This is a genomic window from Gammaproteobacteria bacterium, assembly GCA_032250735.1.
GTDB lineage: Bacteria > Pseudomonadota > Gammaproteobacteria > SZUA-152 > SZUA-152 > SZUA-152.
In genome coordinates, this window is sequence record JAVVEP010000001.1 from 57,672 (window position 1) to 113,773 (window position 56,102).

57 protein-coding genes and 1 riboswitch (2 of these 58 cut by a window edge) are annotated in these 56,102 nt (G+C 59.7%); of the genes, 33 read left to right on the forward strand and 24 right to left on the reverse strand.

Annotation, left to right across the window (positions count from 1 at the left end):
- Nucleotides 1-2: a 2-nt sliver of a CDP-glycerol glycerophosphotransferase family protein gene (locus RRB22_00255; GenBank protein ID MDT8382824.1), read on the reverse strand. Its footprint begins 1,090 nt before the window's first position; just 2 of its 1,092 coding nucleotides fall inside the window; the start codon is cut by the window's left edge — 2 of its three bases fall inside, at nt 1-2; its stop codon lies off the left edge, out of view.
- A 168-nt stretch (nt 3-170) separates the two neighbouring features.
- Here RRB22_00255 and hldE point away from each other — a divergent pair, with 168 nt between their 5' ends.
- Nucleotides 171-1,607 (forward strand): bifunctional D-glycero-beta-D-manno-heptose-7-phosphate kinase/D-glycero-beta-D-manno-heptose 1-phosphate adenylyltransferase HldE, encoded by a 1,437-nt coding sequence (gene hldE / locus RRB22_00260; protein MDT8382825.1) that lies wholly within the window; start codon nt 171-173, stop codon nt 1,605-1,607.
- A 1-nt stretch (nt 1,608) separates the two neighbouring features.
- On the forward strand, nt 1,609-2,202 hold the full coding sequence (locus RRB22_00265; protein ID MDT8382826.1) for a D-sedoheptulose 7-phosphate isomerase: 594 nt from the start codon (nt 1,609-1,611) through the stop codon (nt 2,200-2,202).
- Nucleotides 2,203-2,214: 12 nt separating this feature from the next.
- On the opposite strand, the gene RRB22_00270 is transcribed toward RRB22_00265, so the two are convergent.
- Nucleotides 2,215-3,327 (reverse strand): glycosyltransferase family 9 protein, encoded by a 1,113-nt coding sequence (locus RRB22_00270; GenBank protein MDT8382827.1) that lies wholly within the window; start codon nt 3,325-3,327, stop codon nt 2,215-2,217.
- A 54-nt stretch (nt 3,328-3,381) separates the two neighbouring features.
- Between RRB22_00270 and RRB22_00275 the strand changes: the two genes are divergently transcribed.
- Together RRB22_00275 and RRB22_00280 are read left to right on the forward strand one after the other, a co-directional pair.
- On the forward strand, nt 3,382-4,095 hold the full coding sequence (locus RRB22_00275; protein ID MDT8382828.1) for a 3-deoxy-D-manno-octulosonic acid kinase: 714 nt from the start codon (nt 3,382-3,384) through the stop codon (nt 4,093-4,095).
- A 207-nt stretch (nt 4,096-4,302) separates the two neighbouring features.
- A complete protein-coding gene (locus RRB22_00280; protein MDT8382829.1) occupies nt 4,303-5,244 on the forward strand; it encodes a radical SAM protein in 942 nt (313 codons plus the stop codon).
- Between the two features lie 62 nt (nt 5,245-5,306).
- Here RRB22_00280 and RRB22_00285 read toward each other — a convergent pair whose 3' ends face one another.
- The 6 genes from RRB22_00285 to RRB22_00310 form a co-directional block, all read right to left on the reverse strand.
- Entirely contained in the window at nt 5,307-5,957 is a 651-nt protein-coding gene (locus tag RRB22_00285; protein MDT8382830.1) for a thioredoxin domain-containing protein, read from the reverse strand.
- Entirely contained in the window at nt 5,954-6,460 is a 507-nt protein-coding gene (locus RRB22_00290; GenBank protein MDT8382831.1) for a disulfide bond formation protein B, read from the reverse strand. The genes RRB22_00285 and RRB22_00290 overlap by 4 nt, the downstream gene beginning before the upstream one ends.
- The gene (locus tag RRB22_00295) at nt 6,457-7,716 is read right to left on the reverse strand and encodes a 3-deoxy-D-manno-octulosonic acid transferase (GenBank protein ID MDT8382832.1); all 1,260 of its coding nucleotides are present in this window, start codon (nt 7,714-7,716) and stop codon (nt 6,457-6,459) included. The genes RRB22_00290 and RRB22_00295 overlap by 4 nt, the downstream gene beginning before the upstream one ends.
- Nucleotides 7,713-8,714 carry an LpxL/LpxP family Kdo(2)-lipid IV(A) lauroyl/palmitoleoyl acyltransferase gene (gene lpxL, locus RRB22_00300; GenBank protein ID MDT8382833.1) on the reverse strand — a complete coding sequence of 334 codons (1,002 nt, stop codon included), beginning with the start codon at nt 8,712-8,714 and terminating at the stop codon, nt 7,713-7,715. The genes RRB22_00295 and lpxL overlap by 4 nt, the downstream gene beginning before the upstream one ends.
- Nucleotides 8,715-8,823: 109 nt before the next feature.
- Nucleotides 8,824-10,137 (reverse strand): TolC family outer membrane protein, encoded by a 1,314-nt coding sequence (locus RRB22_00305; GenBank protein ID MDT8382834.1) that lies wholly within the window; start codon nt 10,135-10,137, stop codon nt 8,824-8,826.
- A gap of 174 nt (nt 10,138-10,311) precedes the next feature.
- Nucleotides 10,312-10,983, reverse strand: a complete 672-nt coding sequence (locus RRB22_00310) for a protein-L-isoaspartate O-methyltransferase (GenBank protein ID MDT8382835.1) — start codon at nt 10,981-10,983, stop codon at nt 10,312-10,314.
- A gap of 331 nt (nt 10,984-11,314) precedes the next feature.
- A riboswitch (TPP riboswitch) is annotated at nt 11,315-11,432 on the forward strand.
- Between the two features lie 67 nt (nt 11,433-11,499).
- Between RRB22_00310 and thiC the strand changes: the two genes are divergently transcribed.
- From thiC to RRB22_00325, 3 genes are all read left to right on the forward strand, one after another.
- Nucleotides 11,500-13,395 (forward strand): phosphomethylpyrimidine synthase ThiC, encoded by a 1,896-nt coding sequence (thiC, locus tag RRB22_00315; protein MDT8382836.1) that lies wholly within the window; start codon nt 11,500-11,502, stop codon nt 13,393-13,395.
- 239 nt (nt 13,396-13,634) lie between these two features.
- Nucleotides 13,635-14,141 (forward strand): DUF302 domain-containing protein, encoded by a 507-nt coding sequence (locus tag RRB22_00320; GenBank protein MDT8382837.1) that lies wholly within the window; start codon nt 13,635-13,637, stop codon nt 14,139-14,141.
- A 64-nt stretch (nt 14,142-14,205) separates the two neighbouring features.
- The gene (locus RRB22_00325) at nt 14,206-15,222 is read left to right on the forward strand and encodes a ChaN family lipoprotein (GenBank protein MDT8382838.1); all 1,017 of its coding nucleotides are present in this window, start codon (nt 14,206-14,208) and stop codon (nt 15,220-15,222) included.
- Between the two features lie 113 nt (nt 15,223-15,335).
- Here RRB22_00325 and RRB22_00330 read toward each other — a convergent pair whose 3' ends face one another.
- From RRB22_00330 to RRB22_00340, 3 genes are all read right to left on the reverse strand, one after another.
- Entirely contained in the window at nt 15,336-15,797 is a 462-nt protein-coding gene (locus tag RRB22_00330; GenBank protein MDT8382839.1) for a cyclic nucleotide-binding domain-containing protein, read from the reverse strand.
- A gap of 30 nt (nt 15,798-15,827) precedes the next feature.
- Nucleotides 15,828-16,109, reverse strand: coding sequence for a pyrimidine/purine nucleoside phosphorylase (locus RRB22_00335; GenBank protein ID MDT8382840.1), 282 nt, complete (start codon nt 16,107-16,109; stop codon nt 15,828-15,830).
- A 133-nt stretch (nt 16,110-16,242) separates the two neighbouring features.
- The gene (locus RRB22_00340; GenBank protein ID MDT8382841.1) at nt 16,243-16,800 is read right to left on the reverse strand and encodes an NlpC/P60 family protein; all 558 of its coding nucleotides are present in this window, start codon (nt 16,798-16,800) and stop codon (nt 16,243-16,245) included.
- Nucleotides 16,801-17,020: 220 nt separating this feature from the next.
- Here RRB22_00340 and RRB22_00345 point away from each other — a divergent pair, with 220 nt between their 5' ends.
- Together RRB22_00345 and RRB22_00350 are read left to right on the forward strand one after the other, a co-directional pair.
- Nucleotides 17,021-17,713 (forward strand): MgtC/SapB family protein, encoded by a 693-nt coding sequence (locus tag RRB22_00345; GenBank protein ID MDT8382842.1) that lies wholly within the window; start codon nt 17,021-17,023, stop codon nt 17,711-17,713.
- Between the two features lie 35 nt (nt 17,714-17,748).
- Entirely contained in the window at nt 17,749-18,846 is a 1,098-nt protein-coding gene (locus RRB22_00350; protein MDT8382843.1) for a mechanosensitive ion channel family protein, read from the forward strand.
- Nucleotides 18,847-18,873: 27 nt separating this feature from the next.
- Here RRB22_00350 and RRB22_00355 read toward each other — a convergent pair whose 3' ends face one another.
- The 5 genes from RRB22_00355 to RRB22_00375 form a co-directional block, all read right to left on the reverse strand.
- Nucleotides 18,874-20,169, reverse strand: coding sequence for a TlpA disulfide reductase family protein (locus RRB22_00355; protein ID MDT8382844.1), 1,296 nt, complete (start codon nt 20,167-20,169; stop codon nt 18,874-18,876).
- Between the two features lie 101 nt (nt 20,170-20,270).
- Nucleotides 20,271-20,474: a cold-shock protein gene (locus RRB22_00360; GenBank protein ID MDT8382845.1), complete on the reverse strand. Its 204-nt coding sequence runs from the start codon at nt 20,472-20,474 to the stop codon at nt 20,271-20,273.
- A 119-nt stretch (nt 20,475-20,593) separates the two neighbouring features.
- A complete protein-coding gene (locus RRB22_00365) occupies nt 20,594-22,093 on the reverse strand; it encodes an HDOD domain-containing protein (GenBank protein MDT8382846.1) in 1,500 nt (499 codons plus the stop codon).
- 274 nt (nt 22,094-22,367) lie between these two features.
- Nucleotides 22,368-22,571, reverse strand: coding sequence for a cold-shock protein (locus tag RRB22_00370; GenBank protein ID MDT8382847.1), 204 nt, complete (start codon nt 22,569-22,571; stop codon nt 22,368-22,370).
- 268 nt (nt 22,572-22,839) lie between these two features.
- Complete coding sequence (locus RRB22_00375; protein ID MDT8382848.1) at nt 22,840-23,097, reverse strand: glutaredoxin domain-containing protein; 258 nt, start codon at nt 23,095-23,097, stop codon at nt 22,840-22,842.
- 317 nt (nt 23,098-23,414) lie between these two features.
- Here RRB22_00375 and RRB22_00380 point away from each other — a divergent pair, with 317 nt between their 5' ends.
- From RRB22_00380 to RRB22_00390, 3 genes are all read left to right on the forward strand, one after another.
- Nucleotides 23,415-23,999, forward strand: coding sequence for a GAF domain-containing protein (locus RRB22_00380; protein ID MDT8382849.1), 585 nt, complete (start codon nt 23,415-23,417; stop codon nt 23,997-23,999).
- A gap of 218 nt (nt 24,000-24,217) precedes the next feature.
- Nucleotides 24,218-24,781: a hypothetical protein gene (locus tag RRB22_00385; GenBank protein MDT8382850.1), complete on the forward strand. Its 564-nt coding sequence runs from the start codon at nt 24,218-24,220 to the stop codon at nt 24,779-24,781.
- Nucleotides 24,778-25,326, forward strand: a complete 549-nt coding sequence (locus tag RRB22_00390) for a TlpA disulfide reductase family protein (protein MDT8382851.1) — start codon at nt 24,778-24,780, stop codon at nt 25,324-25,326. The genes RRB22_00385 and RRB22_00390 overlap by 4 nt, the downstream gene beginning before the upstream one ends.
- A 48-nt stretch (nt 25,327-25,374) precedes the next feature.
- Here RRB22_00390 and topA read toward each other — a convergent pair whose 3' ends face one another.
- Nucleotides 25,375-28,119 carry a type I DNA topoisomerase gene (gene topA / locus RRB22_00395; GenBank protein ID MDT8382852.1) on the reverse strand — a complete coding sequence of 915 codons (2,745 nt, stop codon included), beginning with the start codon at nt 28,117-28,119 and terminating at the stop codon, nt 25,375-25,377.
- Nucleotides 28,120-28,361: 242 nt separating this feature from the next.
- Entirely contained in the window at nt 28,362-28,571 is a 210-nt protein-coding gene (locus tag RRB22_00400) for a dodecin family protein (protein ID MDT8382853.1), read from the reverse strand.
- 154 nt (nt 28,572-28,725) lie between these two features.
- Here RRB22_00400 and RRB22_00405 point away from each other — a divergent pair, with 154 nt between their 5' ends.
- On the forward strand, nt 28,726-29,112 hold the full coding sequence (locus RRB22_00405; protein ID MDT8382854.1) for an FHA domain-containing protein: 387 nt from the start codon (nt 28,726-28,728) through the stop codon (nt 29,110-29,112).
- 191 nt (nt 29,113-29,303) lie between these two features.
- Here the strand turns inward: RRB22_00405 and RRB22_00410 are convergent, their stop codons facing one another.
- Entirely contained in the window at nt 29,304-29,621 is a 318-nt protein-coding gene (locus RRB22_00410; GenBank protein ID MDT8382855.1) for a hypothetical protein, read from the reverse strand.
- A 156-nt stretch (nt 29,622-29,777) separates the two neighbouring features.
- Between RRB22_00410 and RRB22_00415 the strand changes: the two genes are divergently transcribed.
- Nucleotides 29,778-30,536 carry a MopE-related protein gene (locus RRB22_00415; protein MDT8382856.1) on the forward strand — a complete coding sequence of 253 codons (759 nt, stop codon included), beginning with the start codon at nt 29,778-29,780 and terminating at the stop codon, nt 30,534-30,536.
- A 117-nt stretch (nt 30,537-30,653) separates the two neighbouring features.
- Here the strand turns inward: RRB22_00415 and soxB are convergent, their stop codons facing one another.
- Together soxB and RRB22_00425 are read right to left on the reverse strand one after the other, a co-directional pair.
- Nucleotides 30,654-32,390, reverse strand: coding sequence for a thiosulfohydrolase SoxB (gene soxB, locus RRB22_00420; GenBank protein ID MDT8382857.1), 1,737 nt, complete (start codon nt 32,388-32,390; stop codon nt 30,654-30,656).
- A 279-nt stretch (nt 32,391-32,669) separates the two neighbouring features.
- Complete coding sequence (locus RRB22_00425) at nt 32,670-33,053, reverse strand: hypothetical protein (GenBank protein ID MDT8382858.1); 384 nt, start codon at nt 33,051-33,053, stop codon at nt 32,670-32,672.
- A gap of 251 nt (nt 33,054-33,304) precedes the next feature.
- On the opposite strand from RRB22_00425, the gene RRB22_00430 reads away from it, so the two are divergent.
- The gene (locus tag RRB22_00430; GenBank protein ID MDT8382859.1) at nt 33,305-33,538 is read left to right on the forward strand and encodes a hypothetical protein; all 234 of its coding nucleotides are present in this window, start codon (nt 33,305-33,307) and stop codon (nt 33,536-33,538) included.
- Nucleotides 33,539-33,564: 26 nt separating this feature from the next.
- On the opposite strand, the gene RRB22_00435 is transcribed toward RRB22_00430, so the two are convergent.
- Nucleotides 33,565-34,479 (reverse strand): LysR family transcriptional regulator, encoded by a 915-nt coding sequence (locus RRB22_00435; GenBank protein ID MDT8382860.1) that lies wholly within the window; start codon nt 34,477-34,479, stop codon nt 33,565-33,567.
- 253 nt (nt 34,480-34,732) lie between these two features.
- Here RRB22_00435 and RRB22_00440 point away from each other — a divergent pair, with 253 nt between their 5' ends.
- The 9 genes from RRB22_00440 (at nt 34,733) to RRB22_00480 (ending at nt 45,974) form a co-directional block, all read left to right on the forward strand.
- A complete protein-coding gene (locus tag RRB22_00440) occupies nt 34,733-36,154 on the forward strand; it encodes a form I ribulose bisphosphate carboxylase large subunit (protein ID MDT8382861.1) in 1,422 nt (473 codons plus the stop codon).
- 155 nt (nt 36,155-36,309) lie between these two features.
- Nucleotides 36,310-36,666 carry a ribulose bisphosphate carboxylase small subunit gene (locus RRB22_00445; protein ID MDT8382862.1) on the forward strand — a complete coding sequence of 119 codons (357 nt, stop codon included), beginning with the start codon at nt 36,310-36,312 and terminating at the stop codon, nt 36,664-36,666.
- Nucleotides 36,667-36,814: 148 nt separating this feature from the next.
- A complete protein-coding gene (locus tag RRB22_00450; GenBank protein MDT8382863.1) occupies nt 36,815-37,126 on the forward strand; it encodes a hypothetical protein in 312 nt (103 codons plus the stop codon).
- 10 nt (nt 37,127-37,136) lie between these two features.
- Entirely contained in the window at nt 37,137-37,946 is an 810-nt protein-coding gene (locus tag RRB22_00455; GenBank protein ID MDT8382864.1) for a CbbQ/NirQ/NorQ/GpvN family protein, read from the forward strand.
- A gap of 98 nt (nt 37,947-38,044) precedes the next feature.
- Nucleotides 38,045-40,384 (forward strand): VWA domain-containing protein, encoded by a 2,340-nt coding sequence (locus RRB22_00460; GenBank protein MDT8382865.1) that lies wholly within the window; start codon nt 38,045-38,047, stop codon nt 40,382-40,384.
- A gap of 165 nt (nt 40,385-40,549) precedes the next feature.
- On the forward strand, nt 40,550-40,966 hold the full coding sequence (locus tag RRB22_00465) for a hypothetical protein (protein MDT8382866.1): 417 nt from the start codon (nt 40,550-40,552) through the stop codon (nt 40,964-40,966).
- A gap of 293 nt (nt 40,967-41,259) precedes the next feature.
- The gene (locus RRB22_00470; GenBank protein ID MDT8382867.1) at nt 41,260-42,639 is read left to right on the forward strand and encodes a ribulose-bisphosphate carboxylase; all 1,380 of its coding nucleotides are present in this window, start codon (nt 41,260-41,262) and stop codon (nt 42,637-42,639) included.
- 159 nt (nt 42,640-42,798) lie between these two features.
- Nucleotides 42,799-43,602, forward strand: a complete 804-nt coding sequence (locus RRB22_00475) for a CbbQ/NirQ/NorQ/GpvN family protein (GenBank protein ID MDT8382868.1) — start codon at nt 42,799-42,801, stop codon at nt 43,600-43,602.
- A gap of 65 nt (nt 43,603-43,667) precedes the next feature.
- The gene (locus tag RRB22_00480; protein ID MDT8382869.1) at nt 43,668-45,974 is read left to right on the forward strand and encodes a VWA domain-containing protein; all 2,307 of its coding nucleotides are present in this window, start codon (nt 43,668-43,670) and stop codon (nt 45,972-45,974) included.
- 2 nt (nt 45,975-45,976) lie between these two features.
- On the opposite strand, the gene RRB22_00485 is transcribed toward RRB22_00480, so the two are convergent.
- Nucleotides 45,977-46,393, reverse strand: coding sequence for an STAS/SEC14 domain-containing protein (locus RRB22_00485; GenBank protein ID MDT8382870.1), 417 nt, complete (start codon nt 46,391-46,393; stop codon nt 45,977-45,979).
- 98 nt (nt 46,394-46,491) lie between these two features.
- Between RRB22_00485 and RRB22_00490 the strand changes: the two genes are divergently transcribed.
- From RRB22_00490 to ilvD, 9 genes are all read left to right on the forward strand, one after another.
- Entirely contained in the window at nt 46,492-47,130 is a 639-nt protein-coding gene (locus tag RRB22_00490; protein MDT8382871.1) for a histidine phosphatase family protein, read from the forward strand.
- A gap of 190 nt (nt 47,131-47,320) precedes the next feature.
- A complete protein-coding gene (locus RRB22_00495) occupies nt 47,321-47,965 on the forward strand; it encodes a DUF2231 domain-containing protein (protein ID MDT8382872.1) in 645 nt (214 codons plus the stop codon).
- A gap of 71 nt (nt 47,966-48,036) precedes the next feature.
- A complete protein-coding gene (locus RRB22_00500) occupies nt 48,037-48,489 on the forward strand; it encodes a cytochrome c (protein MDT8382873.1) in 453 nt (150 codons plus the stop codon).
- Nucleotides 48,490-48,604: 115 nt separating this feature from the next.
- Nucleotides 48,605-48,997 carry a DUF302 domain-containing protein gene (locus RRB22_00505; protein ID MDT8382874.1) on the forward strand — a complete coding sequence of 131 codons (393 nt, stop codon included), beginning with the start codon at nt 48,605-48,607 and terminating at the stop codon, nt 48,995-48,997.
- A gap of 71 nt (nt 48,998-49,068) precedes the next feature.
- Nucleotides 49,069-49,284, forward strand: coding sequence for a heavy metal-associated domain-containing protein (locus tag RRB22_00510; GenBank protein ID MDT8382875.1), 216 nt, complete (start codon nt 49,069-49,071; stop codon nt 49,282-49,284).
- 48 nt (nt 49,285-49,332) lie between these two features.
- Nucleotides 49,333-51,609 (forward strand): heavy metal translocating P-type ATPase, encoded by a 2,277-nt coding sequence (locus RRB22_00515; protein MDT8382876.1) that lies wholly within the window; start codon nt 49,333-49,335, stop codon nt 51,607-51,609.
- A gap of 175 nt (nt 51,610-51,784) precedes the next feature.
- Nucleotides 51,785-51,982, forward strand: a complete 198-nt coding sequence (locus RRB22_00520; GenBank protein ID MDT8382877.1) for a hypothetical protein — start codon at nt 51,785-51,787, stop codon at nt 51,980-51,982.
- A 143-nt stretch (nt 51,983-52,125) separates the two neighbouring features.
- On the forward strand, nt 52,126-53,685 hold the full coding sequence (locus RRB22_00525; protein MDT8382878.1) for a PAS domain S-box protein: 1,560 nt from the start codon (nt 52,126-52,128) through the stop codon (nt 53,683-53,685).
- Between the two features lie 315 nt (nt 53,686-54,000).
- Nucleotides 54,001-55,854 carry a dihydroxy-acid dehydratase gene (ilvD, locus tag RRB22_00530; GenBank protein ID MDT8382879.1) on the forward strand — a complete coding sequence of 618 codons (1,854 nt, stop codon included), beginning with the start codon at nt 54,001-54,003 and terminating at the stop codon, nt 55,852-55,854.
- A gap of 108 nt (nt 55,855-55,962) precedes the next feature.
- Here the strand turns inward: ilvD and RRB22_00535 are convergent, their stop codons facing one another.
- Nucleotides 55,963-56,102, reverse strand: partial view of a TIGR04211 family SH3 domain-containing protein gene (locus RRB22_00535; protein ID MDT8382880.1) — the 3' end only. It continues 529 nt past the right edge of the window; 140 of the gene's 669 nt are visible here — the last part of the coding sequence; its start codon lies beyond the right edge, outside the window; its stop codon occupies nt 55,963-55,965.

Consider the following 56,102-nt stretch of genomic DNA (forward strand, 5'->3'; position numbering starts at 1 on the left):
ATGATCCTGGGTGCCCTTTTGTGGGGAGGTTTGCTGCGAGGCTGGCGATCGCGGTGTAGGAACGGTATGCAGGCATTGTATACCGCCGCCTTTGCCAGCCGCCACCTCGCAATTCGGGTGCCCAGCGCGTAGAATTTGGCGGAATTTTTCGGCAAACGGTGCCCCCTATTTTGCAAACGCTCAAACCCATTCTGAACAGACTCCCCCAGGCCCGGCTACTGGTAGTGGGCGACGTCATGCTCGACCGCTACTGGAGCGGCGCCACCTCGCGCATTTCACCCGAGGCGCCGGTGGCGGTGGTGAAGGTGGAGACGCGCGATGAGCGGGTCGGCGGGGCGGCAAATGTGGCGTTGAACATCGCCGCGCTGGGGGCGCAGGTGTCGCTGGGCGGCATCGTCGGCCGCGACGAGGCCGCCGAGACGCTGGAGCGGCTGCTGGTCGCCAGCGCGATCCGCAGCCAGCTGCTACGGCGAGACGACTGCACCACCATCACCAAGCTGCGGGTGTTGAGTCGTCACCAGCAGCTCATTCGCCTCGATTTTGAAGACCACTCCCAGAGCGGCGGCGCCACCGAGCTGGCCGAGCAGACCATCGCCGGGCTGGAAGGGATCGACGTGCTGGTGCTGTCCGATTACAACAAGGGCTCCCTGAACGCGGTGCACGAGATCATTGAGGCGGCGCGCGCGGCCAGGCTGCCGGTGCTGGTGGATCCCAAGGGTGAGGATTTCGCCCGCTATCGCGGCGCCACCCTGCTGACCCCCAACCTCGGCGAGTTCGAGGCCGTGGTCGGCCGCTGCGCCGACGACGATGAGCTGGTGGCCAAGGGCGAGGCGCTGCGTGCCAAACTGGAATTAGAGGCTATCTTGATCACCCGCAGCGAGCGGGGCATGACCCTGCTGGTGCGCGATCAGGCCCCGCTGCATCTGCCGGCCCGGGCGCGCGAGGTGTTTGACGTCACCGGCGCGGGCGACACGGTGATCGGCGTGTTTGCCTCGGTGCTGGCCGCCGGTGAGAGTCTGGCCACCGCGGCGACCCTGGCCAATGCCGCAGCGGGCGTGGTGGTGGGCAAGCTGGGTGCGGCGACGGTCTCCGCGCATGAGCTGCAGGCGGCGCTGAACGAGCAGCACAGCGTGCAACGCGGGGTGACCAGCGAGGCAGATCTGCTGGACTTCGTGGCCGAGGCGCGCAGTCGTGGCGAAACCCTGGTGATGACCAACGGCTGCTTCGATCTGCTGCACCCGGGCCACATCACCTATCTGGAAGAAGCGGCCGCCCTGGGCGATCATCTGATCGTCGCCGTCAACGACGACGATTCCGTCTCGCGCCTGAAGGGCGCTAGCCGGCCGATTAACCGGCTCGAAGACCGCATGCACATGCTGGCCGCGCTGTCCTGTGTCGACTGGGTGGTGCCGTTTTCCGAAGACACGCCGCAGCGCCTGTTGTGTCATGTCGCGCCCGATGTGCTGGTGAAGGGCGGCGACTATCGCCCGCAAGAGATTGCCGGCTACGACTGTGTGGTGGAAAACGGCGGCGAGGTACGGGTGCTGAGCTTTAAGCCCGGTTATTCCAGTAGCGACATCATCGACCGTATTCGGCGGGGAGAATAGCGTGAGCAACACCATCATCGAAACCGAAAGCATCGCCAGACTGTTGCAGGATTCCATTGCGGTCAAGCAGGCCGTGCTGTCCGATGCGGCGCTGCTCAAGGCCATCGCCGAGGTGGCGCAGCGCTGCATCGAGACCCTGCGCGCGGGCAACAAGATACTGTTGGCCGGTAACGGCGGCAGCGCGTCTGATGCTCAGCATATCGCCGCCGAGCTGGTCGGTCGCTTTGAGGTGGATCGTCGGGGGCTGCCCGCCATCGCCCTCACCACCAATGCCTCGCAACTCACCGCCATCTCCAATGACTACGGTTACGAGTCGGTGTTCAGTCGGCAGGTGGAGGCCTTCGGCGCCAGCGGCGATCTGTTTATCGGCCTCTCCACCTCAGGTAATTCCGCCAACGTGGTGGCCGCCGCCGAAGTGGCCAGGGCGCAGGGCCTGAGCATCGTGGGCATGAGCGGGGCCTCCGGCGGCAGGCTCGAGGCCCTGTGTGACCTGTGCCTGAAAATCCCGTCGACCAACACCGCGCGCATTCAGGAATCCCATATCACCATCGGCCACATCCTCTGTGCGCAGATCGAGGCGGCGCTATTTTCCTGAAGAGGTGGCGGCTTAACCGGAGACAGACCCGAGGTCTGTGCCCTCGTGCGCACGAAAAATGGCGTCCAGTTTATCGGTGACGTCCTGCACCGCGATACGCGACATCGCCTCAGCGCTGCGCACCCGCTGTCCCCACGGCGCCTCCTGCACGCTTTTCCCCCGCTCTGCCAGCAAGGCCTCGGGGTAGCGGTTCACCACCCATTGCTGACTGAGATACGGTCCGCTGCGTTCGGGATTGGAGGTGACGTAGAGTCCGATCACCGGCGTACCCACCGTGGTGGCCATATGTGCCGGCCCGGAGTCGGGGGTGATGATGGCCGCGGCGCGCTGGATAATCGCCAATAACTGTTTCAGGTTAGTCCGGCCGATGAGATTGAGCAGCGGGTGCCGGGTCTGCTGGCTGATCGCCTCGCCGTAGTCTTTTTCCAGTTGGCTGGGGCCGCCGGTGAGCACCACCTGCAGGCCGTATTTTTCCACCGCATAGTCGGCCACCTGGGCATAACCCTCGGCGCTCCAGTTACGCCAGTTGCGGGCGCGGTTGCTGGAACAGGGGCTGATCACCAGCAGCGGCCGATCGGCGGGCAGCTGTTGGCGAACGAAGTCCTCTGCCTCGGCGGGAATGGGGATCTCCCAGCGGGGTGTGAGATCGGTCACCCCGATCGCCTCGGCGAAGCCGAACAGCCCGTCCATCACATGTTGTCGCGGCCGGGCCGGGATGCGCGCATTGGTGAACAGCCACTGATAGTCCTTGGCCCGCGCCCGGTCGAAACCGAGGCGGATGTCGGTGGGAATCAGCAGGCTGGCGAGGCTGGCGCGCAGGGAGATCTGCATCTGCAGCAGGGCATCGAAGTGCCGGCCGCGCAGCTGTCTGCGCAGCTCGGCATAGGCCCGCCAGCCGCGGCTTTTGTCAAAGATGATAAACTCGATGCCGGGGATGTCCCCTATCAGGCTGGCCTCGAGTCGGCCGATAATCCAGCTGATGCGGGTCTGCGGCCACTGGCGCTGGATGCTGCGCACCACCGGCACGGTGTGACAGATGTCGCCCACGGCCGACAGGCGCAGGATGCACAGGCTGTCGGGTGCGCGGCTAAAGGGCAGTGAGCAGGGCAGTGAGCGGGCTGGCATGGCGGTTGATCGCAGTCTTCTTTTGATTATCAAACGAGGTTTTAAACCGAACCCATGAATCCTACCGAAAAGCACGACGGCGCGCAGCACGTTCTCTATGACGCGGATCAATTAACCACGATTGAGCCGGGTTATTTCGACGCCGCGGCCCTGGCGCGTGACGGTCTGCTGCGCGGCACTGCGCAGGGCCGGGGCACCACGCACTTCGTGGAGATCGCCGGGCTGGATTGCGTGCTGCGCCACTATCGACGCGGTGGCCTGATGGCCGGGCTGCTGGGTGATCGCTACTGGCGCGCCACCCTGCCGGAGAGCCGGGCCTGGCGCGAATGGCATCTGCTGGCGGACCTGTCCGCCCAGGGCCTGCCGGTGCCGGTGCCGGTGGCCACGCGAGTGGTCACCCGGGGGCCGTTTTATCGGGCCGACATCATTATGCAGCGGGTGCCCGATAGCCGCTCGCTGAATCAGGTCCTGCAGGACGGCCCCCTGTCCGCCGCCCAGTGGCAGGCCATCGGCCGCTGCGTTCGGCGCTTTCACCGGGCCGGTGTCTATCACGCGGATCTCAATGCCCACAATATCCTGTTAGGTGGTGCTGTCGCGGTGTGGCTGATCGACTTCGACAGGGGCGAGATTCGCCCGCCCTCACGCGACTGGCAAATGGCCAATCTGGAGCGCCTGCGGCGGTCGCTGGACAAGCTGTCCGGCCTGCAGGCAGCCTTTCACTTCGGGGAGGCCGACTGGCAGCAGCTGATGGCCGGCTGGATGGAATGAGGCCCGTCGACCTGCCCGCCCAGTGCATCCCCCGCTCAGGCGGCCAGCCCTAATACCAGCGCCACCGGTCAAGGGGCGTCGCGTCTCAACCACAGATCCGGGCTAGACTTAATCCGCAGCCTGCATAAAGTGCGCCGCTGAGAGCGGGCGCAATGGCTGAAGGCCGCGGCTTAAGCTGTCAACGGATCGCTGTTGGAGGAGAAGGGAATGACGATCGCCTTTGGTCCTGTCCCATCACGCCGCCTGGGGCGTAGTCTGGGCATCAATAATATTCCGCCCAAGTTCTGCTCCTATTCCTGCCAGTATTGTCAGGTGGGGATCACCCACGGAAAAATCGTCGAGCCACGGGAGTTTTACACCCCGGAGGCAATCTATCAGGCGGTTAGTGCGCAGCTGCAAAGTGCGCAGCATGCCGAGGACCCCGTCGACTACCTGACCTTCGTCCCGGATGGTGAGCCGACCCTGGATGCCATGCTCGGCCAGGCGATCGATCGGTTGCGGCCGTTAAATATTCCCATTGCGGTGATCTCAAATGCCTCCCTGCTCTGGCGTAAAGAGGTGCGCGCGGCGCTGGCGCGGGCGGACTGGGTCTCGGTGAAGGTCGACAGTGTTGCCGAGGCGGTGTGGCGACAGATCAATCGTCCCCATGCGTCGCTACAGCTCAACGCGGTGCTGGACGGCATCCGCCGCTTTGCCCGGCAATTCCGTGGTGAGCTGGTATCGGAGACCATGCTGGTTCGCGGCATCAATGACCATCCGCAGGCGCTGGCCGGGGTGGCCGATTTTCTGCAGCAGCTGGGTGTCGCCAGGGCCTATCTCGCAATCCCCACGCGGCCCCCAGCCGAGCCCGGGATACGCGGGCCGGGCGAGCAGGCCGTGAACCAGGCCTACCAGATCCTGGCCAGTCGTCTGCCCCGGGTGGAATATCTCATCGGTTACGAGGGCGATGCCTTTGCCTACAGCGGTGATGTGCGACAGGATCTGCTCAGCATTACCGCCGTGCATCCCATGCGGGCCTCGGCGGTCAGGGCGTTGCTGTCGCGCGCCGGGGCGGACTGGTCCGTGGTGGAGGGGCTGATTGCCGAGCACCGGCTCAGGCAGGTGGGTTATCTCGGCGAAGACTATTTTGTGAGGGCATTCGCCCCATAGCACGGGGCCTAACCGGAACCGGAGACTGCCCCGTTTTTTCCTGCGGCCCGGCCGCCGCCAGCTCAATACTGCTGGCGGATTTCTGCCTCCACCAGTTCCTGTAACGGTTCATAACCAAAACGCACCAGGGGCTTGCCGTTGACGAAGAAGCCGGGGGTCTTGGTGACCTGCAGCTGCCGGGCATCCTCCATATCCTGCTGGATGCGGTGGGCGATCGTCGGGCTCTGCATGTCCGCCCTGGCCTTATTCAGATCAAGCCCCACACCACCGAGCAGGGTCCACAACCGTTCGGGTTGCGGATTGCCGTGCGAGGCCCAGGCGGGCTGTGACTCATAGCTTGCCTCCAGGGTCTCCCAGAAGCGGTTTTGCAGCCGCGCCGCCTCCAGGATCTTAATCACGTAGTCCGAGCCCTGGTGAAACGGCGTATAGCGCAGCACCAGATTGATCCTGCCGGGATGGGCGGACATCAGGTGCTTCACAAAGGGATGAAAGGCCTTGCAGGTTTCACAGGCGGGATCAAAAAATTCCACGATGGTCACCCTGGCGTTTTTATTGCCGATGGTCGGCGAATAATCGCGGATCAGTAAGGCGGCATTTTTGTCGGCCGTGGCACTGAGCTCCTCGGCCTGCTGTTCATTGTAGATAATGATGGCCACGGCGAAGACGATCAGCAGCAGCGCCGCGGCGATGGGAACCTGGAGGTGTTTTTTCATGATGGCGTCCTGTTGTGCGGGGTGTGGGGGTGCCGGGTCTCGTTTCGGAACATCACCAGCAACGCAATGATCGTGGTGTAGGCCAGGATGGAGAGCATGGGGATGGTGACAAAGCCAAATAGCTGCAGATTGATCTCGGCGCAGGAGGCGTCCTGATCACAGGGCTGCAGACTTTCCGGTATGAAGCCCGAATGGAGCAGATAGTGGTAGACGGCAAATAGCCAGCCGATGATCGCCAGGGGCAGGGCATAACGCACTACGCGCGGGTCCACGGGGAACATGCCCGCCAGCAGGATGATAACCAGGGGATACATGAAGATGCGCTGATACCAGCAGAGTATGCAGGGCTTCATGCCCATCACCTCGCCAAGGAACAGGCTGCCCAGGGTGGCGATCGCCGCCAGCAGCCAGGCGCCGAATAACAGGTTCCAGCCGGGCTGGGCGTGGTCATCGGCTCGTCTGTCGGGCGCCTTGTCGGTGCGCGGATTCATATCGGGAGTCATGATGGGGAGTCTTGCCCGGTGGCAAGCCCGCCGAGCTCGACAATCGCCCGCAGGTATGCCTCCAGCACCGCGCCCTGGCGTGACATCAGCTCTGCGGCCCGGGCGCCATACAGGGCGGCCTTGTCGGGGTGAGTCAGCCAGTCGTTCAGCAGGCCGGACAATGCCTGAGCATCGGCGACCTGTATGGCGGCATCGGCCTGCAGCAACAGCTGCGCCTCATCGGTGAAGTTTTTCATGTGTGGCCCGAACACGATGGGCCTGCCCAGTCGCGCCGGTTCCAGGATGTTGTGGCCGCCGTGGGCAATGAGCGAGCCGCCCATGAAGACGCAGTCTGCGCCGGCCATCAGGGCTTCCAGTTCACCTAGCGTGTCGGCGAGGTAGATCCGGGTGTCGGCGGTGACGGCATCACCACGGCTGCGTACGGCGATCGGCCGGGCGTCGATCTGGTGGAGGATCTCCTCCCGGCGCTGGGGATGGCGTGGCGCGATGACCAGCAGCCGGCCCCGGGTTTGGGTCTGTTGCCAGGTCTGGGCAAGCTGGCGTTCCTCATCGTGGTGGGTGGAGGCGGCGAGCACATAAGGGCGGCCGAGGTCGATGGCCTGCACGCGGGTGCCGGCGGTGCCGGAGAACTTGATATTGCCGAGCATGCGCACCCGTTCGGCAGGCGCGCCTAACGCAATGTAGGCCGCTGCGTCATCCGCCGAACGCGCCAGAATCGCGCTGACACTTTTCAGGCTGAGGGCGTAGAGCGCCCTTATCCAGCCGGCGGCATGACGGGTGCGCGAGGAGAGTCGGCCGTTGACGATAATGAGGGGGATGTGATGCACGGCGATACCGGCAAACAGGTTGGGCCACAGCTCGGTTTCCATGATCAGTGCGGCGCGGGGATTTACCGCGCGCAGGAATCGCCGGGTGGCACCGGGCCAATCCATGGGTAGGTAAAAGTGTTGCACCTCGGCGGGCAGTCGCTGCCGCGCGATGCCGGCGCCGGTGGCGGTGACGGTGGTTACCACCACCGGCAGCTGTGGGAAGCGTTCGCGCAGGGCCGCTATTAACGGTTGGGCGGCGATGACCTCGCCGACGGAGGCGGCGTGTAACCATAGCGGCCGATCGGTGCGGCGTGGCAGGCAGACCCCGAGCCGTTGGCGAAACAGGCGCAGTTGTCCGGCGCGGGCCGCCTGCCAGGCGTTGAAGACGAGGATCAGTGGCGCCAGCAGGCGCAGCACTAAGCGATAACGCAACAGTCCCTGCTTCACGTCGCACCTTCCTTGTTGTGCGGCCCTTGTGGGGCGCGGTGCCGGCGTTTTTTGTCCGCCCAGCCATACAGGCCGGGTTCACCCTCGGGACGCGTCTTGAAGCGCCGGTGCAGCCACAGGTATTGCTCGGGGGTGCGGCGGATCTGCTCCTCAAACAGGGCGTTGATGCGGGTGGCGTCGGCTAGCAGATCGCTGGCGGAATCGCCGCTGGGGAAATTCTCCAGTGCGGGCAGAATGGTCAGCTGATAGCCGCGTCCGTCCGCCCGACGCAGCGGGAAAAAGGGCACCACCCTGGCGCCGGAGACCTTTGCCAGGCGCATGGGGGACTCCAGGCTGGCGGCGCTGACGCCCATGAAGGGGGCGAACAGACTCTGCCTGGGCCCGAAGTCCTGGTCGGGCGCATACCAGCAGGCCTGGTTTTTTTTGAGGGCGCGCAATAGGCTGCGCACATCGTGACGCAGGATGGCGGCGTGGAAATGCCGTTTGATGTTGTGGCGCATGACGATCTCAAACGGGAGATTCCGCTGTCGCCTGTACATCACGGCCAGGGGTTGTTGCGGCGCCAGTAGACGGGCGCCGAGTTCCAGGCAGGTAAAGTGGGCGGTCAGCAAGATGACGCCGTGGCCCTCGGCCAGCGCGGCCTGCAGATGTTCCAGTCCGTCAATGTGGCGCAGTCCGGCCAGCCTTTTGTCGCTGCCCCACCAGGCCAGCGGGGTTTCCAGAAACGAGATGCCCACCGAGCGAAACACGCGCCGACACAGCTGCTCGCGCTCGGCCTGGCCGAGTTCGGGAAAGACCAGCGCAAGATTGGTCCGGGTGATGTGGCGTCGCTTGGGGGCCAGGCGATACAGCAGGGCGCCCAGCGGGATCCCGAGTTTCACCAGCAGGGGGTAAGGCAGGTGGATGAGCAGCCACAGCAACGACAGGCCAAGCCAGGTCGGCCAGTAGCGGGGGTGCAGACTGCGAAGGAATTGGGATGTGGGCGAGGGCTGTTTCACGTACCAGAAACCGTTGGGGTCGGCCCGCTATTATGCCATGGCCCGGGGGTGACGGGCAGCTGGTGTCGGTGTGCGGCGCCCGGCTGCTGCGGAATGTCGATGCGGGCGTTTAGCGCAGCCAGTCGCTGACGGTCTTCAGGTTCTGGGTGGTCAGAGAGCCGGCGGCCTGCTGCAGGCGCAGGGTGTCCAACAGGTAGTTGTAGCGTGACTGGGAGTAGTCACGCTGCGCACTGAACAGGTTGCGGCGGGCCACCAGCACGTCCACCGTGGTGCGGGTGCCGACCTCGTAACCGGCCTCGGCGGCGCGTAGCGCGCTCTGGCTGGAGACCAGCGCCTGCTTCAGGGCCTTGACGCGGCTGATGCCGGAGATCACGCCGCGATAGGCGTTGCGCACGGTGCGCTGGGTGGAGCGTCGGGCCTGCTCCAGGGCCTGTCGGCTTTGTTTGAGGAATTCACGGGCCTGGGTGATGCTGGACTGGGTGCGGCCACCACTGTACAAGGCCAGATTGAGCGATAGCGTGGCGGTGGTGCTGTCGGTGTCGGTGCCCGCGATAAAGCGGTCGCTGTCGGTATCGCTATGCACCAGCGACAGGTCGACCGTGGGGTAGTGGTCAGAGCGCTGTGCGTTGACGTTTTCCTCGGCCTGTTCGGTGGCCTGCATGGCCGCCAGGAGGTCGGGGTTTTGCGTCAGGGCCAGCTCGGTCCAGTCCTGCAGATCGATGGGGGTGGGCGGCACCAGCGGCATGTCCTCGCTGAGGGTGTCGAGGCTGTCGTGATAGCGGCCGGTGATCTCGCGCAGGCTTTCGCCGGCGGCGTCGAGGAGGTTCTGGGCCTCGATGGCCTGGGCGACGGAGATATCGTAGGCGGCGCGGGATTCATGCACATCGGTGATCGCCACCAGGCCGACATCAAACCGCTGCTGGGTCTGGTCCAGCTGGCGGGCATTGGAGCGTTTTTCGGCCTCGGCGAACTGCAGATTATCCTGCGCGGACAGCACGTTGAAATAGGCGCTGGCGACATCCACGATCAGCGCCTGTTCGGCACCGCGGAATACGGCCTCGGCCTGGGCGACGGCGCTTTTGGCGCTACGACGCTGGACAAAGCTGCCATGCTCGTAGATCGGCTGCCGCAAGGCCAGCGAGTAGCTGTTGTAGGCATCGATCGATGAATCGAAGTCTTCCGTGTGGCTGGCGCTGGCGCGCAGTGACGGCAAAAAGTTGGCCCGGCTCTGTGGCAACGCCTCCTGGGCGGCCGCCAGGCCGGCCTCTGCCGCCTTGTATTGCGGGTCATTACCCACCGCCAGGCTATGAATGGCCATCAGCGATTCGCTGTGCGCGCTGCTGGCGATGAGGCAGAGGGTCAGCCCAAGGCCGAGATTAGCGAGGCGGTTGCAAGGGGTGGTGTGGCTACTGGAAGTGGGCATTGTGTCAGTTGATCCGTTGAGGTATCGCATGCTGAATCCTGTGGGCTAACGTCATTGCTGGATTGTCGCGGGCGTCGTGTATGAGGCCGATGAAACGATAGTGTGGCTATACGTGTGATTAAGTGTGGCCTAATTTCGCGGCGATGTGAAAGCGGTTGTTTTCAGGTCCGTGGCCTAAAAGACAAAGGCCTGCGGCTGCTCGGCGTTGATGAGGGCCGGGAAGTCGGTCTCGTACAGGCATTCACTGGACCACTGCCTGTCATCAATCCGGGTGATGAGCCGCACCTGCATCACCGGCGACTGGCCGACAATCGCCACCATGCGCCCGCCGATGCGCAACTGTTGCTGGAAGCTCTCGGGCAGGATCGGCAGGGAGCCGGTAATGGCGATCACATCATAGGGGCCATTTTGATCCCAGCCCCGCGCCGCATCGTCGTGTATCAGGGTGACATTGTGGATGCCGTGGGCATCCAGTTTTGCCTGCGCGGCGGCCAGCATCGCGGCATCGATTTCGATGCTCTGCACGGTGCCGCCCAGCCTGGCGAGCAGGGCGGTGAAATACCCGCTGCCGCTGCCGATCTCCAGGATCGAATCGTCGGGCTGGATATTCAGGGCCTGCAGCAGACGCGCCTCCATGATGGGCTTCATCATCAGCTGGCCGTTGGGCAGGGGCACGTTGAGGTCGGCAAAGGCCAGCTCACGATAATTGGCGGGGACAAAGGCCTCACGCGGGGTATCGGCAATCGTCTTCAGCACACGTTGGTCGAGCACCTCCGCCGGGCGGATCTGCTGCTCGATCATGTTGAAACGGGCTTGGTCGGAATCCGATGTGATGCGGGTCGTCATAGTTTCTTTGGCCAAATTGCGTGTTAAATGACGGGCTAGATTACGGGGTTTACCGGAGAGAGGCAAGGGATTGGAAGGCCTGCAGGGCGGGGCGGGCGGGCTGGCGCAGGCATCAAAGCTCCCCTGTTTCTTATCGGGTCATGCCTGACCGGCGGCCCCTGTTGGCGAAACTGTCGGCAGACGAAAGGCCCCACTTTGTTGCAGTTGATGTGTGTTGATGGGCGGGCGATGATGTGGGCCTGGGGTCGGTGAGCCAAATAACGCTATAATCACCAGACCTGAGAGCCTGTGTAAGAATGCCGGTCTACTACGGCCGTCGATTTTTCACAGGCTCTGAAGCTAGGGGTGTCGTGTCTCTGTGTTGCATCACTGAACAGGAAACAGACTGAGAAATACCCTTTGAACCTGATCCGGCTGACACCGGCGTAGGGAAGCAAGGCCGTTCTTTCGGTTACAGAGAACGGCGGCGGTTTCCGCGTCCGTGGTCGACCAACACTGTGTTGAGGACCGTAATCCATGAGCGCTATCCCCCAAGAATTTCTGCAAAAAACCGCCAAACTGTCGGCAGAGGTAACCCAGCCTTTTACCAATTCAAGAAAGATCTACGTGCAGGGTTCGCGGCCGGATATCCGCGTGCCCATGCGCGAGATTGCGCAGTCGCCGACCTGCAATATGGAAGGTACGGAGGTGGAGGAAAATCCACCCATCACCGTTTATGACACCTCGGGCCCGTTTACCGATCCGGATGTGGACATCGATTTGATGAAGGGCATGCCCGATGTGCGCGATGCGTGGATTAAGGAGCGCGACGATACGGAACTGCTTACCGGTCCCACGTCGGAATACGGCAGGAAACGACAGAACGACCCCGAGCTGGCGCAGCTGCGCTTCGAACACATTCGCGCCCCGCGACGCGCGAGGGCGGGATGCAACGTCAGCCAGATGCACTATGCGCGCAAGGGCATTATTACCCCGGAGATGGAATTCGTCGCCATTCGCGAAACCCAGCGCCTGAATGAGCTGCGCACCGATCCGCGTTATGAAAAATTGTTGCGCCAGCACCCGGGTGAAAACTTCGGCGCTAATCTGCCGCAAGAAATCACGCCGGAATTTGTGCGCGACGAGATCGCGCGCGGTCGGGCGATTATCCCCGCCAACATCAATCACCCGGAACTGGAGCCGATGATCATCGGCCGCAATTTCCGGGTCAAGATCAATACCAACATCGGCAACTCGGCGGTGAGTTCCTCCATCGACGAAGAGGTGGAAAAGATGGCCTGGTCTGCGCGCTGGGGCGGCGACACCCTGATGGATCTGTCCACCGGCAAAAATATTCACGAAACCCGCGAATGGGTGCTGCGCAATTCACCCATGCCCATTGGCACCGTGCCGATCTATCAGGCGCTGGAAAAGGTCAACGGCAAGTCGGAAGACCTCACCTGGGAGCTGTTCCGCGACACGCTCATCGAGCAGGCGGAACAGGGTGTGGATTATTTTACGATCCACGCCGGTGTGCTGCTGCGTTATGTGCCGATGACGGCGAACCGGGTTACCGGTATCGTGTCGCGCGGTGGTTCCATCATGGCCAAGTGGTGCCTGGCGCATCATCAGGAAAACTTCCTGTACACGCACTTTGAAGACATCTGCGAAATCATGAAGGCCTACGACGTCAGCTTTTCGTTAGGCGATGGCTTGCGTCCGGGTTCGCTGGCCGATGCCAATGACGAGGCGCAATTCGGTGAGCTGGAAACGCTCGGCGAATTGACCAGGATTGCCTGGCAACATGATGTGCAGGTAATGATCGAAGGTCCCGGCCATGTACCCATGCAGATGATCAAGGAAAACATGGACAAGGAGCTGGTGGATTGTTTTGAGGCGCCGTTTTACACCCTGGGCCCGCTGACCACTGACATTGCCCCCGGCTATGACCATATCACCTCCGGTATCGGCGCCGCACAGATCGGCTGGTATGGCTGTGCGATGCTCTGTTATGTCACCCCCAAGGAACATCTCGGTCTGCCCAACAAGGCCGATGTGCGCGAGGGGATCATCACCTACAAGATCGCCGCGCATGCCGCGGATCTGGCCAAGGGTCTGCCGGGCGCGCAGCTGCGCGACAACGCCCTGTCCAAGGCGCGGTTTGAATTCCGCTGGGAAGATCAGTTTAACCTCGGTCTCGATCCCGACAAGGCGCGCTCCTTCCATGATGAAACCCTGCCCAAGCAGTCCGCCAAAGTGGCGCACTTCTGCTCCATGTGCGGGCCGCACTTCTGTTCCATGAAGATCTCCCAGGACGTGCGTGATTTTGCCGCCCGGCAAGGGGTGGGTGTTGAGGTGGTGATGGAGCAGGGCATGCAGGAGAAGGCCAGGGAGTTCAAGGACTCGGGCGCCGAAATCTATAAGAAGGTCTAGGAGGCTGTCGGATTTAGGATGAATTGGCTGCGGAAGCGGGAGTGCGGCCCAAATTTCCCCAATGTTTCGTTACATAGAACCACTATGCGCCTCAACATTGGGAAAATTTGGGCTCACTCTCCCACTCCCTCGCTACAATCCACCTAAGCCCGACAGCCTCCTAGGAGGCTGTCGGGCTTAGGGTGGTGTGAAATACCGCGCGCTACGAGGCAACGCCAATCACTTTTAAGGAGATGGCAATGAAGGTCGAAATGAAACGCTTATTGGCAATGGTGCTGCTGACGGGTTTCCTGGCGGTTGCGGGTGGTGCCCAGGCGGCAACACCGCAGGTCAATATCGAGGACACGGTGGTGAAGATGCCGCTGGCCGACGGCGTGGGTTTTGCCGATGCCGTTGAATCCATGAAGTTGCGCGCCAACATCCATAACATGAAGTTGGTGGCGGAGTTGCCGCTCTCCAAACAGGTTGAGTCCATGGGGCAGAAGGCGCGCCACATGGCCATTTACCAGTTTTGCGACCCGTTGACGGCGCAGCGCATGGTGGAGGCCAACATCCATTTTGCCGCCTATTTGCCCTGCCGTATCGCACTGGTGGAAGACGAAAAGGGTCAGGGCTGGCTGGTGATGATGAACCTGGACATGATGCTGCAGGGCGCAACCCTCACCCAGGAGCTTAAGCTCCGCGCGGGCAAGGTGCGTGATGTGCTGATGGACATCATGCAGGCCGGTGCCAACGGTGATCTTTGAGTTGTCAGAGCTTGTGAAAGAACCGACGACACACACGCTGTGTGCATGAAAAAAGGCGGTTGAGATGAAAAAGTGCTTGCTGGTGTTGCTGGTCCTGGTCGGTCTTGCAGCGTGTAACAGTCTGCCGACAAAAACCTCCCAGCCACCACTACTGCTGGCCGACCATGTGCTGGCGGAGAGGATCTGGGATGTGAGCGCCCAGCAGTTCATTAGTCAGCAGCAGCTTGTAGAAAAGATAGTGAGCAGCGAATTTCTGTTGCTGGGCGAAACCCATGACAACCCGCTGCATCACCGCTACCAGGCCTGGGTGATCGACGAGCTGTACGCGCACAGGCGTTCCGCCATGGTGGCCTTTGAGATGATCAGCCGGCAGCAGGGAAACCTGCTTGCCGATCAGGGCTACGATTCATTGGCCTCCCTGCTGGCCTTGCTGAAACAGGTGCCCAGCAACTGGCAATACGAGCCGCACTATATTCCCCTGTTTGAGAGCGCGATCAGGGCCGGTTTTGAGATCCGTGCCGCCAGCCTGGATCGCGAACGCATAATGGCCATCGGCAAGCAGGGCGAGCAGGAGATCCCGGCGCCGATCAAAACCGCGCTGGACTACAACACCCTGACGGCCGGTCAGGAGGCAGCCCTGCGCCAGGAGATCGTCGATTCCCATTGCGGGATGGAGCACGAGGGAATGGTGAAGGCGATGATGCTGACGCAGCGGGTCAAGGACGCGGTGATGATGGACAGTTTGCTGAACGCTGGAGAGATCGATACCCGGGTGCTGGTGGCAGGCTCAGGACATACGCGCAAGGATTGGGGTGTGCCAAAGTATCTCGCCCAGGCCCGGCCGAAGGCACGGATCGTGGCGATGGCCTGGATGGAGGTGGTGCCTGAGGCCATGGAGGTGGCGGATTATGCGCAACGTTGGGGGGATGGGGCGCTGCCCTTTGATTATGTCTGGTTTACGCCACGGGTGGATCGGCCCGATCCCTGCGAACAGTTTCGTCAGCACATGAAAAATCGCCCCCCTGCCGCATTGCAGCCGGAAACAGTGCAACCGGAAACAAAAGGCGAAGCCGGGGCATAAAGATCGCGCGTAGCTGTGGTCTGGCGATCAGTATCGCCCGGTAACTATCGTCTGGGAACTATCGCCCTGTGACTATCACCCATAACTACAGATAGCCACAACCCGGCGCGGGCCTAGAGGGGCGTGTTCCACAACATCTGTTTCAGTAACTGGTCGGTGTCGCTTAGCGCATTGGCCACCAGTCGCGCAATCGTGCGCATCACGACGAAGCCGGCTTCGGGATGGCTTTGCAGATAGGCCATGAATTTTTCGCCATCGATGCGAATGGCCTCGACCTCGCCGACGCAGCGTACCGAGGCGGTGCGCCGGCGGCCCGTAATCCAGCTGATCTCTCCGAACAGTTCCTTGTCGTGCTCGGAGATGATGGATTCGCTGCTGGTGATGCCGCTGCTGCTGGTGATGATCTCTACCCGTCCCCGGCAGAGAATAAACAGATCGCGCGATTGCAGATCATTCTCCGCAATAAAGGTATCGCCGCTCTCCAGTTCCAGTTTGGTGCAGAAGCCGCTGATTTCCTGCAAGGCCTGGCCCGTGAGTTCCTTGAATAATTGAACCTGTTCCAGCTCGGTCATCATGTGGCAGCGCTCCTTAATTGGGCTGGTCGGTTATTCATAGGTGCAGAGGTAGGCAGTGTCGACATCGACCTTGAGCTGGAAGCGCTGATTGGCTTCAACAATAAAGTGGTCATTTTGATGGTAGCTTGTCCATTCGCTGCTATTTGGCAGTTTTACCCGTAGCGTGCCGGAGACCACGGTCATGGTTTCCTTCTGGCTGGTATTAAACTCATACTCGCCCGGCGCCATCACGCCCACTGTGGCGGGCAGGGATTCGGTCTGGAACCCTATGGACCTGACGCGGCCATCAAAATATTCGTTATTGGTCAGCATGGTGGACTCCAAAAAAGGCTAACTAGGGGTTGATAAACAATAAGGCTACGGTCGACAAGTATACGCAAAAGTATATCCCGCTTCGATCCCGTCGTCGCCGATCACCGTAAAGGCAGGTTGCCGGTAGGGGGAATTATAGGATCCGCTGTGCCCGCCAGTAATGCGCCGACCAGTAATCCGAGTGCAGGGATGATTGCATAACGCCCCGTGAGCTGGAGGCGTGGATGAATTTGCCATTGTTGATATAGATCCCAACGTGGCGTTTTGTGCGACCGGTCTTGAAGAACACCAGGTCCCCGAATTGCAGGGACTGTTTTGCCACCGCCTTGCCCGTTTGTGCAAGCCGTTCGGTCGAGCGCGGTAGTGATGTGTCGAACACGTCCCGATAGGTGACGTGCACAAAGCCTGAACAATCAATGCCGGACCTGCTGAGGCCTCCCAGTTTATAGGGTGCATTGGCCCAGGATCTAAAATGTTGTGACAGGGCGTCATACAGGGCGGCATGTTGCGGGTTGGCCTTGGTTGAGGTTCCAGTGCCTGGCGCGGAGAAACTGTCCGTGGGTTTGCCGGGTGTCGAGCTGCAACCGATCATCGTCAGGGCGGCCCCGATCAGCAGCATCAGCCAGCCCGCCGAAAATCCCGCCGTGGAGCGGGTATGTTGGGTGTGTGAATCGAGTGATCGAAAAGACATCGGTTTCCTGTCCAGAGTTTGTTTGATGCTACCCGATGTTTCGTCCAGTGGCTGCGATTATTTAGCGGTCAGGGCTGGGTGGGGTGCGTTTTGTGAACGCGGGCTGATTATCAAGGGCTGGCGGTGGGTAATGGGTGTCGCAGTCTGCTCCTGTCATCGCTATTCTGAAGTCAATCAAAGTCAGTTAAGATTGGCGGGTGCGTTTCTAATGGGATTGTAAATGATGGAACTTGATTATGGCCTGATTACCTCGCGTTTGATGTTGGCCCTGCTGGCCGGTGGCGCCATTGGCATGGAGCGCGCATTGCATGGCCGCGAGGCCGGGTTTAGAACCCATGCCCTGGTGTGTGTGTCTTCCAGTCTATTGATGGTGTTGATGGTTTATCAGTGGGAGCTGGTGCCGCAACAGTTTCTGGATACGGTGCGAGCCGACCCCTCCCGTATGGCGCAGGGCATTATGACCGGCATCGGTTTTCTGGGCGCCGGGGTGATTATCAAGGAAGGCCTGACCGTGCGCGGCCTGACGACGGCGGCCTCCATCTGGATGACGGCCTCCATCGGCATTGTGATGGGCATGGGGCTCTATTACCCGGCATTTCTGGCAACCGGCATGACCATCGTCACCCTGTCACTTTTCCGCTGGATAGAGAATCGGCTGCCTTCGCAGATCTATGCCAGGTTTACCGTGCGATTTATTCGGGCCCGGTATCGCGTGGATGAAGAGGCCTTGCGACAGCTCATCGCGCAACACAATATTCGTGCCTTTGCGTCGAGTTATCAGCTGGATAACGAAGGCAAGGATTTTGAATATGAGATGACGATCCGTTCAAAAGATCCGGCGAATTTTCGCAAGCTGGCGCAGAGTCTGCTGGAGATGGAAGATGTGCATGAATTCAAAATCGTCCCCGGTTGATACCGCATTGTTCACGCTGACGGGGTCGCGCTGAGGTGGACAACAGCCTGAGTGAGCTGATGGCCGTCCTGTCGAAGGCGTTCGCCTTTTTGAACGATTACCCGCTGGGTATGGCGGCACTGGTGTTTGTGCTGGCCGTGTTGCTGGCTAATGTGGTCGCCTTTCTGGTGACGAGAATTGTTGCCTATGTGGCCAATCGTACCCGCGTCCAGTGGGATAATCAGATTGTGGCGATCATCCATCGGCCGCTGTACTGGAGCGTGATCTGTGTCGGGGGAATGCTGTCGCTGATCCCGATTGAACTGCCTGCCGAAATCCCGGTCATTATCCGCTCATTCATTGTTACCGTACTGATTGTCATCTGGTCGGGCTTTGCGATGAAGCTGGTCCGCATTGTGTTGCAGGCAATGGGCAATAGCACAAAACCGGCATCACTGGTGCGTCCACAGACGCGCCCGCTGTTTGAGAACCTGGCCTTCCTCGTGATCATGGCGATGGCCATTTATATGATATTTCGTTCCTGGCATGTCGATATGACCGCCTGGCTGGCATCCGCCGGTATCGTGGGTATTGCCATCGGTTTTGCGGCCAAGGACACGCTTGCCAATCTCTTTTCGGGGGTGTTTATTCTTGCCGATGCGCCGTACAAGATTGGCGACTATGTCGTGCTGGATAGCGGTGAACGTGGCAAGGTGACCAATATCGGTATTCGCAGCACGCGCCTGCAGACCCGTGACGATGTGGAGATCACCATTCCCAATGCCATCATGGGTAATTCGCGTATTACCAATGAATCGGGCGGCCCCTATGAAAAATTCCGCATTCGCACCAGCGTGGGGGTGGCCTATGGTTCGGATATTGATCAGGTGAAGGCCATCCTGCTGGAAGTCGCCCTGACAGAACCTACGGTCTGTGACGAGCCTGAACCGCGGGTGCGATTCCGGGCGTTTGGTGCCTCCAGTCTGGATCTGGATCTGTTGTGCTGGGTGGATAATCCGGAACAGCGTGGTCGGGTGCTGGACATACTGTATACGACGATTTACAAGCGCTTTAATGCCGAAGGGATCGAGATTCCCTATAGCAAGCAGGATGTCTTTATCAAGGAAATGCCGGACCGTTCGGGCCCGGCATAAAAAACATTTTCCGTTGATGGATGGCGGTCAGGGCAACAGCTCGTTGATCTGCTGGATGACCTGTGGCGTATCCCAGTGGATGCCGGCGTTTACCCCGTAGCGGATTTTGCCATCCGTTCCGATCACAAAGGTGGATGGAAATGCCACCACCTTCCATTGTCCCGTGAGCTGGCCGCCAGGGTCGAGCAATACCGGGAAGTCGACATCGACCTGCTGCAGAAAGTCCCGAATCGTCTCGGCGGTCTCGGCATAATTGACGGAAATCAGTTCAAAGGGTTTTCCCTGCATGGCCTGTTTCAGGCGGTTCAGGGAAGGGATCTCTTCTACGCAGGGCGGGCACCAGCTGGCCCAGAAATTGATAACGGTCACTCTGCCCTGATAATCCTTGATATCAAAAAGCCGCTCCGATGCATCCCGCAGGTGGATGGGGCCGGGTTCAACGATGCCGGCATAGGGACGAAGCTGGGTGTTGAGCCCGCTGCGGGGAGTGCTTTTGGTGGTGGCTAACGGCAGTGCGGCGGGTGGCGCGCCGTGTTGGCGGAGTTGTTGGGCGGCCCGCAAGATCATCGCGGGTGCATTTTCAAAGCTCTGTAGCGTGTTGGGCGAGGTGTCCTTTCGGTAAAATACCGACATCACATCCTTGAGCAGTTCGGCATACACCACAGCGTTTTTTAATTCCTCAAGCACCGCCGGCAGATGCCAGCGGTTGGCGTTATTGGCCGCCTGAAAGATGTACATCGGCATATTGCTGGCGGCCAGTTCGGGAATGAACTCAGGCTCAAGGCCGAGTTCGGGCACCTGACTAAAAAAGGAGGGGGAGTATAAGACGCTGCCCAACAGGCCGGTCGGTTTTGGTGTTTGCGACTGCCAGGCATGTATGCCCCGTATGGCCGGAATCGCGCCATAGGAACTGCTGATGACCAGCACCTCGGCGCGATCGCCGTCGTGCTCAATCAGCCCATTGATCAGGTCGGCGACCAGCTGACCCGGTATCTTGCGCAGCGATGACGCGCCCTTGGTGAGAAACAGGGCTTCGGTTAGATCAACCAGCCACACCTCAACGCCCTGACTGGCTAACGCCGTCGCCGTCTGTTGATGTCGGATATCGATGCCGAAGCCCGGTGCAATCCACAGCACGCGAAGTCGGATGTCCGGGCCGGGGCTTTTGAAAACCTCGAAGACGATATCATCACCCGTTGCCGTGGTGAGCGTTTGCGCCACGCCGCTGTGTTGCGCGTTGGCCATAGAACCAAGGCTGAGCAGCAGGCCAAGCAGACCGATGGCGCTGAGGAAGAAGGGTTTAAAGGGGAGGGGCGAAATCATGGATGCCTAAATTATGTACAACAATGGCATGATAGAAAAGCGCGGGTCAAAAAAAAGGACCCTGCATGGCAGGATCCTTTTTTAGGCAAATGCTAGTGGCGTTATTCAGGAACAACGTTGCCTGCTGCCGGGCCTTTAGGGCCTTGTTCGACATCGTAGCTGACCTTCTGTCCTTCAGCCAGAGTTTTGAAGCCACCACCCTGGATAGCGCTGAAGTGTACGAAAAGGTCGTCGCCACCATCATCAGGAGAGATGAAGCCGAAGCCTTTGCTTTCGTTGAACCATTTTACTGTGCCTGTAGCCATAACTTTTTACCTTTCAATTTAACAAAAAAACCTTACTTTAGAAGATGCTGAATGCCTTAGGAAATCAACACCATGCACTGCTCAGCGCCAGAGTATAACGCCTAATGGCGAATAATGCTTTATTTTGTGAGATTTGCAAGCCCTTTGGCGACTATTTGACAAACCTGGCGGAATTGCTGGTAGGCGGCATCATCCAGTCTGCAATCGGCGCTGCGGCGATCGGCATAAAACAGCCCTACCGGCTTGCCGCCGACATGGATCGACATGGTAAAGAAGGTGTTGGTCTTGATCAGCAGCTTGAAGGGGCCGGGGACCAGGGGCCAGAATTTCTCACGGTTATCGTCACTCACCCACAGACTGACCTGTTTTTCCAGCAGGCGAGTAAATAGATGCCCCTGATCCAGGCCAATCTCGAAGCGGCTAAAGCTGGGGTCGTTGTCGCTGCCAATGCAGTAGCTGGCGACAAGTTTGTCGGGATGTTTGCGTAGCTGGGCAAACACGGCTCGGTTGAGGCCGATGCCATCGTGCATGCAATGTACCGCCATGCGCATCAATTCACTGAAATTCAGGTGGCCAATGCCCTGGTGTAGCTCACGCAGCGCGGCCTTAAAGAGCTCAGGTTGAGGCGTGAGGCAGACCTGGGCGCTGCTGGCCGGCGGTTGGGGGGAGGTCGTCGAGGCCTCTGGCGGGGTGACGGCCGCCTCAATCTCGGCCCTGGCATCGGGAAATTCGTCTTCAATGATCAGTTCATCGCCACCGGGCAGCATGGGCAGCAATGCGGCGGGGTGGCGGGTCTCATAAAAGGGGGCCTGAAGGGCGCTGCGGATGGCATTTTTGTGCACGTGGGTGATGGTTTCATCCAGCGAGCCGCCAAGGTAGTCGGCAATCTGTGGCATCACCCGTTCGGCCTTTTCCCAATACCAGCCGCGTTCGGTGCTGCGGGCGAGCTGCACTGCCAGCATCACCCCGCGCACGCGGGGTGTGTTGGCGTTTTCGGGGCGCAGGGCCTCACTCACCAGGCCGGGCAATTGCCAGCGCTCGGCAATCGCCCGGCTGAAGTGTTCCAGGCTTTCACCAAAGGCGATGTATTGCGCCTCATCGGTGGGTAGGCCGTCTTTTAGCATGAGCCGGCGGAACTGGTGCATGCGCTCCGGTGCGGTGACCCATAGCGCCATCTCGGCAATATCGTGCAACAGGGCGGCCAGCAGCACCTCTTCCGGGGCGTGGTCTTTTTTGATATGCGCCCAGTCCCAGGCCTGAAACGCGGCGTGAAAGGCGCGGCAGGCGGCGCGGATATAGCCCTGCCGGGCATACCCGCTGAGCGTGCTTTCCAGCTGAGGCTGGCCGAGTGGGAGCCGTTTTGCGCGGTCAATGCCCAGCAGCATGGTCGCCTGCGCCATGCTGGAGATCTCGGCCCGCAGGGGTTTGCCCGAGCTGGCCTGTAGCTGTTTCAGGGTGTGCAGCGCCAGTCCGGGGTCACGCAGGATGATGTCGCCATAGGCCTCAAAGGTCCGGCCGCCGTCGATGCTGACCTTGCGGAAAGCGCGCGCCGAATAGCCAAAGATCGGCAGTGGCTGGGCGGTAAGTTCCTCGATGGAAATGACAGCATTGGTACTCACGTTGTGTCTCGTCATCCTTCTGTCCGCCAGAAATGACGGACTATAGGAAAATTTCGGCGCAACCGGGGTGAGACTTTAGCCGCGTGGGCAAAGGCTTGGAGGCTGGAGGGGTGAGAGGCCCTGACTGCTGGACGGTGTGGGCTGGCTGTTCAGGCTCAGAGGACATTGATGTGGATGGGAAGAATCGCCGGCAAAAAAAATCCCGCACGAGGCGGGATTTTCAGCAACCGGATCGGTCTGGGCCGATCCGGTGCGCCGCAAGGTTCGCGGAAAGTTAGTCAGCCATTACATTGGCAGCCTGCAGACCCTTGGGGCCGTTCTGCAATTCGTAGGTGACCTTCTGGTTTTCTGCCAGGGTCTTGAAGCCGCCGCCAGAAATAGCACTGAAGTGCACAAAAACGTCATCGCCACCGTCGTCCTGGGCAATGAAGCCGAAGCCCTTGGATTCGTTAAACCACTTTACTGTACCTGTTGCCATAATCTAGTCCTACCTTATATTCGTCTTGCTTGTTCAAAAGTTGTTAATGCTGCAGGTCGTGCTTGGTGGTAGACGGGTCGGACAGTTAGCGGGGCTTTAAAGCTAAGGTACAACTTCAACTTAAGGTTCAAGCAATGCTAATTAGGGCGGCCTAATCTGCCGCAAATAGGCTGCAGCGTCGGCGATAGTAACCGATCCGATGGGTTATGCCAATCTTTGTTCCGGGGGCAGGGTATCGGCTGACACGGTCTGGCCAGGGCATGGGGGCTTAGCTTTCGAACAGCTCGTCCAGCTCCCCATCCATGTGCATTTCGGTCAGCTCGCTGAAGCCGCCGATCCATTTTCCGTCAATGCTGATCTGCGGCACGGTGCGGGCGCTGTTGGTGAGTCGGGCCATCTCGCGTAGCGCAGCCTGGTCTTGATCAATGCGGACCTCTTGGTAGCTGATATGCCACTTATCCAGGAGTTGTTTGGTCTTGACACAGATAGGGCAAGTCCCGGTGCTGTAGATTTTGATGCGCGCCATGCGGGTTTCCGTCGAGTCGTGTGGGAACAAAATTATGCAGATTTGGCGTCCTGCCGTAAACCTGCGGCGCCAGCCACGGCTGACCCCTCGTCCGCTCATCATTGACGTTGCCGGCCCAGATTGAGCATCGGCGACAAACCCCTGGTCCGTCGCCGCCGTGCAGTGCACTGTGTTCAAAAGGATGCAGAAATGCATGTTTTGTGATGCTGGCCACGCTTTAGTATATGGCCGGTACTGCCGCTAAACACTATATTCTTCGCAGCAGCCGGTTGGACAGGCCGGCTTTGGGTATTCCATCAACATGAAGGCAGCAACCAATGGATAAGGCACTTCTAGAACAGAAACTGAATCAGCTGCGTAAAAAGCAGCAGCTGATGGAAAAGGCCTGGCTTGAGGCTGGCAATCGAAAGCTGATCCAGTTTTTTGTGGACATCATGCCCAGGGCTTTAGGGGCAGAGCGTTGCAGTATCTTTATCCTCGATCCGGTGGATGAGAAGGCCTGGCTGCAATGCGGTACGGGGCTGGGCGAAAAACAGCTACAGGTGCCGACCAAAAATTCCATCGTCGGCCGAGTGATGTCGACCGGCCAATATGTCATCGAGGACGATCTGGAAGATCAGGTGGGCGCGCATGACATCGTGGCCGTGAAAACCGGGTTTGTTACCCGCAATGCACTGTGTGTGCCGGTGCATGGCGTGACGACGAAAAAGGTCGTCGGCGCAATTCAGGTACTGAACAAGGGGCGTGGCAACTTCGATGATGCCGACCGTGAGACCCTGGAAAAACTGGCCTTTCATCTGGAAATGAATATTGAAAATATCTTCCTGCGTCAGGAGCTGGCAAAGATCTCAGTGGAGATGGGCCAGAAGATCAAAAAGCTGGAATCCCGACTGGGCCTCTAAACCCACTGTCACTTATGGCCTCGGCTCTGCCGAGGCGCTGAAGTCCCCGTACGTTATCTGCCGCGATCTCCGCTGCAGCGCTTGATGCATCGCGATCAATCAGCCGAGTCGCACACAACAACGGCAACGCCACTTTCTTTCGGCGTAAGCTATCGTGGTGTATTTCGTGAGTGTTACTGTTCTGCATTGAAAGTGGAACGGAGAGGGTGGGTATCAGCATGCGTTTGAGAATTTTCGGCAGCGCCTTGTTTGTGATGTTTGCCCTGTGCGCGCAGGCCGCGGATGAGGTCGTCGTGCCCGCATACGAAGACGAGCTGATGCGCCTGCGCGTCTTGCCCCGGTCGGTGGAACAGATGGCGGCCTTTTTCGAGGCGCGGGGGTTTCCGGCAGTGATGATCGACGAACTTTCCCGATATTGTTTTTTTACCGTGGTGCTCAAAAATAAAAGTCGGGATGTTGTCTGGCTGGATATGAGTCAGTGGCGTTTTGTGGCCGGCGAGCAGGAGCTAACGCGTATTCCCCGAAATCGGTGGCCGGAGCAGTGGGCGGCAATGCAGATTCCCCTGTCGGCCCAGTCGACCTTTCGGTGGACGCTGTTGCCCGAGCGGCTGGACTTTCAGGCCGACGAGAGCGAGGGTGGCAATGTCATTGTGGAGAGGACGGATCGGCCATTTTCATTGCTTGCCCGCTTTGCGCTCGGCCCGGCAGGTGACAAGGGTATGCGTGTTGCGCGCATCGACAATCTCGCCTGCGGCCCTGTACCCGGGGAGAAAAGGCCATGAACCTGACACGCTGTGGGTTGCTAGGGATCTGCCTGTTGCTGGGCGGACTGGCCGTTGCCGACGAGCGCCCGCCACACACTGCCACCGGCATCACGCCGCCCAAAGGTGTCCTGCCTGTCACGGGTCGCGAGACGCCGCCGCTGGTGCTGGAGGATATCGATGGCCAGCGTTTTGATCTCGGGGAGCAGAGAGGCCAATGGGTGTTTGTGCACTTCTGGGCAAGCTGGTGCGGACCCTGCCGGCGGGAGATCCCGGCGATCCAGCGCATGGTGGAAAAGATGCAGGGCGAGCGCCTGGCGCTGGCGATAGTGAATACCGCAGAAAGCGAAGACACGGTGTTTACCTTCCTGGGCATGCTGGGCCCGGACCTGGTGCCGCTCATGGATCGCGACGGTCTGGTGACCGAGGCCTGGCAGCCCCGAGGCCTGCCCGCGACCTATCTGGTGGATCCCGGGGGTGTGATCCGGTTCCAGGTGCTGGGTGGCCAGGAGTGGGACAATGCTGCCTATCTCGGTTTTCTGAAGGCCATTATCGCAGGCCGATAATGGCGTGAGATAAATGCTGCAGGCAGGGGCGACTGTCCGCAGCAGTCGCTATTTGGCGGCTTTCTTCTTGACCGTCTTTTTCTTCACGGATTTTTTCGTGGTGGCCTTTTTCTTGACGACTTTCTTCTTGGCTGTCTTTTTCTTCACGGCCGTCTTTTTTGCGGCCTTGGAGATCGCCCACTGGTTATCGATGTAGTGGGCCGTCCAGCCGGTGGGCTTGCCCTCCTTGTCTTCGGTCATCACATACTGTTCTTTGCTCTTACGGCTGAAGCGGATGATGCTGGGCCTGCCCTTGTCATCCTCCACCGGCGCATCACAAAGGTAGTCATGCTTCGGGTCCAGCTCGGCGCGATGCGGCAGCAGTTCCCTGACCAGCGGCGCACGGGTTTCACGCGAGCGGGGAAAGGCGCTGGAGGCGAGAAAGATGCCGGCGGCGCCATCGCGTAACACAAAATAGCCTTCCGATTTCTCGCACGGCAGTTCCTTCATGTGTACCGGGTCGGATTTGGGCGGCGCGACCTCGCCATTGCGCAGCAGCTTGCGGGTGTTTTTGCACTCGGTATTGGTGCAGCCAAAGTATTTGCCAAAGCGGCCGGTTTTTAGCTGCATCTCGGCACCGCACTTGTCACATTCAATGATCGGTCCGTCGTAGCCCTTGATGCGGAATTTACCGGTTTCGACCTCGTGGCCGCTACAGTCGGGACTGTTGCCGCAGATGTGCAGTTTACGGTGCTCATCGATCAGGTAACTGTCCATGGCGGTACCGCAGAGGGGGCAGCGATGCCGCTCCATCAGTGCGCGGGCCTCGCTCTCCTCATCGGCATCTGCGTCCACGGCCTCATCGCCGGGGATCAGGTTCATGGTGGTTTTGCAACGCTCTTTCGGCGGCAGCGCATAACCGGAGCAACCGAGGAACACACCGGTCGAGCCGGCGCGAATCTGCATGGGCCGTCCACAGCTGGAGCAGGCGATGTCGGTGGTGATGGGATCATTGCCCCGCATGCCACCCTCATCCTGATCGGCAGCCGCGAGCTTGGATTTGAAGTCCTCGTAAAACTCATCCAGCACGTTTTTCCAGTTGCTGGTGCCTGCCGCAATGGCATCGAGCTTCTCTTCCATCTTGGCGGTAAAGCTGTAGTCCATCAGCTCTTCAAAATTCTCGACCAGCCGCTCGGTCACGATCTCGCCGATCTTTTCGGCGTAAAACCGCCGATTTTGCACGGTGACATAGCCGCGGTCCTGAATCGTGGAGATGATGGCGGCATAGGTGGACGGACGGCCGATGCCGCGTTTTTCCAGTTCGCGCACCAACGATGCCTCGCTGTAGCGAGGCGGCGGCTTGGTGAAGTGCTGCGAGGGGTCCAGCCTGACCAGTGACAGCACATCGCCTTCAGCGACCGCGGGCAGGATCACGTCGTCGGCATTTTTTTGCTGTGGCGGCAGCACCCTTGTCCAGCCATCAAAACGCACCACACGGCCCTTGGCGCGCAGCTCAAAGCCGGCGGCATCGATCTTCAAGGTGGTGACGTCAAACTGGGCGGCCGGCATCTGGCAGGCCACAAACTGGCGCCAGATGAGTTCGTAAAGGCGCACGGCATCCTTGTCGACATTTTGCAGGTCGGACATCATGGTGCGCACATTGGAGGGGCGTATCGCCTCATGCGCCTCCTGCGCGCCTTCGCGGCTGCTGTAGGAGATGGGTTTTTCCGGCAGATACTGTTTGCCGTATTTGTCGCCGATATAGTCGCGCACCGCAGCGACGGCCTCGCTGCTGAGATTGGTGGAGTCGGTTCGCATGTAGGTGATGTAACCGGCCTCGTACAGGCGTTGGGCCATCATCATGGTCTTTTTGACGCCGAAACTGAGCCGCGTACTGGCGGCCTGTTGCAGGGTCGAGGTGATGAACGGTGCCTTCGGTTTGCTCGATGAGGGGCGCAGTTCGCGTTTCACGACCCGGTAATCGGCGCGCTGCAGGATCGCTAGGGCGGCATCCGTGAGTCCCTTGTTGGGGGGGCGAAAGGTCTTGTCATTCTGCTTGACGACCTGCAGGCGCAGGGCCTCGCTGTGCTTGGTGCGGAGGTCGGCAAACACCTCCCAGTATTCTTCCGGATCGAAGGCGTGAATTTCCCGCTCACGTTCCACCACCAGGCGTACGGCGACGGACTGCACGCGACCGGCAGAAAGGCCGCGGGCCAGTTTCTTCCACAGCAGAGGTGACAGCATATAACCGACCACGCGATCGAGGAAACGTCGGGCCTGCTGTGCATGGACCTGGTCGGTATCGAGCGTGCCAGGTTTGGAAAAGGCCTCCTGGATGGCGTTTTGGGTGATCTCGTTAAACACCACGCGCTTGTAGGGCACATCGTTGCCGATCGCCTGGGTGAGATGCCAGGCGATGGCCTCTCCTTCGCGATCAAGATCGGTCGCGAGATAGATGGCATCAGCCGTCTTGGCGAGCTTCTGCAATTCCGCGACCACCTTTTCCTTGCCGGGCATGATCTCGTAGTGGGCCTCCCAGTCGTGTTCCGGGTCGATCCCCATGCGGGCAATGAGCGCCTTGGCGGCGCGTTCCTGCTTGCGTTTTTCGCGCAACGCCGGGCTCAGCTTGCGGGACTCGGCCGCCAGTTTGCCGCGTGCCTTGGCGTCCATTTTGGAGGCACCGGAGGCGCCGCCGCTGGTGGGCAAATCACGGATATGACCCACGCTGGATTTCACGATGAAATCCTTGCCCAGGTACTTATTGATAGTCTTGGCTTTGGCCGGCGACTCGACGATGACCAGTGATTTTCCCATAATTCTCTTTTAATTCAGATGGTTGCGTTTTATTTTTCGGTTTTTGACCGGGTCTATATTAGGAATACTTGCATCCTCCCCCCGCTGTCAAGGGAAAGAAGTCGGCCATATGACATTTTTATTGAGGGTTTGTCTACTGCGGCGGGATAAAAGGCAGGGCGCTGACCTGGCCCTCCGTGGCCGGTTGCGGAGACAAAACCCGGCACCTTCAAGGGGTGGTGTGGTAGTGGGAAAAATGCGGGCTAGTCGTCGAGTCGGATGCCGACTTTGAGCGTCACCTGAAAATGCCCGACCATCCCGTCCTGCAGGTGGCCGCGTGTCTTCGTCACCTCAAACCAGTCCATGTTCCTGAGGGTTTTTGAGGCGCGCTCGATCGCATTGTGTATGGCATCGTCGGTGCTGGTGGTGGATGAACCGACCAGCTCGATCAGTTTGTAGGTGTGATTTGACATGTGTTACTCCTCCCGCCGTTGTGCGGCGCATAAAAACCGCCTGAAAACAGTGTAGCAGCCGGGGCGTGAAATTCGTCTTCATTGCGTGTAGCCTTTGACTGCGTCGCGTTTCTGGCAGCGATTGATCCAGCGGTAGTCGCCAAGAGGTGGTGGTATGGCAGCATTGATTCAATTCAAGGGTAACGTCGACGGCATGACCCTGCGGCTGGAAAGCCAGCTGTCGCGTATCGGCCGTGGGCCGGATAGCGATATCACCCTTAATGACGAGCTGGTGAGCAAAAGCCACGCGGTGATTGAGGCCCGCTCTGTCTCCGGCCAGCCGGGCGTGTTTGATTATTTTATTGAGGACTGCGGCAGCACCAATGGCACTTTCGTCAATGATCAACGTCTGGAGCAGGCTCAGCTGCGCCATGATGATGTGATCCGCATCGGGCTTAGCCATTTCCGCTTTGTAGATGACGCGAACGATGACCTAGCGGCCACCACCCGAATCCATAAGACCTGGATTCCGGGTGTGTATGTCGCCAAACGCGGAAAATAGCAGGGCGGATGCGCGACCCGCAGAGATGTTCGAAACGGCGATCGTTCATGCGCTGTCGGCGGACTATGACTGCGGCGCACTGTGGATCGGTTGTACGGCGGATGACCTGTGGATGGATGTGGAGTGCGGTAGACGTTTGGGCAGGTGCCGGTATAGCACGGGTTCTTACTCGGGCTGTGGCCTTTGCCCCGTCAGGTATAATAGTCCACCCCGGTCTGCTGCTCCGACCCGGCCTCATCCTCAGGCCCCAGCTCTCCCTGGCGGACGGCGTTGCGGCGATCATGGGTGTCGCGCGTGTCCAGGATCACCGGCATGGCCTGCTGGCGCCGATGCTTTTTGCGGCGCTCATCCTGGCGGCGCGCACTGCGGGGCGGTGTCTGGGTGACATCCTCATGCGCGGTGAGGGCCTGCGCCCTGGGGTAGGGTTCAACGGGGTTGACGGTGCGGTCGGTGGACTTGCTGGCGATCTTGATGGCGGCATCGTCGCGCGGCATGTTGACGGAGGTCATGGGCTGGCTACCTTTATATTTTCAACCCGCAAATTATAGCCACTATTGGCGAAAAATCGCCCTGCGGCAGGACACCCCGGGGAGCGCTTTGCTATAGTCGCCCCCTCCGGGCCTGCGGTGATTATTTTTTTAACGATGATGGATAAGGGATCGAACATGCGTCTTGGTTTTCAGCTGGTGGTAACGGTCGTCTGTGCAGGCCTGATGTTGGCGGCGGTCGCCGCGGAAAAATCAAAAACGGGTTCGATTCAGGGCCAGGTCAATTTTTGTGACGCGGGCGGCGTGGAGGGCATGCAGGTGTACATCCCCGGTCTGCCCTACGTGGTGATCACCGGTGAGGACGGGCGTTTTGCACTGCCGAACCTGCCACAGGGGAAATACGACATTCACTATCGCCTCGGTGAGCGTTTGCTGAATCGCAACCCCGGCGTGAGCGTGCCCGCCGGCGCGCTGATCGATCTCTCGGTGATCCGTTTTTGCGATCCTGTGGTGGCGAAGGCCAGGCCGGGATCGGAGCAGCCGGGGACGCTGTTGGCGCCGCCGGTCGTGCGCTGCGAGGCCGGCAGCACCGATCCGTCCTGTGTGGACGCCGACGGCGATGGCGTGCCCGCCAGTCGGGACTGTGATGATAGCGATGCCGCTATTTACCCGGGGGCCGTCGAGCGCTGTGACGGGCGGGACAACAACTGCAATGGCCAGGTCGATGAAAATGCCCTGGTGATGGTGCTGCGTGGCGAGGGTATCTGCCAGGCGGGACAGGTGGCGATCGCGCGCTGTAAGGATGGCTATAGCGATTGTGACGGCCAGGTTGCCAACGGTTGTGAGGTGGATATCAACAACGACACCGAACACTGCGGCGGCTGTAACGAGAACTGCACGCCGACGGAAATCTGCGTGGCCGGCGGCTGCGAGTAAGGCGCCAGGGGAGTAGACGTCGCGGGCGTGATGGCGCAGGGCTTGCTCCAAACTGTGGCGTATCGGTGATGGCGCTGGCAGAGAAAACCACCCTGTGACACCGGGCTGCTGACAGGTCTAACTCAGCTCATCGGCAATGCCGGGGTTGCCCTTCATGTTCTTGATCTTTGGCATGTTGAGGTGATCGACCTTGACCGTCTTCATGTCCTGTAGATATTCGGCAACCACATCCCACATCGGCTTGCCCTGCACATCCTTGCCGACGCTGGCCCAGCTGGCGACCTTGTATTTCTTGCCGGCCTCAATCTTTACACCTTTCACCTCCATGTCATTGATGCGCTTGCCCTTGTCGGCGATGGGGTCGATGCTGTAATCCAGCCCTCCCACGCGCACCATATCGCCGCCTTGCTGGTAATAGGGATCGGTGTTGAAACGGTTGTCGGCGATGTCTTCCAGAATCTCCTTGAGGCTGGCGCCGGTCATCTCGTTGACGACGGTGGCCGGATAGGTAATGGCCGTCTGCGACATGACATCCTCCATGGTGATGTCCTGTCCGGGCAGGATATTCGTGCCCCAGCGGAAGCCCGGAGAAAAGGCGATCTCGGTGCCCTTTTCGCGCAGCAGGGAATCGACGATAAGCTGGTCGAAGGTGCCATTGAAGGTGCCGCGGCGATACAGCAGGTCGTCGGACACGGCGAGTTTTTGATTGAGTTTCTGCAGGAAGGGCGCGCGCACGTTTTTGACGTGCTCCGCCATGGCCCGATCCGGCTCGATGAGGTTGCTGAAGATGGGCACCAGCCGGTAGTGATAATCGCGCACCTTGCCGTTGCGGACCTCCAGTTCCAGCAGCGACAGGAACTTGCCGTTGGAGCCCGAGTTGATCACCAGGGTCTGGCCGTTGCGGTTCTTTACGGGCTTGGCGACGGGGATGGCATCGTGGGTGTGGCCGCCGAGGATGGCGTCCACGCCGGTGATGCGGCTGGCCATCTTCAGGTCGATATCCATGCCGTTGTGGGACAGCATCACCACCACCTGGGCACCCTCGTCGCGGGCTCGGTCCACCATTTTCTGGGCGCGCTCTTCGTTGATGCCGAATTGCCAATCGGCCACCATATGGCGGGGATTGGCGATGGGGGTGTAGGGGAAGGCCTGGCCGATGATGGCGACGCGGGTGCCGTTCACCTCTTTGATCACATAGGGCTCGAAAATCGGGTCCTCAAATTCATAGTCCACCACGTTCTGGGCCACGAAATCGAGCTTGCCCGCGAAGTCGTTTTCGATGACCTCCTTCACCCTGTCCATGCCATAGGTGAATTCCCAGTGAGCGGTCATCACGTCCACCCCCATCAACAGCGAGGCGTCAATCATGTCCTGGGCATTGGTCCACAGGGCCGTGGCCGAACCTTGCCAGCTGTCACCCCCATCCAGCAACAGCGCGCCGGGACGGCTGGCGCGCAGCTGCTTCACCAGGGTGGTCATGTTGGCATAGCCGCCCATGGCACCGTATTTCTGGGCCAGCTCGGAAAAATCCATATAGGCCAGGGCATAGGCCTCGGGTGAGTTGCGGGGGATGTTGAATTTTTCCAGAAAATAGCTGCCGACCAGATGGGGTATCTCGCCGGTCATGGCGCCGGTGCCGATGTGGGTGTCCGGTTCGCGATAATAGATGGGTAATAGCTGCGCATGGCTGTCGGTGAAGTGCATCAGCGAGACATTGCCAAAGGCCGGCAGATCGTACAGGTGTTTGGCCTCGTTGGTCGGTGTCGTCAGTTTGGCGGCGCTGGCCGTACCCCAGAATCCGGCCGCGTAGGCGGTGGCCAGCATGTGCATAAATTCGCGACGTGAGATGTTCATAGTGTCCCTTTCAGTAAAACAATCATCTGACCGCCCTCTGCGTGATCCATGCGTGATCCGTGGATGGGTAATGGCCGTGGTCTACCGGTTTTACCGGAAGTGGTGAGTCAATCCATTGTCGGCAAGGTGCGCGTCAAACTGTAGGGTGGATTGAGCCAACCGAGGCTCTGGTCCTCAGGCAATACATGAAAAAGGTTACGGTGTTGACGGTGGGCGTGAGCGTTTGGCGGGCACAAAAAAGGCGGGGTGAGCCGCCTTTTTTGTGTCCTGAGGTGCTGCCTAGAAGGTGACACCGACGGCATTAAAACCGCCATCGGCATTCTTTTCGTAGTTCACCATCAGGCTGCCGGCAAAACCCTTCAGGCCGGTGATGATTTCCTCGCTGGCGACGAAGGTGATGGGGCTGCTGGACTGCGCGTCACGGATGGTGAAGGTGTGTGTGGCGGCGTCCACCGACATCAGGTTGCCCATGTGGGTGCTGGGGCCCATGGCGTCGCAGGCCAGTGCGGCGCTGGCGCCAAACAGGGTGCCGAGTAGCAGGGTGGTGGCCAGGATGGTGTGTTTGTTCATCTGCGGTATCTCCTTGGGTGGTGTGGTGACTGTTGTCGTGGGTTTGTCGGGATTGTCGATAATCCGATAAAGATCATCAAGATTTATTTTCAAAGTTGTTTATTTCCAAACTTGTTTATTTTCAAAGTATGGCCATGTCATTCCCGCCTCGCAAGGAGGTGGACGCGCCTGCCGGATAATGCCGGGTTCTCCGTTTTGTGACGCCGGTCACAACACTCCCTTGTGTGTGTTTGCTACCGCGCCGATAAAAAGGGCGAAAGGATAGCCCCCAGGGGAACCTCGCCGTCAGGTGAAAACGTCTACGGGTTATCCGACCTCAAGAACAACTGCATGGAGATGTCGCGGTGAAAATAGAGAAGCTCGAACGTGCGCTAAACCATATGTCCAACAAGGCCCTGATGAAGTTTGTGAAACGCTGTGTGTGTCGTACCCTGCCGGGCGCGGGCGATGCGGCGGGTGAATCGCGCGAGGCGCTGGACATGGTGTACGTGGAATGTAGTCGCCGTGGTAAAGAACGGCTTTACGATACGGCGTATGCCTCGGTGGCGCATCATCCGGAGCGCTGCGATATCTATTAGTAGTGATGAGGCAGTGAGTGACCGGATCAATCCCTGGGGGCCGAGTGCAGCAGCGCGTTAGCCTCCTCCAGTAAAAACTGTTTGAACGCCTGTGCCACGCCGGACAGGCGCTTGCCCTTGCGGTGCATCACGTACCAGTAGCGGACGATGGGAAAATCCTCCACGTCCAGGATCACCAGTTTCTTCAGGGCCAGTTCCATGTCGAGCGTGTCGCGCGACAGCAGCCCCAGCCCCAGCCCCGCCTGCACCGATTGCTTGATGGCCTCGTTACTGGCGATCTCCATGCCGGTATTGAGCCGCACCCCGTGCTGTTCAAAAAAGCGTTCGATGGCCCCGCGGGTACCGGAGCCGCGTTCGCGGGTCAGAAAGATTTCATCCTCCATGCGCGACATCGGAATATTGCGTTGCTGCGCCAGCGGGTGGTCCGGGGGCGCGATGATGACCAGGGGATTTTCCATAAAGATACCGGCCTCGATATCCATCTCCTTGGGGGGCTGTCCCATCACCACCAGATCCACCTCGTTTTTATCCATCTGCGCCAGCAGGGTTTCCCGGTTGGTGACATCCAGGCTCACCGTGATATCGGGAAACCGGTCATGGAAGGTACCGAGCAGGGTCGGCACGAAGTAGTTGGCGGTGGAGGCAACGGAGATAGTGAGCCGGCCCCGGTGTGAACCCTTGAGCTCATTGATCACCTCCTCGGCCTCGGACAGCAGCTGCCCGATGGCCCGGCTGTAGTGATAGATCTCCTGCCCCGCCTCGGTGAGATAGATCTGTTTGCCGAGCTGCTCGAACAGCGGCAGCCCCACCTGTTCCTCCATGAGCTTGACCTGCATGGACACGGCCGGCTGGCTGAGATGCAGGGCCTTGGCGGCCTGGGTAAAGCTCAGGTGGCTGGCAACGGACTCAAAGACGCGAAACTGACGCAGGGTAAAGTGCATGACATGGGGCCTTATCTAGAAGCTGAATCCGTGGCTTAACCGCGGATTTAGACATAAGTAAAAGATTATGGTACCGATCATAAATATTTAATTTACTTATTTCAACAACCCGGTAGGATTATCCGCAGTAATTGACTCGGGTAAATACCATAGTGTTTTACCTGGATTTGTAACGGGGCCTGTCGGGTGTTTGTCCTACACTTCATTGTCCCCAGGTAGATTTTGATCGTTAACTTTTCCGGAGGAATTCAAGATGGCTAAAAAGAGCTATAGCGCGGGTGTCAAAGAGTACCGCGAAACGTATTGGGAACCCAACTACACACCCAAGGACACCGATATTCTGGCGTGTTTCAAGATCACCCCACAGGAAGGTATTCCGCGTGAAGAGCTGGCGGCCGCGGTTGCCGCTGAATCCTCCACCGGCACCTGGACCACGGTGTGGACCGATCTGCTGACCGACCTGGATTACTACAAGGGCCGCGCCTACGCGATCGAAGACGTGCCGGGTGATGACACCTGTTTCTACGCCTTTGTCGCCTACCCCATTGACCTGTTCGAAGAGGGTTCGGTGGTCAACGTGCTGACCTCGCTGGTGGGTAATGTGTTCGGCTTCAAGGCCCTGCGCGCCCTGCGTCTGGAAGATATCCGCTTCCCCATCGCCTACGTGATGACCTGCAATGGACCGCCCCAGGGTATCCAGGTTGAGCGCGACATCATGAACAAATACGGCCGTCCGCTGCTGGGTTGCACCATCAAGCCCAAACTGGGTCTGTCGGCCAAGAACTACGGCCGCGCCTGTTATGAAGGCCTGCGCGGCGGTCTGGACTTCACCAAGGACGACGAAAACGTCAACTCCCAGCCGTTCATGCGCTGGCGTCACCGTTTCGACTTCGTGATGGAGGCCATCCACAAGGCCGAGGCCGAGACCGGCGAGCGCAAGGGTCACTACCTGAATGTGACGGCCCCGACCGCTGACGAGATGATGCGTCGCGCCGAATATGCCAAAGAGATTGGCGCGCCGATCATCATGCACGACTACCTGACCGGCGGTCTGTCCGCCAACACCCAGCTGGCGCAATGGTGCCAGAGCAACGGCATGCTGCTGCACATTCACCGTGCCATGCACGCGGTGCTGGATCGTAACCCCCACCACGGTATCCACTTCCGTGTATTGACCAAGGTGTTGCGCCTGTCCGGCGGTGATCACCTGCACTCCGGCACCGTGGTCGGCAAGCTGGAAGGCGACCGTGAGGCGACCCTGGGCTGGATCGACACCATGCGCGACTCCTTTATCAAGGAAGATCGTTCACGCGGCCTGTTCTTCGATCAGGACTGGGGCTCGATGCCGGGCGTATTGCCGGTGGCCTCCGGTGGTATCCACGTATGGCATATGCCGGCGCTGGTCAACATCTTCGGTGACGATTCCGTGCTGCAGTTCGGTGGTGGCACCCTGGGTCATCCATGGGGTAATGCTGCCGGTGCAGCGGCCAACCGTGTTGCGGTCGAGGCCTGTGTTGAGGCGCGTAACTCCGGTCGCGAACTGGAAAAAGAGGGTAAAGACATCCTTACCACCGCGGCGAAACACAGCCCCGAACTGAAGATGGCAATGGAGACCTGGAAAGAAATCAAATTCGAATTCGATACGGTCGACAAGCTGGACGTTGCGCATAAATAGGCAGGGCAAAGCTACAAGGGCAAAGATACAAGTAAGTTTGTGTGCTGTTTTTACTTGTATCTTGCATTTTTCCACTTTTCTCCTGATTCCAGAGCGCCAGCAATTGCGCACGGCATCTTTTGAATATTGAAATACTTAATTGGAGCGACAAGATCATGAGTGAAATGCAAGACTACAAATCAAGCCTGGCCAATACCGCGAGCCGCAAGTTTGAAACCTTTTCATACCTGCCGGCACTGACAAAAGAGCAGATCCGTACCCAGATCGAATACATTGTCAGCAAAGGCTGGAACCCTGGCATTGAGCATACTGAACCGGAAAATGCGATGAGCAATTACTGGTACATGTGGAAGCTACCGATGTTTGGCGAAACCGATGTGGACGTCATTCTGTCCGAAGTGGAGGCTTGTCATAAGGCGCATCCGAAAAACCACGTGCGTCTGCTCGGGTTTGACAATTACGCGCAATCTGCAGGCGCTTCAATGGTGATCTATCGCGGTGAGTCTGTATAAAGACTGACGATAGCATCGACATAAAAAGCCCCTGGTCGCATCATGTCGGGCAGGGGCTTTTTTATAGGCAGGAATGTGCTGCGGGCGCTGTTGCCAGAAGAAAGGCCTCGGTCACTAACCTGTCCCGCTAACACGACGAGATTTTCAAATGGCAAAACCCGATAAATACGTTGGCATCAACAATGATATCAACGGCGGCATGACCACGATCGGCAAGATCATTCGCGATGCGTGGGTGTTTGGCTTGATTCCGGAAACAGAGACCTGCGAAGGCTGGAATCTGGCCGGGGTGGATGCCCTGTTACAGAAGGTAAATGCCGAATGGGACAAATATGGTTGCCTGATGAGCCATCTACCACCCGAGCTACGTGAGCGACACGAGAAATTTCATGGCGCGGCCATTCACAATGCGCGGGCCGCCGGCTGGAGTGGTGAGGTCGAAACCGATGATGAGAAATAGAGGATAACGTATGTCTGTTGTCGATATTGCACAATACAAGATTCAGAAACAGCCCTACTATGCAGCGGTGGGCGATGAAATCGCGCTGTACGAAGCGGCCTATGCGGCGCGTATGCCGATGATGCTGAAAGGTCCGACGGGCTGTGGCAAGTCGCGTTTCGTCGAATACATGGCCTGGAAACTGGGCAAGCCGCTGATCACCGTGGCCTGCAACGAAGACATGACGGCCTCGGATCTGGTTGGCCGTTTTCTGTTAGACAAGGAAGGCACCAAGTGGCAGGACGGCCCGCTCACCACCGCCGCCCGTCTCGGCGCGATCTGTTATCTCGATGAAGTGGTGGAGGCGCGGCAGGATACCACGGTGGTAATCCACCCCTTGACCGATCATCGCCGAACATTGCCGCTGGATAAAAAGGGTGAGCTGATTGAGGCGCATCCCGACTTCCAGTTAGTGATCTCCTATAACCCGGGTTACCAGAGCCTGATGAAGGATCTCAAGCAGTCCACCAAGCAGCGCTTCGGCGGGCTGGATTTTGATTATCCGGGCGAGGCGATTGAAGTGGATATCGTCGCTAGCGAATCCGGTGTGGACAAGGACACCGCCGCCAAGCTGGTGCAGATCGCCCATCGCGCCCGCAACCTCAAGGGCCATGGTCTGGATGAAGGCATCTCCACGCGCCTGCTGGTCTATTCCGGTCAGCTCATTCACAAGGGTGTCAGCCCGATCGCGGCCTGCAGCATGACCATGGTGACGCCCCTGACGGACGACCCCGATATGCGTGACACCCTCAATGCCGCCGTGCAGACATTTTTTGCTTAAAGGCAGAGAAAAGATAAAAGGGAAAAGATGAAAGTCGGGCAAAAAATTTAGCGCCTTACTCTTTTATCTTTGCCCTTTATTCTTTTATTTGAATTCTTATGGCGATAAAACTCGAAGATTACGAACAGTACCTGGAAGGCATTGCCCCCGAAATCCGTGACGTGCTGGAAGGCACCTTTGTGGAGGCGGCGCATGTGATGTCGCCCGCCGGATTGCAGACCTATCTGGAAGGCGCCAGGAGCCTCGCCGGGCTGGGGCGGGGCAAGGATCTGGTGATCTCCTATCTGCAGGATATGCCCCTGGTCGCCAAGGAGTGTGGTGAGGATATCATCGGCGACTGCGTGACGGCGGCGATGAAACTGTCATCCATGACCTCGGGTGAGGTCATCTCACTGCTGTTCAACAGTTTGCCGACGGCATCGCGGCGTCTGGGTGATGCGGCACTGTTGCGGGGTTATCTCACCCTGATCCATCAGCTCGCGAGCACGGCGTCACGTGGCTTGCGGCCGATGCTCAATCACATGGACGAACTGCTTTCCAAACTGACCCTCAGCGGTCTGCGCCGTTGGGCGAATTTTGGCGCACAGGCCTATCGACGGGACTTCAATAATCTGACCTCGTATTTCAATCTGGAGTCGCAGGACAGTCGTGCTGTGTTGCAGAAGGAACGACGCGGCACCCTGTTCATCGATGTCCAGCGCAAACTGAATTTTTACCTGCGCGCCCTGTGGGGGCGGGATTTCTTCCTGCGCCCGACCGGTGCGGACTACACGGATTTCCGTCCCTATATCGAGGCGCATATTGTGCACATGCCGGACGCCGTTGACGGCATTGGCGAGCTGCCGGGGCTGGAGCTGTATCGCGCCACGGCCGCTCACATGGCCGCCCATCTCTGCTACACCGAGCGACGCATTTCCGCGGAGCAGCTGAGTCCGGCACAGATGTTTTTCATCGGCTTTGTGGAAGATGCACGCATCGAATACAAGGCCATCAAGGCCTTTCCCGGCCTGAAAAAACTCTGGCGCACGCTGCTCAGCATCCAGTATGAGGATGCCCCGGAACACCCCACCATGCAGGCCCTGGAGGAGATCGCCCTGATGTTGCTGGATGCCGACGTCAGCGGCGCTGATGAAGAGGTCAATGCCCTGGTGGCCCGCTTCCATGCGCAGATCGCTGAGCAGCAGGACAACAATCAGTTTTCCTGGCACATGGGCATGGAATTATTCAATCTGTTTTCCGCCCGCCGCGAGGTGCCGAGCCTGCGCATCCTGGAAAGGATCCGTATCCCTTATCGCGATGACAATCGCTTCGTCTGGGAATTTGAGGAGTTTGCCTGGGATCAGGGCGTTGATTATCTGGCGGCCAGCCAGCGTCAGGTGCGACGGACCGTGAGCGCCATCGAAATGGCCAACGAGGTGGACTGCGAGCTGGCGGGTGATGACGCGCAGGAGATCTGGACCTGCGAGACCGAGTTGTACCCCTATGAAGATGACCTGCAGACCACCAAAAGCTTCAATGAAATGTGGGGCAGGGAACGGGTCTCGGAACCCTTTCATTATCAGGAATGGGATTATCAGGTGCAGCTGCATCGTCCTGACTGGACGACGGTCTATGAGCGCCGTCAGGCGAAGGGCGACCCGGCCATCGTGGAGAATATTCTCACCGAATACAAACCCATCGCCCATCGCATTAAACAGATTATCGATCTGTTGACCCCGGAAGGCGTGCAGCGCATCCGTAACATGGAAGACGGTGATGAGATCGACATCAATGCCGCCATCGACGCCATGGTTGCCATCCGCATGGGTGAACAGCCGAATCCGCGCATTACCATGCGCAATGTATTGAAGACCCGCGATCTGGCCGTGGTGGTATTGATGGACCTGTCGGAATCCACCAATGAGACGGTGGCCGGCTCCGATAAAACCATTCTGCAGTTGACGCGGGAGGCGGCAACCCTGGTGTCGACGGCCATCAACGGCATCGGTGATCCCTTCGCCCTGCACGGCTTTGCCTCGGATGGCCGTCATGACGTGCAGTACTATCGTTTTAAGGACTTCAATCAGCACTTCGACGATGAGGCGAGATCGCGCCTTGCCGGCATGCAAGGTGGGCTGTCCACCCGCATGGGCGCGGCCATGCGTCATGCCGCGGCCCATCTGCTGAAACAACCCGAGCGTCGCAAGTTGTTATTGATCGTTACCGATGGCGAACCGGCGGATATCGACGAGCGGGATCCGCAGCATCTGCGCCATGACACCAGAAAGGCCGTGGAGGAACTCCATAGCCGGGGCGTCCTGAGTTACTGCCTCACCCTGGATCCGCAGGCGGACAACTATGTGAAACGCATCTTCGGTGAAAACAACTACACCATCATTGACAACGTGCAGCGCTTGCCCGAAAAATTGCCGCAGCTGTTTGCCTCGCTGACCTCATAATGAGACAGGGTCCATTCAGCTTTTTTGCCCCGGGCCGTTGAAGTAGTTGAGTCGACGTAGCGGGCAACCGCTACCGACAGCACTGCGAATGCAGGCGATCGCAGCAAAGCGAAACATGAGGAGCCCGCCCGCCTGAGTCCGATGGGTCTCCCGGAGGTGATGCTGATGAATTGGCGCCTTGATGACATCCCCGTCTATGAGCTGACCGAGACCACCGTTTCCGCCGCCGATTTCAATCGGGTGCAGCTTGCCTTCCACCGCATCGAGCAGACGCTGCACATTCCCCTGACCGGCCTGCGCAGCCTGGAGTTGATCCTGGAGCGCGAGGCCTGGATTGTGGTCGATCATGATGCGAATGACCTGCCGATACTGGCCTGGACAGATTTTCAGAGCGGGCACCGCAGCAGCCTGCACCAGCCCGTCCCCTGTACCCTGAAGACCTACCATATGCACGCCCGGGTGATCCTCGAACAGGTGCATGACTTCATGGCCCGGGAACTGGCGGCACGGATTGCGGAACGCCAGAAGGCCTGCGAACTAGAAAATGTCGTGCCCCTGATTCCCCCCCGGAAAAGGCCGTAATCCTCCTCCCGCCTGCCGCCATCTGTGTGGCGTACCTATTCCGACGTGTTTGCTCGGTTAATCCCCGCAATATTTGTAAGCCATTATTTTGTAAAGAGTTATTGTTTCCATAAGTAAATGCTTATGGCAACTATGAAATTAAATGATTTCTGTTTATAGAAATCTCCGCGTAGGATCCGTCTCCCACATCGATACAGATACATTTGTTAGGGTTTTTGACAGGCTTGGCGCCTGTGAGAGCCGCGCTCAGACAGTATCTGTTGACCCGAATTCTAACTGTACAGGAGATGGAAATGGATCAATCAGCGCGTTATTCAGACCTGAGTCTGAAAGAAGAAGACCTGGTTGCCGGCGGCAAGCACATCCTGGTGGCCTACACCATGACGCCTGCCGATGGTCACGGTTACCTGGAAACGGCGGCCCACTTTGCCGCGGAATCGTCCACCGGCACCAACGTGGAGGTCTGCACCACGGATGACTTCACCAAGGGCGTGGATGCGCTGGTCTACGAGATCGACGAAGCCAATGGCATCATGAAGATCGCCTACCCGAACGAGCTGTTCGACCGCAACGTGATCGACGGCCGCGCCATGATCGTGTCTTTCCTGACCCTGGCCATCGGTAACAACCAGGGCATGGGCGACGTGAAATGCGCGCAAATGTTTGATTTCTTCATGCCGCCGAAAATGCTGCAGATCTTTGATGGTCCGGCAATGGACATCTCGGACATGTGGCGCATCCTGGGCCGGCCGATGAAAGACGGTGGTTACATCGCCGGCACGATCATCAAGCCCAAACTGGGACTGCGTCCCGAGCCATTTGCCGATGCAGCCTACCAGTTCTGGTTGGGTGGCGACTTCATCAAGAATGACGAGCCGCAGGGCAACCAGGTCTTCTGCCCGATGAAGAAGGTCATTCCGCTGGTGGCGGATGCCATGAAGCGCGCGCAGGACGAGACTGGCGAGGCCAAGCTGTTCTCCGCCAACATCACGGCCGATGACTATCATGAAATGTGCGCACGCGCAGACTACATTCTGGAAACCTTTGGTGAAAATGCCTCGCACGTTGCCTTCCTGGTCGACGGTTATGTCGGTGGCCCCGGCATGGTGACCACGGCACGTCGTCAATATCCCGGACAGTATCTGCATTACCACCGTGCCGGTCATGGCGCGATCACCTCGCCTTCTTCCAAGCGTGGTTACACCGCCTACATTCTGGCCAAGATGTCACGTCTGATGGGTGCCTCGGGTATCCACGTGGGCACCATGGGCTACGGCAAGATGGAAGGTGGCCAGGAAGACAAACTGATCGCCTACATGATTGAGCGTGATGAATGTCAGGGACCGGTTTACTACCAGAAATGGTATGGCATGAAACCGACCACTCCCATTATCTCCGGCGGTATGAACGCACTGCGTCTGCCCGGCTTCTTTGAAAATCTGGGTCACGGTAACGTCATCAACACCTCGGGTGGCGGTGCTTACGGCCATATCGATTCTCCAGCCGCCGGTGCAAAATCATTGCATCAGGCGTTTGACTGCTGGAAGCAGGGTGCGGATCCGATCGAATACGCGAAAGAGCACAAGGAATTTGCGCGCGCCTTCGAGTCCTTCCCGGGCGATGCCGACAAGATCTATCCCGGCTGGCGCGAAAAGCTGGGCGTGCACAAGTAAACCGTTTCGTTTATCGGCCTGCCCGTGCAACACAAACCCTCGCCAGTTGGCGGGGGTTTTTTTTCCCTGCCAATGAAACAACCCAGGCGATTTATTTTTACGCCGGCCTCGCGCACGGCGTAAAAATAAACAAACCTGTTAACCCAAACGGTGAATGCGATGAGTGACAGCAACCAGTATAACGTCGAGACAGAACCCTATTACCAGCCACAGGGCAAGGAGCTTGCGCTTTACGAGGCCGCCTATGCCGCACGCCTGCCGGTGATGATCAAGGGCCCCACCGGATGTGGTAAGTCCCGTTTTGTAGAACACATGGCCTGGAGGCTGGGCAAGCCGCTGATCACCGTCGCCTGTAATGAAGACATGACGGCCTCGGATCTGGTCGGGCGTTATCTGCTGGACACTAACGGCACCCGCTGGCTGGACGGCCCACTGACCGTGGCCGCCCGCATCGGCGCCATCTGTTATCTGGATGAGATTGTTGAGGCGCGCCAGGACACCACCGTGGTGATCCATCCGCTCACTGATCATCGCCGCACCCTGCCGCTGGATAAAAAGGGCGAGCTGGTGGAGGCGCATGCGGACTTCCAGTTGGTGATTTCGTACAACCCGGGTTATCAGAGCCTGATGAAGGACCTGAAACAGTCCACCAAACAGCGGTTTACGGCGCTGGATTTTGACTATCCCGACAGCAAGACCGAAGTCGCCATCATTGCCAAAGAGGCGGGTATTGATGAGGAAAACGCCGGAAAACTGGTGAAAATCGCGCATACTGCCCGCAACCTGAAAGGTCACGGTCTCGATGAGGGAATCTCCACCCGCCTGTTGGTGTATGCCGCCATGCTGATGAACAAGGGCATCGCCGCCGAGGATGCCTGTCGCATGGCCCTGGTGCGGCCCATTACCGATGATGCCGATATCCGCAGCACGCTGGATCACGCCATTGATGCCGTTTTTGCATAACGATCAGCGGCACAGTTTGTATGCTGGCTATTTTGCGTTAGTCATTAACTGCTCTGCACAAGCCTATGACGATCACTGAAGCCGAACTGGACGCCTTCCGCGCACAGCTGAAATGCAATTTCAAAGACCTGGACAAGGTGTTTGGCGACTGCATGGAGGAGGCGCTGACCTGCCTTTCCGGGCAGGGCGTCAAGGATTATATCGAGGGCGCCTCCCTGATCTGTATGATCGGGCGCGGCTTTGAGCCGGTGCTGGTGTATCTCGAAGAGATGCCGCAGGTGGCCTCCGCGCTGGGTGAGGGCACGCTGTCGCTGGTGTCGCAAACGGTGTGGAAGATGTCGCGTTCACCCAATGGCAAGGCGATCCCCCCCTTTGTGCAGACCATTGCCGAAGCGGCCCGCAGGCTTGGCAGTGAAAAATCACTGCAAGGCTATATCGACCTGCTGCTCGATATGATGGAGCGCACCACGGGTTCCATTCACGGCTTTCATACCACCATTCCCAGTCCCGGCCTGCCAGAGCTGCTGGAGCAGATCCCCTATCTGTTAAGTCAGCTCTCACTGGAGGGGCTGAAAAACTGGATGGATTACGGGATCCGCAACTATGAAAGCCACCCTGACCGGCAGCGGGATTTTTTCTCCCTGCAGTCCGCCGACAGTCGCGCCATCCTGCAGCGGGAACGTCACGGCACCCTGTTTATGGACAACGAGCGCCGGCTTGACCTGTACCTGAAGGCGCTATGGCAGACCAGGCAGCGTCTGCTGCCGTATTCCTCCGCCTTTGATGAGCTGCGTAAACCGCTGCCGTATTTTGACGCGCTGGGTATGCGGGTACCGGATGTGTATGACGATTTCTCACCGCCATCGGCCGCGTCTTCAGAAAGCAAGGCAGGCCCGGGTGTAAAGGGTATCGACCGTTATCGCGCCCTGCTGGCGCACATGGCCGCGCATCAGCGCTGGTCCACAAAAATCATCGCCGACAATTACAGCCCATTTCAGCGGGTCGCTATTGAACTGCTGGAAGACTGCCGGGTGGAATACCTCGCCATGCGTGACTATCCGGGGCTGCGTAAATTATTCATTGCCCTGCATCCGCGCCCCGTAGAGGATGCCTGTCAGACGGAAGTGGAGTCGTGTATTCGCCACCGTCTGGCCATGTTGTCGTATGCCATTCTGGATGAGGGGCACGGCTATGTGAATGTGGATGTGCTGGACTTCACCGCGCGCTTTCATGCGCTAATGGTGTCAGCGCCGAGGCCGGAAGACATCACCACCGCCGAGGTGGCCAGGCTGGCGGTAGCCTTTATCGCCCGTACCCGTCGCCAGTCAGACCAGTTGCCGAAGGTGCATTTTCAGGATACCGAAGTGAGTTATCGTGATGACAATCGTCATCTGTGGCTGTATATCGAAGAGAGCGATGACGAGCAACAGTTTGACAAGGAACGGAAGGCGCAACAGGCAGAAGAGGAAAATAAAGGTCTGCCGCCACGGCATTACCCCGAGTGGGACTACAAGACCAGGAGCTATCGTCCGGACTGGGTGAGCCTCTACGAAAGCCTGCACCCCGCGGGCAATGCGGCGGACATTGATGCCTTGTTGACAAAGCATGCGGCCCTGGCCAAGCGCCTGAAACAGATTCTCGACATGCTCAAACCGCAACACTATGTGCGGGTGCGTTACCAGGAAGAGGGCAGCGAGCTGGATCTGGATGTGGCGATCCGTTCGTTGATCGACCTGAAAAGTGGCAGCACGCCGGATGTGCGTATCAACATGAGCCACAAACACGATGGCCGTGATATTGCCGTCATGTTGCTGTTAGACCTTTCCGCCTCCCTGGCGGATACGGCGGAAGGCAGTGAGCAGACCATTCTGCAATTGAGCCAGGAAGCGGTGGCCCTGCTGGGCTGGTCTATCGAACACCTGGGTGATTCGTTTGCCATAGCCGGCTTCTCTTCCAATACGCGTCACGAAGTGCGCTATCAGCACATCAAAGGCTACAGTGAAAACTGGAACGATGCGGTCAAGGCGCGCCTGGCGGCAATGGAAGCGGGTTATTCCACGCGCATGGGCGCCGCCCTGCGCCATGCGGCACATTATCTCGGCGCGCAACAGGCCGATAAAAAATTGTTGCTGGTGCTGACCGACGGCGAGCCGTCCGATATCGACGTGAGTGATGGGCGGCTGCTTATCGAAGATGCGCACAAGGCGGTGCAGGAGCTGGACCAGCTGGGTATCTACACGCATTGCGTGAACCTGGATCCGCAGGCGGATGACTATGTGACCGACATCTTTGGCAAGAATTACACGGTGATCGATCATGTGGAACGCCTGCCCGAAAAACTGCCCAGCCTGTTTGTGGCGCTCACCCGATGATGTTATTGACGGTTGCCTGACGTGTCCGTCGGCAATTCGTGTAGGCGCTCATGCAGCCAGCGGATGGCAGCGTCGGTATCCAGAAATACCTTGATGGGTTTTTTGCTCAGCGCCGAGATGAAATAGTTTTGCGTTTCCACCAGCATGCGGGTCCGGCTATGGTGAACCACGATGGCCAGCGCGCTCATCCGGTCGTAGTGCGCCAGCGCGTCCATTGCCGCGAAGGATAGCGAGTAGGAGTGGATGCGATTGGAGAGGATGCCAAACGGACCGCGGATGGCCGTGTCGGCAACATGAATCAACTCGTCGACCATCGCGGCATCCACTTCAATGCCATCCTGGATTTCAAACGCCAGGATGTTGTCGTCCCGCTGCTGAACAGTGCAGTAGCCAAATTTGTATTCTTTTACGATATCCATATGCTTGACGATGTCTGGCCGAGGTCTGCGGCGTTCATCGTACCCTCCAGTGAATGTCCGTATTCATCCTGAGTCAGAGTCTAGCGTGATTGGCAGGCATGGTGAAATACCCTTATGCCGAGGTCTTGAGTGGGAGTTATCGTATGCGCGACACGGTTATCGATCTGATTCGACACGGCGAGCCCGAGGGCGGCCGCTGTTTTCGTGGTCACCGGGTGGATGACCCACTCAGTGAGCGGGGCTGGGAACAGATGTGGGCGGCGATGCCTGCGACGCCGCCATGGACGCAGATTGTCAGTTCGCCACTGCAACGCTGTCGGCAGTTTGCAGAGGCCCTGCACGCGCGGCACGGCATCGCCGTTAGCGTGGATGACCGCCTTAAAGAGGTGGGTTTTGGTGAATGGGAGGGAAAGTCGCCGGCCCTGATCCAGCAACAGGATGCAGAGGCATACGCCGCCTTTTATCGTGATCCCGTCAGGTATCGCCCCGCCGGTGCCGAACCCTGGGAAGAATTTTCGACACGGGTATCGGCCGCGCTGGATGCCCTCGTACAGGATTTTCCCGGCCGGCAGGTGCTGGTGGTTGCGCATGCGGGCGTGGTGCGGGCGGTGGTCGCCAGGGTGTTGAATGCCGACGCGGGCGCGGCCTATCGCATCAGGGTCGATAACGCCGGGCTGACCCGGCTTCGTCATGATGGCCAGCGCTATGCTCTGGAATACCTGAATCGCGTCGCCTGAATCGTATAACCTGAGATGCCGGGCCCCGCGCTTGCGCAAACGCTGGCTTTGCAGGCCATTGCCTGCATGACATCATGGGCCCGCTGTGCGATGACAAAAACTTTTGCGGAGTGAATACCCTTGGGTGCGGCGGCTGCCCAGGCCTGGTAGCAGCACTTTGCGCCGGTAAAACCCACAATGAGGATGAGCGATGATTGAGATTATTCCCAACTGGCACCCGATATTGGTGCATTTTACGGTGGGCCTGTTACTCACCGCCGTGCTGCTGTTTGTGGTGGCCCGCCTGGTGGGCAATGTCGCACTGCGTCGTCAGTGGGAGATCGTCGCCCAGTGGAATCTGTGGCTGGGCGCGGCGGTGACCGTGCTGACCGTGATCGCGGGCATCGTTGCCTATAACAGTGTCGCGCACGATACGCCTTCCCATGCGGCGATGACCGAGCATCGCAACTGGGCGCTGCTGACCGCTGTGCTGTTTCTGGTGCTGGCGGTCTGGTCGGCGCTACGGGCGCGGGCGAAGCGGACAATCAACGGCCCGCTGCTGGCGGGCCTACTGCTGGCCGGCGGGCTGCTATTGACCACCGCCTGGCATGGCGGGGAGATCGTGTACCGTTACGGTCTGGGCGTAATGTCCTTGCCCAAGACCGACAGCCACGGCCATGCCGATGCGCACGACGGGCAGGCCGGGGGCGATGATCATCATGGCTCGCTTTCGTCCGCGCCTGACGCCAGACCCTCAGCGGAGGAAGAGGTGATCGATTGCGAGCTGCCGACGACCCCGCCCGTCACGACAGAACCCCATGAGCATGCGGACGGCCACAGCGATCATCCGCATTAGGCGGTTCTTGCCGGGAAAATGGGGCCGGGAAAATGGCGGGTCTTTTTCGGGATGAAATATAGGGGGTCGATATGCGTTTTTCACAGACTCTGACCGCAAGCCTTTTGCTGCTGACCCTGTCGGCCTGTGATGGGCGGGAGGAGATCGGCGGCCTGCCCGTGCCGGCGGCGCCGCCACGACAGCAGGATGCCGAGCAGCAGGCGCTGGGTCAGCGGGTATTTCAGAGCCACTGCGCGCGCTGTCACGGGGCGGGCGCCGAGGGCGCGCCAAACTGGCACCAGCCGGATGCCGACGGCCATTTCCCCGCGCCCCCGCTGAATGGCTCGGGCCATGCCTGGCACCATTCCCGGGAGCGGCTGGCGGCCCTGATCAGGGAGGGTAGCCCCAATGGGCAGGGCAAAATGCCGGCGTGGAAGGATACACTCAACGAGCAGGAGGTGGCGGCGGTGATCGCCTGGTTTCAGTCGCTCTGGCCGCAACCCGTCTATGAGGCCTGGTATGAGATGCAGCAACGCGGCCGGTAGCGGCCGGTCTGCGGTTGAGAAGAGGGCGGGAAGGCGACAGTCTTGCGGCATCTATAATAGCGATTACCCGCGGCCTGTTTGAAGGCCGCCAAACAAGACACTGAGGAGAAGAAAGATGTATGGATTTCATGTAAGCGTGGCCGGCGGTTTTGATGAGGTGGTCGACAAGGTCACCGAGGCCCTGAAGACAGAGGGTTTTGGCGTGCTCACCACCATCGATGTAAAGGCCACCCTGAAGGCCAAGATCGATGTGGATCGTCGGCCCTATACCATTCTCGGCGCCTGTAATCCGGTGCTGGCCAACCAGGCCATCAACGCCGAGCCGGACATCGGCCTGCTGCTGCCCTGCAATGTACTGGTGCGCGAGGAAGAGGACGACTCCATCACGGTGGCCTTTATGGATCCGGCCGCGGTGCTGGGCCTGGTGGAGGGCGCCGAGGTGCAGCCGCTGGCCATGCAGGTGCGCGGCAAGCTGGAGAAGGTGCGGGACCTGTTGGCCAGCGCCTGACGCGCGGCCTCACGGTCAGGTGTAGTGTGAGCGGAACGATAATGGTGGAATGATAAAAAGGGGTTACTGCGATGACGGAAACAAGCACCCGGTTTTATGTGCAGGGCATGAAGTGCGACGGCTGTATCGCCACGGCCAATGAGGCCCTGAAAACCCTGCCCGGCTTCGTCGCCGCGCAGTTCGACCTGGCCGCCGGCGAGGCAGTAGTGCAGGGTGATGTGGACCCGCAGGCCGTGTGCCAGGCGCTAACGGAAAAAGGCTACCCCGCGGTGGTGAAGAGTGGCTAATCCCTTCGCCGCTAAACACTTCGCCATGCGTACCGCCAGGCAGTGAATATGCCCGACACCGGCGACAAAGGCCCGCAGCAGACTGCGGTGCGACTGTCCATTGGCGGCATGAGCTGCGCCGGCTGCGTCGCCACGGTGGAGCGTGCCCTGCAGTCCGTGCCGGGGGTGACGGAGGCGACGGTCAATTTTGCCGAGCACACCGCCACGGTGAAGACCGAGACGTCCACCGAGCCGCTCATCCAGGCCGTGGTGGCGGCGGGTTATCAGGCCGCCGAGTTGCGGGGCGCGGCGGATGAATCCGAAAAGGCGCTGGCGGAACTGGCCGAGTATCGTACCCGCCTGCTACAGGCGGGGGTGGCCGGGCTGGTGGGCCTGCCCCTGTTGGTCAGCGGCTGGCTGGGCGCGATGCCGCCCCTGACGGGGTGGGGCTGGTGGTTCTGGCTGGCGGTCGCCGTGCTCAGTCTTGCGGTGATGGTCTATTCCGGCGGTCGCTTTTACCGTGGCGCCTGGACCTCCTTTCTCAATCACAATGCCAATATGGATACCCTGATCGCCCTGGGCACCGGTGCGGCCTGGGTGTTCTCGGTGATCGTCCTGTTGCTCCCTAGTCTGGTGCCTGCATCGGCACAACACGTCTATTTTGAGGCGGCGGCCATCATTATCGCGCTGATCAATTTTGGCTCGGCGCTGGAGATGCGCGCCCGCGGCAAGACCTCGCAGGCCATTCAGCGGCTGATCGGGCTGGCGCCGAAAACCGCGCGGGTGCTGCGCGATGGTCAGGAGCGCGATGTGCCAATCGAGGAGATTGGCCTGAACGAAACCCTGCGGGTGCGCCCCGGCGAAAAGATCGCGGTGGACGGGGTGATCATCGAGGGCCATTCCACGGTGGATGAATCCATGCTCACCGGCGAGCCCATGCCGGTGAGCAAGGCGGAAGATGACGAGGTGATCGGCGGCACCATCAATAAATCCGGCAGCTTTTTGTTTCAGGCCCGGCGCATCGGTAAGGACACCGCCCTGGCGCGCATTATCGAGCTGGTGCGACAGGCGCAGAACACCAAACCCGCTATCGGCCGTCTGGCGGACAGGATCGCCTCGGTCTTCGTGCCCCTGGTGATGATCGTCGCGGTGCTCACCTGTCTGGCCTGGTTCAACTTTGCAGAGGCGCTGGGGATCAGCGCGGAGGCGCGTCTGAGCTACATGCTGGTGACCACCATGACGGTGCTGATTATCGCCTGCCCCTGCGCGCTGGGTCTGGCGACCCCGATTTCGATCATGGTGGGGGTGGGCAAGGCGGCGGAATACGGGGTGCTGATCCGCCAGGGGGACGCCCTGCAGCGGGCGGGACAGATTACCACCGTGGTGCTGGACAAGACCGGCACGGTGACCGAAGGCCGGCCGACCGTCACCCGGCTATTGCCGGTGGGCGAGTGGGACGAGGAGGGCCTGTTGCGCCTGGCGGCCAGTATCGAGGCGGGATCGGAACATCCCCTGGCCGAGGCGGTGCTGGCGGCGGCCCGGCAGCGGGGGCTGCAATGGGTCGCGGCGGAGAATTTCAGCGCGGTTGCCGGTCACGGGGTCAGTGCGGTCATTGAGGGGCAGCGGGTGCTGTTTGGCAATGGCCGGTTCATGCAGGATAACCAGATCATGTTAGGCGCGCAGGCCGCGGAAGTGGACAGGCTGGCCGCCCAGGCGCAAACGCCCATGCTGCTGGCGGTGGAGGGTAAGCTGGCCGGTATTGTGGCGGTGGCCGATCCGGTCAAGGCCGATTCCCGCGCGGCCATCCGCCGCCTGCAGGCCGAGGGTATCCGCGTGGTGATGCTGACCGGGGATAACCGCATCACCGCCGAGGCGGTGGCGCGTGAGGTGGGGGTGGACGAGGTTATCGCCGAGGTGTTGCCGGCGGACAAGGCCGACAGGGTGGCGGAGCTGCAGGCGGCGGGCGCCGTGGTGGGGATGGTGGGCGACGGCATCAATGATGCGCCGGCGCTGGCCAGGGCCGATGTGGGTTTTGCCATCGGCAGCGGCACTGACATCGCCATCGAGAGCGCCGACATCACCCTGATGCGCGGTTCACTGCACGGCGTGGCCGACGCCATTACGGTGTCGCGCGCCACGGTACGCAATATCAAACAGAACCTGTTCGGCGCCTTTGTCTATAACGTGGTGGGCATCCCGGTGGCGGCGGGGGTCCTGTATCCCGTGCTGGGGCTGCTGCTGAATCCCATCGTCGCCGGCGCGGCGATGGCCATGTCCTCGGTCACCGTGGTGACTAACGCCAATCGGTTGCGCCTTTTCCGCCCGGGAGGCGCTGAGAGCCGGTGAATGAAGTCCTCGTCAATCTGGGCGGCCTGCTGCTGATCGGTTTTTTTGTCTGGTGGTTCTGGTTGGCCGGTCGCTAACAATATCGCAACCGATAGTTACCGTCCGCTAAAGTGACTACCGCAGGGACCGCTATAGCCTGATGGAAATCCGTTAAACCATCACGAGAACAGACCCTGTGCCCGATTCCGAAAACCGTATTCGCCCCTCAAATTCCGATAACCCCGATCTCGACTGGAGCCAGGTGCGCGAGTCGGTAATGATGCTCGACCTGGTTATCGCCCAGATCGCCGGATCCCTGCAGGACGGGGATGAATCGGTGGCCAGTCCAAGTACACCGTCGAGTCTGATCAACGGATGTTTGACTATATCCTGAGTGGCCGCAGTGTCGAAGAGGCGCTGGAGATGGCCCGGCAGGCCGAGCAGTCCGCCCGCAACGCAGAGGTAGACGTGGAATTATTTTAACCTCTGTGCTATCCGAAAACCGCTAATTGAAGTGAACGCAACAAAAAGACAGGCATGGCATCGATGACGAAAAAGGCGGTAGAGGGCTCCAGTGGTGAGCCGGTATTGCAGCAGGACAGGATCTGTGTGGACCTGTCGACCTTTAGCCAGGGGCCGGTGATGGTGTTTCGGTGGGGCAATGAGCAACACTGGCCCGTTGAGTTCGTCACCCCCAATGTCGCCCTGGTGCTGGGTTATACCGAGGCCGAGTTTTGCGCGGGCCATATCCGGTACGACGCCATTATCCATCCTGACGACCGGCAACGGGTGGCTGACGAGGTCGCGCATTTTTCCGCTGTGGGCGCCACGCAGTTTCGGCATGAGGACTACCGCATGGTGGCCAGGGACGGCACGCAGTGCTGGGTCGAGGACCACACCCAGATTGTGCGGGATGCTGCGGGCCGTATCAGCCACTATCAGGGCTATGTGCTGGACGTATCGGTGCGCAAAAAGGCCGAGCAGACCCTGCGTGAGAGTGAGCTGCGCTTTCGGGGCATCGCCGAGAGTATGTCGGACTGGATCTGGGAAGTGGATGCCCAGGGCGTGTACACCTACTGCTCGGGACGGGTGGAGGACATCCTCGGTTATCGCCCCGAGGAGATCATTGGCCGCACCCCCTTCGACTTTATGCCAGCGGATGAGGCGGAGAAGATCGCCAACGCCTTCGCGGAGATTGTCGCCGGCCAGGCCCCCATCAAGGATCTGGAAAACTGGAACCTGACCAGGGAGGGGCATCGGGTGTGCCTGCTGACCAATGGGGTGCCGCTGTTTGACGAGGCGGGCAATCTGGCCGGGTACCGGGGTGTGGATTCCGATATCACGGCGCGCAAGATCGCGGAGGAACAGCTGATCCAGGCCAAGTTGGTCGCCGAGAGCGCTAGTCAGGCCAAGTCGGAATTCCTCTCGCGCATGAGCCATGAGCTGCGCACGCCCCTCAATGCCATCCTGGGGTTTACCGAGCTGATGATGGAGCTGGATGACGACCCACTGACGGATGAACAGCGGGAGTCCCTGGGCATCATTCAGGGCGCGGGCCAGCACCTGCTCAGCCTGATCAACGAGGTACTGGACCTGGCCAGGATCGACGCGGGCAAGCTACAGCTCAGCTGCAAGGATGTCGCCTGGCGCAAGGTGCTCGCACAGAGTGTGGAATTTATCCTGCCCTCGCTGCAGAAACAGGGCCTGAGCCTGGTGGACGAGACCTCCCCGCAGGGACCGCTGCTGGTGCGGGCCGATGAGCTGCGGCTGCGTCAGGTGCTGCTCAACCTGCTGTCCAATGCGGTGAAATACAACCGTCCCCAGGGCCGCGTGATCCTGCGCTCGGTGCTGAGTGCGACGGGTGTCCTGCGCATCGAGGTGACCGACACCGGCGAAGGCCTGACCGAGGCACAGCTGGCCGAGCTGTTTCAGCCCTTCAATCGCCTGCCCAAGGAAGGCGGCGCCATCGATGGCGTGGGTATCGGGCTGGTGATTTCCCAGCGCCTGATGGAATTGATGGGCGGCGTCATCGGGGTGCAGTGCACCCCCGGTGAAGGTTGTACCTTCTGGCTGGAACTGCCCACCGCTGCCGATTGAGGCACGACATCCGCTGAAGACACCTAACAACCGGGTTCAAAAAACCGGGGGTCAGATCACGGCTTAAAGGGCTCTGACCCCTTAAGCTGCTCTTAAGCTTCTATGGATTATTGAGTGGTGCACTTGCTACCTGAATTCGCCGCTGCTTAAGCGCCCTAGCTACGGCCGACGGTTTTTTCACAGACTCTGAAGACAACGAACCACAGTATTAGCAGGGTTGCGCCCCGCTTTGCTATTATGTCAGGCTGATTGCCACGTGCTGACTGTACGCCTTGTTTGTTGTACTGCTTAATATATCGTACCGAGAGGACTCCCATGCCCGTATACCGTTCCCGAACCACTACCCATGGCCGCAACATGGCCGGTGCCCGTGCCCTGTGGCGCGCCACCGGCATGAAGGATGGCGACTTTGACAAGCCTATTGTCGCCATCGCCAATTCGTTTACCCAGTTTGTGCCTGGGCATGTGCACCTGAAGGACATGGGCCAGCTGGTGGCGCGCGAGGTGGAGAAGGCCGGCGGCGTGGCCAAGGAATTCAACACCATCGCGGTGGATGACGGCATTGCCATGGGTCACAGCGGCATGCTGTATTCGCTGCCCTCCCGCGAGATCATCGCCGACTCGGTGGAGTACATGGTCAACGCCCATTGTGCCGATGCCCTGGTCTGCATCTCCAACTGCGACAAGATCACCCCCGGTATGTTGAATGCGGCGATGCGCCTGAACATCCCCACGGTGTTTGTGTCCGGCGGGCCGATGGAATCGGGCAAGTCGGTGATTGGGGGCCAGGAGGTACACCTGGATCTGGTGGACGCCATGGTGTCCGCCGTTGATCCCAAGGCCGATGACGCGACCGTGATGCAGATGGAACGCTCCGCCTGCCCCACCTGCGGCTCCTGTTCCGGCATGTTCACCGCCAATTCCATGAACTGTCTCACCGAGGCGCTGGGTCTGTCGTTGCCGGGTAACGGCTCGATGCTGGCTACGCACGCCGATCGCGAACGCCTGTTCAAGGAGGCGGGGCATCTCGTCGTCAAGCTGGCCAAGGCCTGGTACGAAGGCGACGATGCCTCGGTGCTGCCGCGCTCCATCGCCAGCTTCGCGGCCTTCGAAAACGCCATGTGCCTGGACATCGCCATGGGCGGCTCGACCAATACGATTTTGCATCTGCTGGCGGCGGCGCAGGAAGGCGGCGTGCCGTTCACCATGGACGATATCGACCGGCTGTCGCGCAAGGTGCCGCACCTGTGCAAGGTAGCCCCGTCGACGCAGAAATATCACATGGAAGACGTGCATCGCGCCGGCGGCGTGATGGGCATTCTCGGCGAGCTGGACCGCGCCGGCCTGCTCAACAACGAGCTGCCGATGATTCACGCCAAGAGTCTGAAAGTGGCCCTGGAACAGTGGGACGTGATGCAGACCCAGGACGAAAAGGTGAAAACCTTTTTCCGCGCCGGCCCCGGCAATGTGCCGACCCAGACCGCCTTCAGTCAGGACAAACGCTGGCCGGATCTCGATACCGATCGTGAGAACGGCTGTATCCACAACATCGAACACGCCTTCAGTACCGAGGGTGGCCTGGCGGTGTTGTACGGCAATATCGCCGAGGACGGTTGCGTGGTGAAGACCGCGGGCGTGGACGAGTCCATCCTCAAGTTCTCCGGTCCGGCGCGTATCTTCGAGAGTCAGGATACGGCAGTGGAAGGCATCCTCGGTGACAAAATCGTCGCCGGCGACGTGGTGATCATTCGCTACGAAGGCCCGCGCGGCGGGCCGGGCATGCAGGAGATGCTGTATCCCACCAGTTACATCAAATCGAAAGGCCTGGGCAAGGTCTGCGCCCTGTTGACCGACGGGCGTTTTTCCGGCGGCACCTCGGGCCTGTCCATCGGCCATGCCTCGCCGGAGGCCGCCGAGGGCGGCGCCATCGGGCTGGTGGAAGAGGGCGATACCATCGAGATCGACATCCCCAATCGCAGCATTCGTGTCGCGATCTCCGATGGAGAGCTGGCGGCGCGTCGGACGGCGATGGAGGCCCGGGGTCCCAAGGCCTGGAAGCCGGTCAATCGTGATCGTCAGGTATCGGCCGCCCTGCGTGCCTATGCGGCGATGACCACCTCGGCCTCGAAGGGCGCGGTGCGGGATGTGAGTCAGGTGGAGAAGGGTTGATGTTGGCGTAACGGCGACCCGACAGGACCACGGCGCTTTAGCAAAAAAGGCCCGCGACGGAGAGACACCGTCGCGGGCCTTTTGTTGGGTGGGACTTACCTCAGTAAGCTACAGGGCCCCCCAGCCCGATTTCTTGCGGCGTCGCAGGCTGGGCAGGAAAACCCCCAGCAGGACGCTGAAAAAGACGGTGATCGCACCGTTGATAAACCATTCCCGGTCTGAGCTGTCACCCAGCATCTGATTTTCCT

What these genes read in the sequence shown, in the direction of transcription:
- RRB22_00290 (MDT8382831.1), bottom strand. Translation starts at nt 6,460, where the DNA reads ATGACTCCCGATATGAATCCGCGCACCGACAAGGCGCCCGACAGACGA.
- ilvD (MDT8382879.1), top strand. Translation starts at nt 54,001, where the DNA reads ATGCCCGTATACCGTTCCCGAACCACTACCCATGGCCGCAACATGGCC.
- RRB22_00405 (MDT8382854.1), top strand. Translation starts at nt 28,726, where the DNA reads ATGGCAGCATTGATTCAATTCAAGGGTAACGTCGACGGCATGACCCTG.
- RRB22_00370 (MDT8382847.1), bottom strand. Translation starts at nt 22,571, where the DNA reads ATGGCAACAGGTACAGTAAAGTGGTTTAACGAATCCAAGGGCTTCGGC.
- RRB22_00345 (MDT8382842.1), top strand. Translation starts at nt 17,021, where the DNA reads ATGATGGAACTTGATTATGGCCTGATTACCTCGCGTTTGATGTTGGCC.
- RRB22_00360 (MDT8382845.1), bottom strand. Translation starts at nt 20,474, where the DNA reads ATGGCTACAGGCACAGTAAAATGGTTCAACGAAAGCAAAGGCTTCGGC.
- RRB22_00515 (MDT8382876.1), top strand. Translation starts at nt 49,333, where the DNA reads ATGCCCGACACCGGCGACAAAGGCCCGCAGCAGACTGCGGTGCGACTG.
- soxB (MDT8382857.1), bottom strand. Translation starts at nt 32,390, where the DNA reads ATGAACATCTCACGTCGCGAATTTATGCACATGCTGGCCACCGCCTAC.
- RRB22_00490 (MDT8382871.1), top strand. Translation starts at nt 46,492, where the DNA reads ATGGTGAAATACCCTTATGCCGAGGTCTTGAGTGGGAGTTATCGTATG.
- RRB22_00465 (MDT8382866.1), top strand. Translation starts at nt 40,550, where the DNA reads ATGAATTGGCGCCTTGATGACATCCCCGTCTATGAGCTGACCGAGACC.
- RRB22_00485 (MDT8382870.1), bottom strand. Translation starts at nt 46,393, where the DNA reads ATGGATATCGTAAAAGAATACAAATTTGGCTACTGCACTGTTCAGCAG.
- RRB22_00495 (MDT8382872.1), top strand. Translation starts at nt 47,321, where the DNA reads ATGATTGAGATTATTCCCAACTGGCACCCGATATTGGTGCATTTTACG.
- RRB22_00480 (MDT8382869.1), top strand. Translation starts at nt 43,668, where the DNA reads ATGACGATCACTGAAGCCGAACTGGACGCCTTCCGCGCACAGCTGAAA.
- RRB22_00470 (MDT8382867.1), top strand. Translation starts at nt 41,260, where the DNA reads ATGGATCAATCAGCGCGTTATTCAGACCTGAGTCTGAAAGAAGAAGAC.
- RRB22_00280 (MDT8382829.1), top strand. Translation starts at nt 4,303, where the DNA reads ATGACGATCGCCTTTGGTCCTGTCCCATCACGCCGCCTGGGGCGTAGT.
- RRB22_00450 (MDT8382863.1), top strand. Translation starts at nt 36,815, where the DNA reads ATGGCAAAACCCGATAAATACGTTGGCATCAACAATGATATCAACGGC.
- RRB22_00320 (MDT8382837.1), top strand. Translation starts at nt 13,635, where the DNA reads ATGAAGGTCGAAATGAAACGCTTATTGGCAATGGTGCTGCTGACGGGT.
- RRB22_00340 (MDT8382841.1), bottom strand. Translation starts at nt 16,800, where the DNA reads ATGTCTTTTCGATCACTCGATTCACACACCCAACATACCCGCTCCACG.
- thiC (MDT8382836.1), top strand. Translation starts at nt 11,500, where the DNA reads ATGAGCGCTATCCCCCAAGAATTTCTGCAAAAAACCGCCAAACTGTCG.
- RRB22_00385 (MDT8382850.1), top strand. Translation starts at nt 24,218, where the DNA reads ATGCGTTTGAGAATTTTCGGCAGCGCCTTGTTTGTGATGTTTGCCCTG.
- RRB22_00270 (MDT8382827.1), bottom strand. Translation starts at nt 3,327, where the DNA reads ATGCCAGCCCGCTCACTGCCCTGCTCACTGCCCTTTAGCCGCGCACCC.
- RRB22_00525 (MDT8382878.1), top strand. Translation starts at nt 52,126, where the DNA reads ATGGCATCGATGACGAAAAAGGCGGTAGAGGGCTCCAGTGGTGAGCCG.
- RRB22_00390 (MDT8382851.1), top strand. Translation starts at nt 24,778, where the DNA reads ATGAACCTGACACGCTGTGGGTTGCTAGGGATCTGCCTGTTGCTGGGC.
- topA (MDT8382852.1), bottom strand. Translation starts at nt 28,119, where the DNA reads ATGGGAAAATCACTGGTCATCGTCGAGTCGCCGGCCAAAGCCAAGACT.
- RRB22_00325 (MDT8382838.1), top strand. Translation starts at nt 14,206, where the DNA reads ATGAAAAAGTGCTTGCTGGTGTTGCTGGTCCTGGTCGGTCTTGCAGCG.
- RRB22_00475 (MDT8382868.1), top strand. Translation starts at nt 42,799, where the DNA reads ATGAGTGACAGCAACCAGTATAACGTCGAGACAGAACCCTATTACCAG.
- RRB22_00510 (MDT8382875.1), top strand. Translation starts at nt 49,069, where the DNA reads ATGACGGAAACAAGCACCCGGTTTTATGTGCAGGGCATGAAGTGCGAC.
- RRB22_00275 (MDT8382828.1), top strand. Translation starts at nt 3,382, where the DNA reads ATGAATCCTACCGAAAAGCACGACGGCGCGCAGCACGTTCTCTATGAC.
- RRB22_00335 (MDT8382840.1), bottom strand. Translation starts at nt 16,109, where the DNA reads ATGCTGACCAATAACGAATATTTTGATGGCCGCGTCAGGTCCATAGGG.
- RRB22_00285 (MDT8382830.1), bottom strand. Translation starts at nt 5,957, where the DNA reads ATGAAAAAACACCTCCAGGTTCCCATCGCCGCGGCGCTGCTGCTGATC.
- RRB22_00375 (MDT8382848.1), bottom strand. Translation starts at nt 23,097, where the DNA reads ATGGCGCGCATCAAAATCTACAGCACCGGGACTTGCCCTATCTGTGTC.
- RRB22_00380 (MDT8382849.1), top strand. Translation starts at nt 23,415, where the DNA reads ATGGATAAGGCACTTCTAGAACAGAAACTGAATCAGCTGCGTAAAAAG.
- RRB22_00330 (MDT8382839.1), bottom strand. Translation starts at nt 15,797, where the DNA reads ATGATGACCGAGCTGGAACAGGTTCAATTATTCAAGGAACTCACGGGC.
- RRB22_00410 (MDT8382855.1), bottom strand. Translation starts at nt 29,621, where the DNA reads ATGACCTCCGTCAACATGCCGCGCGACGATGCCGCCATCAAGATCGCC.
- RRB22_00445 (MDT8382862.1), top strand. Translation starts at nt 36,310, where the DNA reads ATGAGTGAAATGCAAGACTACAAATCAAGCCTGGCCAATACCGCGAGC.
- RRB22_00310 (MDT8382835.1), bottom strand. Translation starts at nt 10,983, where the DNA reads ATGACGACCCGCATCACATCGGATTCCGACCAAGCCCGTTTCAACATG.
- RRB22_00500 (MDT8382873.1), top strand. Translation starts at nt 48,037, where the DNA reads ATGCGTTTTTCACAGACTCTGACCGCAAGCCTTTTGCTGCTGACCCTG.
- RRB22_00355 (MDT8382844.1), bottom strand. Translation starts at nt 20,169, where the DNA reads ATGATTTCGCCCCTCCCCTTTAAACCCTTCTTCCTCAGCGCCATCGGT.
- RRB22_00455 (MDT8382864.1), top strand. Translation starts at nt 37,137, where the DNA reads ATGTCTGTTGTCGATATTGCACAATACAAGATTCAGAAACAGCCCTAC.
- RRB22_00305 (MDT8382834.1), bottom strand. Translation starts at nt 10,137, where the DNA reads ATGCCCACTTCCAGTAGCCACACCACCCCTTGCAACCGCCTCGCTAAT.
- RRB22_00415 (MDT8382856.1), top strand. Translation starts at nt 29,778, where the DNA reads ATGCGTCTTGGTTTTCAGCTGGTGGTAACGGTCGTCTGTGCAGGCCTG.
- RRB22_00435 (MDT8382860.1), bottom strand. Translation starts at nt 34,479, where the DNA reads ATGCACTTTACCCTGCGTCAGTTTCGCGTCTTTGAGTCCGTTGCCAGC.
- RRB22_00505 (MDT8382874.1), top strand. Translation starts at nt 48,605, where the DNA reads ATGTATGGATTTCATGTAAGCGTGGCCGGCGGTTTTGATGAGGTGGTC.
- RRB22_00440 (MDT8382861.1), top strand. Translation starts at nt 34,733, where the DNA reads ATGGCTAAAAAGAGCTATAGCGCGGGTGTCAAAGAGTACCGCGAAACG.
- RRB22_00460 (MDT8382865.1), top strand. Translation starts at nt 38,045, where the DNA reads ATGGCGATAAAACTCGAAGATTACGAACAGTACCTGGAAGGCATTGCC.
- RRB22_00400 (MDT8382853.1), bottom strand. Translation starts at nt 28,571, where the DNA reads ATGTCAAATCACACCTACAAACTGATCGAGCTGGTCGGTTCATCCACC.